This is a genomic window from Sphingopyxis sp. BSNA05 (assembly GCF_013265645.1).
Taxonomy (GTDB): Bacteria; Pseudomonadota; Alphaproteobacteria; order Sphingomonadales; family Sphingomonadaceae; genus Parasphingorhabdus.
Genome location: NZ_PYIA01000136.1, coordinates 1 through 57671, shown reverse-complemented (window position 1 = coordinate 57671; position 57671 = coordinate 1). Strand labels below are relative to the sequence as shown.

Annotated in this window: 47 protein-coding genes and 10 pseudogenes (1 of these 57 running past the window's edge); 23 read left to right on the top strand and 34 right to left on the bottom strand. The window is 59.1% G+C overall.

The annotated features are described in order from the left end of the window. The 8 genes and pseudogenes from C8024_RS23660 to C8024_RS23645 all read right to left on the bottom strand — a co-directional run. Positions 1–487, bottom strand: partial view of a UvrD-helicase domain-containing protein gene (locus C8024_RS23660; RefSeq protein WP_367947388.1) — the 5' portion only. It extends 422 nt beyond the left edge of the window; the window shows 487 of its 909 coding nt (coding positions 1–487); its start codon is at positions 485–487; the stop codon falls past the left edge of the window. A gap of 8 nt (positions 488–495) precedes the next feature. Beyond that, a complete protein-coding gene (gene addB, locus C8024_RS15710) occupies positions 496–4047 on the bottom strand; it encodes a double-strand break repair protein AddB (RefSeq protein ID WP_367947385.1) in 3552 nt (1183 codons plus the stop codon). Then, positions 4040–4756 (bottom strand): nucleotidyltransferase family protein, encoded by a 717-nt coding sequence (locus C8024_RS15705; RefSeq protein ID WP_173206845.1) that lies wholly within the window; start codon positions 4754–4756, stop codon positions 4040–4042. The genes addB and C8024_RS15705 overlap by 8 nt, the downstream gene beginning before the upstream one ends. Next, a pseudogene (locus tag C8024_RS15700) lies at positions 4753–5738 on the bottom strand (aminoglycoside phosphotransferase family protein). The gene C8024_RS15705 and the pseudogene C8024_RS15700 overlap by 4 nt, the downstream one beginning before the upstream one ends. Further along, positions 5735–6178, bottom strand: coding sequence for a tRNA (adenosine(37)-N6)-threonylcarbamoyltransferase complex ATPase subunit type 1 TsaE (tsaE, locus tag C8024_RS15695; RefSeq protein ID WP_173207004.1), 444 nt, complete (start codon positions 6176–6178; stop codon positions 5735–5737). Before tsaE ends, C8024_RS15700 begins: the two are co-directional and overlap by 4 nt. Positions 6179–6185: 7 nt before the next feature. Then, the gene (locus C8024_RS23655; protein ID WP_367947384.1) at positions 6186–6377 is read right to left on the bottom strand and encodes a sensor histidine kinase; all 192 of its coding nucleotides are present in this window, start codon (positions 6375–6377) and stop codon (positions 6186–6188) included. Positions 6378–6403: 26 nt separating this feature from the next. Next, positions 6404–7114 carry a sensor histidine kinase gene (locus C8024_RS23650; protein ID WP_367947383.1) on the bottom strand — a complete coding sequence of 237 codons (711 nt, stop codon included), beginning with the start codon at positions 7112–7114 and terminating at the stop codon, positions 6404–6406. Positions 7115–7194: 80 nt separating this feature from the next. Beyond that, positions 7195–8535, bottom strand: coding sequence for a PAS-domain containing protein (locus C8024_RS23645; RefSeq protein WP_367947382.1), 1341 nt, complete (start codon positions 8533–8535; stop codon positions 7195–7197). Positions 8536–8648: 113 nt separating this feature from the next. On the opposite strand from C8024_RS23645, the gene moaB reads away from it, so the two are divergent. Beyond that, complete coding sequence (gene moaB, locus C8024_RS15685) at positions 8649–9176, top strand: molybdenum cofactor biosynthesis protein B (protein WP_173206842.1); 528 nt, start codon at positions 8649–8651, stop codon at positions 9174–9176. 48 nt (positions 9177–9224) lie between these two features. Continuing rightward, positions 9225–10322 carry a PA0069 family radical SAM protein gene (locus tag C8024_RS15680; protein ID WP_100095020.1) on the top strand — a complete coding sequence of 366 codons (1098 nt, stop codon included), beginning with the start codon at positions 9225–9227 and terminating at the stop codon, positions 10320–10322. Here C8024_RS15680 and C8024_RS15675 read toward each other — a convergent pair. The 5 genes and pseudogenes from C8024_RS15675 to C8024_RS15655 all read right to left on the bottom strand — a co-directional run bounded on the left by C8024_RS15675 (position 10319) and on the right by C8024_RS15655 (position 18122). Continuing rightward, positions 10319–11926: a long-chain fatty acid--CoA ligase gene (locus C8024_RS15675; RefSeq protein WP_173206839.1), complete on the bottom strand. Its 1608-nt coding sequence runs from the start codon at positions 11924–11926 to the stop codon at positions 10319–10321. The two genes, C8024_RS15680 and C8024_RS15675, sit on opposite strands and share 4 nt — an antisense overlap. A 64-nt stretch (positions 11927–11990) precedes the next feature. Further along, positions 11991–15478 (bottom strand): annotated as a pseudogene (dnaE, locus tag C8024_RS15670) (DNA polymerase III subunit alpha). Positions 15479–15621: 143 nt separating this feature from the next. After that, complete coding sequence (locus C8024_RS15665; protein WP_100095023.1) at positions 15622–16095, bottom strand: glutathione peroxidase; 474 nt, start codon at positions 16093–16095, stop codon at positions 15622–15624. Between the two features lie 97 nt (positions 16096–16192). After that, positions 16193–16879: an ABC transporter ATP-binding protein gene (locus tag C8024_RS15660; protein WP_173206836.1), complete on the bottom strand. Its 687-nt coding sequence runs from the start codon at positions 16877–16879 to the stop codon at positions 16193–16195. Then, positions 16872–18122: a lipoprotein-releasing ABC transporter permease subunit gene (locus C8024_RS15655; RefSeq protein ID WP_173206833.1), complete on the bottom strand. Its 1251-nt coding sequence runs from the start codon at positions 18120–18122 to the stop codon at positions 16872–16874. The genes C8024_RS15660 and C8024_RS15655 overlap by 8 nt, the downstream gene beginning before the upstream one ends. Before the next feature lie 503 nt (positions 18123–18625). Between C8024_RS15655 and C8024_RS15650 the strand changes: the two genes are divergently transcribed. Next, entirely contained in the window at positions 18626–19105 is a 480-nt protein-coding gene (locus C8024_RS15650) for an Hsp20 family protein (RefSeq protein ID WP_100095025.1), read from the top strand. A 180-nt stretch (positions 19106–19285) separates the two neighbouring features. On the opposite strand, the gene C8024_RS15645 is transcribed toward C8024_RS15650, so the two are convergent. The 5 genes from C8024_RS15645 to tpiA form a co-directional block, all read right to left on the bottom strand. Then, positions 19286–19843, bottom strand: a complete 558-nt coding sequence (locus tag C8024_RS15645; protein WP_254305999.1) for a Crp/Fnr family transcriptional regulator — start codon at positions 19841–19843, stop codon at positions 19286–19288. A 2-nt stretch (positions 19844–19845) separates the two neighbouring features. Next, a complete protein-coding gene (locus tag C8024_RS22620; RefSeq protein ID WP_302051644.1) occupies positions 19846–19971 on the bottom strand; it encodes a hypothetical protein in 126 nt (41 codons plus the stop codon). Positions 19972–20114: 143 nt separating this feature from the next. Beyond that, positions 20115–21746 carry a CTP synthase gene (locus tag C8024_RS15640; protein ID WP_173206830.1) on the bottom strand — a complete coding sequence of 544 codons (1632 nt, stop codon included), beginning with the start codon at positions 21744–21746 and terminating at the stop codon, positions 20115–20117. Positions 21747–21925: 179 nt separating this feature from the next. Continuing rightward, positions 21926–22321 (bottom strand): preprotein translocase subunit SecG, encoded by a 396-nt coding sequence (secG, locus tag C8024_RS15635; RefSeq protein ID WP_173206828.1) that lies wholly within the window; start codon positions 22319–22321, stop codon positions 21926–21928. Positions 22322–22517: 196 nt separating this feature from the next. Then, the gene (tpiA, locus tag C8024_RS15630) at positions 22518–23264 is read right to left on the bottom strand and encodes a triose-phosphate isomerase (RefSeq protein WP_173206825.1); all 747 of its coding nucleotides are present in this window, start codon (positions 23262–23264) and stop codon (positions 22518–22520) included. 153 nt (positions 23265–23417) lie between these two features. Between tpiA and C8024_RS15625 the strand changes: the two genes are divergently transcribed. The 3 genes and pseudogenes from C8024_RS15625 (at position 23418) to C8024_RS23640 (ending at position 28139) form a co-directional block, all read left to right on the top strand. Beyond that, positions 23418–25361 carry a peptidylprolyl isomerase gene (locus tag C8024_RS15625; RefSeq protein ID WP_173206823.1) on the top strand — a complete coding sequence of 648 codons (1944 nt, stop codon included), beginning with the start codon at positions 23418–23420 and terminating at the stop codon, positions 25359–25361. 7 nt (positions 25362–25368) lie between these two features. Next, a pseudogene (locus C8024_RS15620) lies at positions 25369–26918 on the top strand (anthranilate synthase component I family protein). 108 nt (positions 26919–27026) lie between these two features. Next, a complete protein-coding gene (locus tag C8024_RS23640) occupies positions 27027–28139 on the top strand; it encodes a DUF2971 domain-containing protein (RefSeq protein ID WP_217272253.1) in 1113 nt (370 codons plus the stop codon). A gap of 147 nt (positions 28140–28286) precedes the next feature. On the opposite strand, the gene C8024_RS15610 is transcribed toward C8024_RS23640, so the two are convergent. Beyond that, positions 28287–28589: a polyhydroxyalkanoic acid system family protein gene (locus C8024_RS15610; RefSeq protein ID WP_173206821.1), complete on the bottom strand. Its 303-nt coding sequence runs from the start codon at positions 28587–28589 to the stop codon at positions 28287–28289. An 88-nt stretch (positions 28590–28677) separates the two neighbouring features. On the opposite strand from C8024_RS15610, the gene C8024_RS15605 reads away from it, so the two are divergent. From C8024_RS15605 to glp, 5 genes and pseudogenes are all read left to right on the top strand, one after another. Beyond that, on the top strand, positions 28678–29262 hold the full coding sequence (locus C8024_RS15605) for an aminodeoxychorismate/anthranilate synthase component II (RefSeq protein WP_173206818.1): 585 nt from the start codon (positions 28678–28680) through the stop codon (positions 29260–29262). Continuing rightward, a pseudogene (gene trpD, locus C8024_RS15600) lies at positions 29259–30244 on the top strand (anthranilate phosphoribosyltransferase). The gene C8024_RS15605 and the pseudogene trpD overlap by 4 nt, the downstream one beginning before the upstream one ends. Next, positions 30241–31031 (top strand): annotated as a pseudogene (gene trpC / locus C8024_RS15595) (indole-3-glycerol phosphate synthase TrpC). The pseudogenes trpD and trpC overlap by 4 nt, the downstream one beginning before the upstream one ends. Beyond that, on the top strand, positions 31028–31498 hold the full coding sequence (gene moaC / locus C8024_RS15590) for a cyclic pyranopterin monophosphate synthase MoaC (RefSeq protein WP_173206816.1): 471 nt from the start codon (positions 31028–31030) through the stop codon (positions 31496–31498). The pseudogene trpC and the gene moaC overlap by 4 nt, the downstream one beginning before the upstream one ends. Then, positions 31495–32679: a gephyrin-like molybdotransferase Glp gene (glp, locus tag C8024_RS15585; protein ID WP_173206814.1), complete on the top strand. Its 1185-nt coding sequence runs from the start codon at positions 31495–31497 to the stop codon at positions 32677–32679. The genes moaC and glp overlap by 4 nt, the downstream gene beginning before the upstream one ends. Positions 32680–32743: 64 nt before the next feature. Here glp and C8024_RS15580 read toward each other — a convergent pair whose 3' ends face one another. The 4 genes from C8024_RS15580 to C8024_RS15565 are packed head-to-tail and all read right to left on the bottom strand — an operon-like array spanning position 32744 to position 37271. Next, positions 32744–34612: an AMP-binding protein gene (locus C8024_RS15580; RefSeq protein ID WP_173206812.1), complete on the bottom strand. Its 1869-nt coding sequence runs from the start codon at positions 34610–34612 to the stop codon at positions 32744–32746. Positions 34613–34622: 10 nt separating this feature from the next. Next, positions 34623–35018 (bottom strand): 2,4'-dihydroxyacetophenone dioxygenase family protein, encoded by a 396-nt coding sequence (locus C8024_RS15575; protein ID WP_164089262.1) that lies wholly within the window; start codon positions 35016–35018, stop codon positions 34623–34625. Between the two features lie 22 nt (positions 35019–35040). Next, positions 35041–36234, bottom strand: coding sequence for a TonB-dependent receptor (locus C8024_RS15570; RefSeq protein WP_173206810.1), 1194 nt, complete (start codon positions 36232–36234; stop codon positions 35041–35043). Beyond that, positions 36231–37271: a TonB-dependent receptor plug domain-containing protein gene (locus C8024_RS15565; RefSeq protein ID WP_173206808.1), complete on the bottom strand. Its 1041-nt coding sequence runs from the start codon at positions 37269–37271 to the stop codon at positions 36231–36233. The genes C8024_RS15570 and C8024_RS15565 overlap by 4 nt, the downstream gene beginning before the upstream one ends. Positions 37272–37582: 311 nt before the next feature. Here C8024_RS15565 and C8024_RS15560 point away from each other — a divergent pair, with 311 nt between their 5' ends. The 6 genes and pseudogenes from C8024_RS15560 (at position 37583) to C8024_RS15535 (ending at position 42314) form a co-directional block, all read left to right on the top strand. Next, on the top strand, positions 37583–38482 hold the full coding sequence (locus C8024_RS15560) for a helix-turn-helix domain-containing protein (RefSeq protein WP_173206806.1): 900 nt from the start codon (positions 37583–37585) through the stop codon (positions 38480–38482). Positions 38483–38597: 115 nt separating this feature from the next. Then, the gene (locus C8024_RS15555; RefSeq protein WP_173206804.1) at positions 38598–39383 is read left to right on the top strand and encodes a glucose 1-dehydrogenase; all 786 of its coding nucleotides are present in this window, start codon (positions 38598–38600) and stop codon (positions 39381–39383) included. After that, positions 39380–40363, top strand: a complete 984-nt coding sequence (locus C8024_RS15550; RefSeq protein WP_173206802.1) for a thiamine pyrophosphate-dependent dehydrogenase E1 component subunit alpha — start codon at positions 39380–39382, stop codon at positions 40361–40363. The genes C8024_RS15555 and C8024_RS15550 overlap by 4 nt, the downstream gene beginning before the upstream one ends. Further along, positions 40317–41398: pseudogene (locus C8024_RS15545) on the top strand (alpha-ketoacid dehydrogenase subunit beta). Before C8024_RS15550 ends, C8024_RS15545 begins: the two are co-directional and overlap by 47 nt. Further along, a complete protein-coding gene (locus tag C8024_RS15540) occupies positions 41395–41625 on the top strand; it encodes a biotin/lipoyl-containing protein (RefSeq protein WP_100095047.1) in 231 nt (76 codons plus the stop codon). Before C8024_RS15545 ends, C8024_RS15540 begins: the two are co-directional and overlap by 4 nt. Then, positions 41625–42314, top strand: a complete 690-nt coding sequence (locus tag C8024_RS15535) for a hypothetical protein (RefSeq protein ID WP_173206800.1) — start codon at positions 41625–41627, stop codon at positions 42312–42314. Before C8024_RS15540 ends, C8024_RS15535 begins: the two co-directional genes overlap by 1 nt. A gap of 110 nt (positions 42315–42424) precedes the next feature. On the opposite strand, the gene C8024_RS15530 is transcribed toward C8024_RS15535, so the two are convergent. Together C8024_RS15530 and C8024_RS15525 are read right to left on the bottom strand one after the other, a co-directional pair. Further along, positions 42425–42988: an isoprenylcysteine carboxylmethyltransferase family protein gene (locus C8024_RS15530; RefSeq protein ID WP_173206797.1), complete on the bottom strand. Its 564-nt coding sequence runs from the start codon at positions 42986–42988 to the stop codon at positions 42425–42427. Continuing rightward, a pseudogene (locus C8024_RS15525) lies at positions 42985–43635 on the bottom strand (cation transporter). The gene C8024_RS15530 and the pseudogene C8024_RS15525 overlap by 4 nt, the downstream one beginning before the upstream one ends. A 66-nt stretch (positions 43636–43701) precedes the next feature. Here C8024_RS15525 and C8024_RS15520 point away from each other — a divergent pair. Then, positions 43702–44093, top strand: a pseudogene (locus tag C8024_RS15520) (helix-turn-helix domain-containing protein). A 158-nt stretch (positions 44094–44251) separates the two neighbouring features. Continuing rightward, positions 44252–45148, top strand: coding sequence for an IS1595 family transposase (locus C8024_RS15515; RefSeq protein ID WP_367947381.1), 897 nt, complete (start codon positions 44252–44254; stop codon positions 45146–45148). Positions 45149–45306: 158 nt separating this feature from the next. Here C8024_RS15515 and C8024_RS15510 read toward each other — a convergent pair whose 3' ends face one another. After that, a complete protein-coding gene (locus tag C8024_RS15510) occupies positions 45307–45879 on the bottom strand; it encodes a hypothetical protein (RefSeq protein WP_173206792.1) in 573 nt (190 codons plus the stop codon). A gap of 496 nt (positions 45880–46375) precedes the next feature. Then, positions 46376–46696, bottom strand: a complete 321-nt coding sequence (locus C8024_RS15505) for a hypothetical protein (protein WP_173206789.1) — start codon at positions 46694–46696, stop codon at positions 46376–46378. A 201-nt stretch (positions 46697–46897) separates the two neighbouring features. Here C8024_RS15505 and lexA point away from each other — a divergent pair. Next, positions 46898–47589, top strand: a pseudogene (lexA, locus tag C8024_RS15500) (transcriptional repressor LexA). Here lexA and C8024_RS15490 read toward each other — a convergent pair. Continuing rightward, entirely contained in the window at positions 47583–49799 is a 2217-nt protein-coding gene (locus C8024_RS15490; RefSeq protein ID WP_254305997.1) for a ComEC/Rec2 family competence protein, read from the bottom strand. The pseudogene lexA and the gene C8024_RS15490 sit on opposite strands and share 7 nt — an antisense overlap. Before the next feature lie 70 nt (positions 49800–49869). Between C8024_RS15490 and gltX the strand changes: the two genes are divergently transcribed. Continuing rightward, positions 49870–51309 (top strand): glutamate--tRNA ligase, encoded by a 1440-nt coding sequence (gene gltX, locus C8024_RS15485; RefSeq protein WP_173206780.1) that lies wholly within the window; start codon positions 49870–49872, stop codon positions 51307–51309. Further along, positions 51299–52582 carry a citrate synthase gene (locus C8024_RS15480; RefSeq protein WP_100095053.1) on the top strand — a complete coding sequence of 428 codons (1284 nt, stop codon included), beginning with the start codon at positions 51299–51301 and terminating at the stop codon, positions 52580–52582. The genes gltX and C8024_RS15480 overlap by 11 nt, the downstream gene beginning before the upstream one ends. Positions 52583–52627: 45 nt before the next feature. Here C8024_RS15480 and C8024_RS15475 read toward each other — a convergent pair whose 3' ends face one another. The 6 genes from C8024_RS15475 to C8024_RS15450 all read right to left on the bottom strand — a co-directional run bounded on the left by C8024_RS15475 (position 52628) and on the right by C8024_RS15450 (position 57300). Beyond that, a complete protein-coding gene (locus tag C8024_RS15475; protein ID WP_173206777.1) occupies positions 52628–53290 on the bottom strand; it encodes a sensor histidine kinase KdpD in 663 nt (220 codons plus the stop codon). A 20-nt stretch (positions 53291–53310) separates the two neighbouring features. After that, the gene (locus C8024_RS15470) at positions 53311–54009 is read right to left on the bottom strand and encodes a hypothetical protein (protein ID WP_173206774.1); all 699 of its coding nucleotides are present in this window, start codon (positions 54007–54009) and stop codon (positions 53311–53313) included. A 14-nt stretch (positions 54010–54023) separates the two neighbouring features. Further along, positions 54024–55064 carry a hypothetical protein gene (locus C8024_RS15465; RefSeq protein WP_173206771.1) on the bottom strand — a complete coding sequence of 347 codons (1041 nt, stop codon included), beginning with the start codon at positions 55062–55064 and terminating at the stop codon, positions 54024–54026. Positions 55065–55108: 44 nt separating this feature from the next. Further along, positions 55109–56341 carry a hypothetical protein gene (locus tag C8024_RS15460; protein ID WP_173206768.1) on the bottom strand — a complete coding sequence of 411 codons (1233 nt, stop codon included), beginning with the start codon at positions 56339–56341 and terminating at the stop codon, positions 55109–55111. A 114-nt stretch (positions 56342–56455) separates the two neighbouring features. Next, on the bottom strand, positions 56456–56863 hold the full coding sequence (locus tag C8024_RS15455) for a hypothetical protein (protein ID WP_173206765.1): 408 nt from the start codon (positions 56861–56863) through the stop codon (positions 56456–56458). 128 nt (positions 56864–56991) lie between these two features. Continuing rightward, on the bottom strand, positions 56992–57300 hold the full coding sequence (locus C8024_RS15450) for an Hpt domain-containing protein (RefSeq protein ID WP_100095058.1): 309 nt from the start codon (positions 57298–57300) through the stop codon (positions 56992–56994). A gap of 69 nt (positions 57301–57369) precedes the next feature. Here C8024_RS15450 and C8024_RS15445 point away from each other — a divergent pair. After that, positions 57370–57671, top strand: a pseudogene (locus C8024_RS15445) (hypothetical protein); the annotation flags it as partial.

Here is a 57671-nt window from a genome sequence, read left to right as displayed (position 1 = left end):
CCTGTCCGGCCTGCAGTGCGCCCGCAAACAGGTCGGCATATTCGAACAGGACCGCTTTTCCGAGAAGGTCGCTGCTCCATTCATACAGCGATCCGGCGATGAAATCATAGTCCGGCAGAGCTTTGAGCAGGCCTTTCGTGGGTTTGGGCGGGGCTCCGGTGGATTTGGTCGCCCAAGCCAGATGAACATCAGGCAAGGCTGCTGCGCGTTCTTGCGGGTTGAGGCTCAGCCAGAGGCGGATCGCGAGCTGCCGCTCCTGTTCCTTCTTGCCGCCGGCTTCCGCCATCGCATCGCGCAACAGGGTGATTGCGCGCAGATCAATGGCTTCATCTGTGCAGCGGCTGGCCAGCCATGACTGGGCATCCCCGTCGACCGGCAGGCCGAGCAGCTGACGGACGAAGGGCAAGATGCCGGTAGGCAGCCCGTCCATGGCTTCGGCCTTGGCGGCGCAAGTCATCAGAAATTGCTCGGTCGCCTCCTCGCCCATCCTCACGCTCAGGCGCTGGATCGCCTCGACAATCTGCGGGCGCCGGCCTGTTCTTCCTCAAGCAGCAAATCGCCCAAGGCCTCGCGCGCCAATATCTTCTGGTCGCGATCCTCGATCGGCTTGAACATCGAGGCGATGCCGGCCTCTTCCGGGAACGACGCGAGCAAGGACTGGCAGAAGCCGTGGATTGTCATGATCCTGAGGCCGCCGCCCTGCGCATCGAGTACGCGGGCAAATAAAGTCCGCGCGCGATCTCTGCTTTCCGGTCCGGTCGACGCGCCGATTGCGGCTAGATCGCTGGCCAGTCTGACATCATCCATCCGCACCCAGGCGGCCAGCTGACGGTTGATCCGCTCCGCCATTTCCGCAGCACCCGCCTTGGTAAAGGTCAGGCAGAGAATATGCTCGGGATCGACTTTTTCGGTAAGCAGCAAGCGGAACACCCGAGCGGTCAGAACCTGGGTCTTGCCGGTCCCGGCCGAAGCGCTCAACCAGATATGGGCATCGGGTTCGACCGCATCGATCTGCCGGTCCTTCAGCGGAAAGATTTTCGGCTTTTCGCTACTCATGGTCCGGAGCCTCCGCCGCGCGCGGCCGTACCATTCTTCGAGCCGCATCAGCTGGTCATAGTCGGCATAGCGGGCATATTCCGGATGCAGCTTGGCGGTCATCGGCTCGCTGCCCTTGAGATAATGATCGGCGGCTTCGTTGAACCGGGCGACGGCATGGTCGACCATCGCGTCCGCCGGGATGATATTCTCGCCGCGCCCTTTTGCGGGGGAGCGGATATAGCCGAATTCGTCGGTGCCGCCCTTTTTCGCCAGCGACCAATATTCGAAAGCAACCGCCTCGCCTTCGATATCCTTGAAGCCGCCCAGTTCGGCGATGGCGGCGAGCAGGCCGAGCTGCAGATTATAGCCCTCGGCCACCGCCTTGTTGCTCGGCGCGCCGCCGGTCTTGTAATCGACAATGGCGATACCGCCATCGGGCATCCGGTCGATGCGGTCGGCGATACCCGACAGTTCGATACCGGCGATCTCGGCCTTGCCGTAAATTTCCGAGGCCAGCGGTTCGCGGCCAGTCTTACGGCCCTCGGCCAGCGTGGCAGCGATCCAGTCCAGCCCTTCGAGCAGGCGCGGCGCCCACAAGCTGCGCATCAGCGGGTGCAGGCCAGGATCGTCCAGGAAAGCCTTCGCCCGCTGGCGCAAAGCCGCCGGCGCATAATCATCCTCTCTCGCCCACTGGTCGAGAATGTCGTGAATGATCGTGCCGCGCCAGGCCGCGCTCGGGTCGGCGTCGATCATGTCGAGGGCGGCAAAGCCCATGATCTTTTTCGCGTAGAAGGAATAAGGATCGGCGATCAGGCTGTCGACCTGGGTCACCGAAATCGGGATAAGGCGCTGTTCCCTGCTCGGCAGCGGCGTTGGACGGACATAGGGCGCGGGTTCGCTTGCCGGCTGGTCGATTGCCGAAAGCCACGCGCGGGCCTGCGGATGTTCCTTCAGATTGTCCCCGCACATGCCCTTCAGCCGGAGCAGGAAACGCGAGGCAATGGCCGGGCCGGAGTCATCGCGGTGGGCGCGGGAGAGAATGACCCTTTTTGCTCCCATTGCGCCGACCAGATCATGAGCTGAGAGGCCGATCTGCCGTTCCTGCGCGGGCAGTCCGAGCGACTTGCGGATCATCGGCGCGAGCCACGGGTCGGGAGTGATCGCTTGCGGCCAGCTGCCTTCGTTAAGGCCGCAGCAGATCACCAGTTCCGACTGTTGAAGTCGCGCTTCTAGCAAACCGTAAAGCGCGATCCGCGGGTGGCCGCCGTAAGGCGGGCGCACGGAGATATCGGCCATCAGGGTCTCGAAATAGCCGGGCAGCTCGTTCGCCTTTATCCGGATCGGTCCCATTTCCGCGCGGGTCTGCAGCTTTGCCAGCAGGTCGGCCAGGTCCCGTCCGCCGGGACCGGCCCAGATCGCGCCCTCGGTCAAATTCTCGGCGAGTTGCCGCAGCTGGTCGAGAAGTTTCGGCCAGTCGAGCGGCGCCGCAAAAAGCGTCGCGATGGGCTCGAACATCGTGCGGGTCGATTTCCACCATGGCGTGATTGCTGCGCGCAATTTCTTCGTCCGGTGATTGTCGGTCCGCAAGAGCGCGTCAATGCCCGCCAGTCCCGGCGCCGGCCGCGGTCCGCGCAGCAACAGGTCGAGCCTGCGGACATGGTCGAGCCACAAAAGCCGCCCTTCGCCGCGCTGCACCAGCGGATGCTTGAGCAGGGCGAGAAATTCCGCGGGCGGAAAACCGTCCGCGACCGCCGACAGCAGGTTCAGGAAGAATACGCCCTCCGGCAGCTTCGCCAGCGGCTGTCCCGCCGTGTCGTCGACCTGGATGTCCCAGCGTTTCAGATGGGCGGATATCCGCGTTGCCAAAGACCGGTCCGGCGTGACAATCGCCACCCGCTGGTCCGGGTCTTCCAGCGCCTCGCGCGCCAGCAGCGCGATGACTTGCGCTTCTTCGGCACTGTTACGCGCCTCGATCGTCTGCACCCCGGCGAGGCTGCGTTCGCTGCTTTCCAGTGTCTGCCAACGCACCGTCAGCTTCGGGATCGCAAAAGCATTGCTCAGCGCCCGGCTACGTTTGGCAGCGGCGCCGCTTTCGCCGGTGCGCGGCCAGCGCAATATTTCACCCCGCGCGATCGACATCCGGTCGAGCAGCAATTTCATATGATATTGCGGATGGGTCTCCTGCGCGCGCTTTATATAGCCGCTGTCCGGATCGGGCTGGAAGGGCCCCAGCATATCCCATTCCTCGTCCGGCATGATCAGGTCGAGGTCGGGCAGGACCACCAGTCCTTGTGGCATGAAGGCTATGGTTTCCAGAAAGCGGGCAATCGCGGGAGCAGACGTGGTGATGCCGGCGGCAACGACAAAATGGTCGGGTGGCGAGGTCTTCCAGCTTTTGGCGATATGGTCGAACAGGGCGTTGCGGCGCACCGCCTGGTCGACCCGCTGCCATTTTTCCAGCTGCTGCCGCCATTTCTCGGCGATGATCAGGAAGAAGCGGTAGGAATCCTGCCAGTGGCTGGATAGGTCGAGGCTCTCCGGCTCCGTCTTCATCAGGTCGGACAGCGAGATTTCCTCGACATTCAGCTGGTCGAGCGTGCTGGCGAACTCGCGCGCCAGCCGCAGCGCGTCCTTGGCCAATATGGCGTCGTCGCGCAGCCGGATTTCCTTCTGGATCAATTGCGCCAGTGTGAGCAGGCGATCCATCGGATCGACAGCTGCCGGAATATCGAGCGCCAGTTCCCCGGAATCGAGCGCGACACCGATGGATTCGTCCAGATCAAGGTCGCCGATCACCGCCATTTGCGGCAATAACAGCCCGTCTTCACTCAGCCGGACAAAAGCTTCCTGCAACGCCCGCTGGGCGCGGTTGTTGGGCAATATGACGAGACCGCGGGCCAGCCCGAAAGCATCCTTGGCAAAACGGTCGATCAGCCCCTGTGCCAGCGCATCGGCGAAGCCGCCGTGCGCGGCGATATTGTAGATCGATGGCCGGCGGCGGTCAGACATGCGCCAGCGCGGCTTCTGTCGGCGCTATCGCTTGCGGCGAGCCAACCTCGAACCACTGGCCTTCGTGAACCGCGCCGAACAGGCGCCCCTCGCCGATGGCGCGCTCCCAGAATATATTGGTGGAAAAAGCGCCTGCGGGCGCATCGCGCAGCAATCGTTTGGAGATCAGCTGGATGCCGGAGTAAATCAACGGCGCTGTCTGGTCCGGAAGCTTGCGCGAAATCCGCTTCTCGTCATCAAGATGGAAATCCCCGTCGCCCTGATAATTGTGAGCGGCTTCCCGCTCAATCAGCAACAGCAGCGCGTCCATCCTGTCCTCGTCCCATATTTCTGCCAACTGCATCAGGCTGTTGGCGGGACCATCGGTCCAGAGATTGTCGCTGTTGATGCAGTAGAAAATATCTTCGGCGATCAGCGGCTCGGCCTGCACCAGTCCGCCGCCGGTTTCCAGCAACTGCACCCGCTCGTCGGACACCTGAATATCGATCGGATAGGGCAAGGCGGCCAGATGCGCTTCCATCATATCGGCGAGATAGTGAACATTGACGACAGCCTTGCCGATTCCGGCTTCTACGAGCTTCTCGAAACAATGATCGATCATTGCCTTGCCGGCGACTTCGACCAAGGGCTTGGGCCGCGTGTCGGTAAGCGGCCGCATGCGCGTGCCCAGCCCGGCCGCCATGACCATCGCGGTGTCGACCTTGGTCATTTGGCTTCTTTCGAGCCAGCCATCGGTCGGCTGCGAACGGCAATCGGGATATTCTGGTCAAACCAATTCGCGACAGGTGCAAGCGCAGGATGCCGCAGGTCCTTCTCCAGCAAGCGCCACATTCGCGGCAGGAAATCGAGATAGCGTGCCTTTCCATCCCGCATGCAAAGACGAGTGAAGATGCCGATAATCTTGGTGTTTCGCTGTGCGCCGAGGATGGCATAATGGCTTCGAAATTGCTCTGCCGCGTCCTGATCATGGTCGGACAGATAATAGGCCAACATATCCTCTTCCAACGCGTCAGGCACATCGCGACGGGCGTCCTGCAGCATCGACACCAGATCATAGGCAGGATGCCCCATCAGCGCGTCCTGAAAGTCGAGCAGGCCAAGCCGCCCGTCTTCCAGCAGCATGATATTCTCGGCATGATAGTCCCGCATCACCGTGACCGGCGGCCTCTGGGCCGCGATCACGGGCGTGAGAATTTGCCCCCAGATGGCCTCGAAGCCTTCTGTATCGACATCCAGCTGCTGTGCCGGGCAATACCATTCTGTCAGCAAATTCACTTCGCGCAAATATTGCGCCTCGTCATAGGGCGGCAGCGCCGCTGCCGGTGCTTGTGCAGGTCTCGCAGCAGATCAATCACCCGGCGATAGATTGCGTCCTCGTCCTCCGGATGATCGTCGAGATGCTCGCGCATCCGCTGGTCGCCGAAATCCTCCAGCAGCACCAGTCCCTGATCGAGATCGCGGGCGAAGATTGCGGGCGCTGCAAAGCCGGCGCCGACCAGATACTCGGCAATATCGATAAACGGCTTCGGGTCTTCGTGCGGCGGCGGTGCATCCATCAATATCGCAACCCGCTCACCATCTTGGACACGGAAATAACGCCGGAAGGACGCATCTCCGGCGACCGGTGAAATATGGGCATCATTCCACCCGTTCTGCTGCAAAAATTCTACCGCTGCTGGCGGCGGTTTCATGTCAATGGCCATCGATCGTTCCAAGCGTCACCGGCGGTCCAAGTCAACCGGCGATTGCCCTCCCCGGTAATTTCCAGATGAAGATTAAGTGCATCGGTCCAGAAACTGTCCGGCATTCGGTCCGGCCATTCGACGATCATGGCGCCGTCGATCAGCGCTTCCTCCAGACCGAGTTCGGGAATCTCCTCCGGATCTTCAATCCGGTACAGATCGACATGGGCGACCGGGATTCGGGTTTCCGGCGGTTCATAGGGCTGAACAATCGCAAAGGTCGGACTGGGCACTTCGGCGCCATAGCCCAGTCCTTCCAAAATGCCTCTCGCCAATGTCGTCTTTCCGGCGCCGAGCGTGCCGCGCAGCGCGATCTTGTCACCCGCACGCAATAGCGCGCCCAGTTTCCGACCGACATCCAGGGTGGCTTGCTCGCTTTGCAAGATCATCATGCTGTCATTGCCTCGGCAGATGCAGGGTGACCAGCGTCCCCTGCCCCGGTTCGGAGGTCAGCGTCAGATCGCCACCATGGGCGCGGACCAGTTGGCGCGCCAGCGGCAGGCCGAGACCACCCGATTTCTCGTTGGCTTTCTGATCCCGCGAACGGGCGAAACTGTCGAATACCTTCGACTGCTCGCCAGCGGTCATGCCGGGCCCATTGTCGGAGATATGGATCAGGCCTGTTTCACATTGCCGGATCCATGGATGAGCAGCCGCCCGCCTTCATCGGTATATTTGATCGCATTGTCGACGATCTGCGAAATGGCCTGCGTGAGCCGCTTCTTGTCCGCCATCGCCGAGCCAAGCTTCTCATCCAGTTGCAACTCCACCCCGATCGCCTTGGCGGAAGCATCGTCGGCGAAATGGCTCGCGATATCCTCGATCAGCCTCTTCAGATTGACCTTTTCCTTGGCGATCGGCAGCGCGCCGGCTTCGCTCTGGCTGAGGTCGAGAACATTTTCGATCTGGTTGCCCAACCGTTTGACCGACTGCAGGATCGCACGGACATATTCGTGGCCCTGATCGGTCAGCGGCCCGGCAATGCCCTGATCCAGTAGCTCGGCAAAACCGCCGATGGAGGTCAACGGAGTCCGGAATTCATAGCTCATGTTGGACAGGAAGCTGCCCTTGATCGAATCCGCTTCGACCAGCGCTTCGTTGCGTTCGCGCAGCGCCTGCTCGATCCGGTAGCTGTCCGAAATGTCGAGCATGGTGAACAATGCATTGCCGTCGGGCAATGGAATGGCGGCAAATTCAAACCGTCGGCCATCGGCAAAGTTGAGCCGGCCGCCTTTCTGCTGTCGCTCGGTCGTGGCGCTGCGCACCATTTCGCGCACTTCCGAAATGCGGGCGGGCTGCTTCAACTGACCTGCCATTTTCTGCATCAGCGAGTCGACACGCGGATGCTTGCCAAGGTCGGTTTCGTCGAGCCCCCAATTATTGGCAAATTGGTGGTTCCAGATGTTCAGCTTGCCGTCGGCGGCAAAACCGCGAGCGATTCAAACAGATTGTCGAAAGTGGCGGTCCGCACCCTCAGCAAAGTATCGCGGGCGCTCGCCAGCTGGACCTGTTCGGTGCGATCTTCGAAAATGACCAGCAACCCGCCGTCCGGAGTCGGATTGGCCAGCACCCTGAGATGGGTACCATCGGCCAGCAGCCAGTTTTCCTCCATCGCCCTGGTGGACTGGAACCAACCGGTCCGTTCCTCGCGCCATTCCGGGAAATCGCGGACTTCGGGAATGCGGTTCATCTCCCGCATGCGGTCCAGTACGCGCGGAAATTCGGGCCGTTCCGCTATCCATTGCTGGCGCATGGAGAAAATCCGCTGGAACGGAAGATTGCAGAATTTCAGAGATTTGTCCGCGCCGAACTGGGCCACGCCGGCGGAAATCCGGTCGAGCATGTCGCGCTGTGATTCACCAAAACGCCGCTGTTCCCGGCGCGCATCTTCCAGATCCTGAATGTCGATCGCATAGCCGGCGATCCCCGATTTGCCGAGCGGCACATCAACCACCTGGGTCATCCGCCGTTCGCCGCCCACGGTTGTCGCAACGACCCGTTCAAGCGGTTCGCCCCTGTCCCGCGCCCGGGCCGCTGCATCGACCGGACTGAAATCGTCGACCGGTTCGACCAGCTCGACGCCATTCGCAATGACCTGCTCGCCATTCTCGGCATCGACGGCGGCGACATAGGCGCTGTTGACCAGTGTCAGCCGCAGGTCGGGCGAGCGGTGCCACATCGGCACCGGTGCCGCCTCGATCAGGGCGGAAAGCGCGTCAAATGCCGCACGCGCGGCCTCGTTTTCATCGCGCAGCTTGGCGATCTCGCCCTCGCTGTCCGTGGCGTCGAAAATCCACAGGAGGGCGCTGCCGTTGGGCGCGATTTTCTGATCCGCAAGCCCGCCGCGGATCAGCAGCGCCTTGTCGGAACCGCGCACCTTGATCGCCCGAACGAAGCTGCTGCCGGTTTTCTGCGCGAGATTGACATCCTGCATCAGCGCTTCGAGATCCTGCCGGATCATCCCGCGGGATTCCTCGGATAATTCCGAAATATGGGCCGGCAAATGATCAAAGCCGAGCCAGTGCATCAGCCTTTGCGAGGCCTCCAGCTTGCCATCGGAACGAACCAGCAACGGCAGGGCCGGAGATGTTTCGAGCAACCGTCCCAGCCTGCCGGACTGTCGCAAGGTCGATTCCGCCTTGCTCTTCATCGCCAGACCGGTCCAGATCGCCCAAGCCGCCACGCCCAGCCAGGCAGCAAGTATGAGGCCCAATATGACAGCCGTGAGATCAGGGACGTTGGACATTGACTATTCCGATTAGACGGATAGTTAACCTACGAAAACCCCTATTCTTTATGACTTGGAAATGCGCCACAGACTAAGCTATCTGCGGGGTCGCACCAAAGTGGAGAGCAGCCATGCCCATCGACGAAAGCCGGACCTTCAAACCGATCAATATTGCGTTGCTGACCGTGTCCGATACCCGCACCCCGAAAGAAGACACGTCGGGCGACATCTTGGCCGAACGGATCGAGAGCAAGGGCCATGTCCTGCTCTACCGCAATCTGCTTAGAGACGACAAGTCCATCCTCATGGCCCAGCTTCACCAATGGATTGACGACGAGCAGGTCGATGTCATCATCACCACCGGCGGCACCGGCCTGACCGGGCGCGATATCACGCCGGAAGCGCTGAATGCGGTCAAGGACAAGGATATTCCCGGCTTCGGGGAACTGTTCCGCTATCTGAGCATCGCCAAGATCGGTACTTCGACCGTGCAATCGCGCGCCTGCGCCGTGGTGGCACGCGGCACCTATATCTTCGCCCTGCCCGGATCCAACGGCGCGGTTAAAGATGGCTGGGACGGCATTCTCGATACCCAGCTCGACAGCCGCCACCGGCCCTGCAATTTTGTCGAACTGATCCCCAGGCTGCTTGAAAAATAGCGCATAAATCCATTTGTTCTTACTATGTTCTCATAGTATGGTGAGCGCATGGTCGACAAGAGCAGGATATTGCATCAGGTCCAGAAGGGCAGAGGCGCGCCGAGCAACGGGGTCTCGCAACGATTCAATCTACTAGACCGGGAGACGGACGGCGACTGGCTGGACGAGCGAGAGCGTATCGGAGACAGCGCCGCTAGGCTGAGGACGGACGTCACCGTCGAATTTCCCAAATCGATCATCAGTTACAACAGCTCGCCCGACCTGCCGTTCGATCGTTCGATCAACGCCTATCGCGGCTGCGAACATGGCTGCGTCTATTGCTATGCCCGGCCGACGCATGCCTATCACGATCTGTCCCCCGGTCTCGATTTCGAGAGCAAGCTGTTTGCCAAACCGAACGCCGCCGAGCTGCTCCGCCAGACATTTGCCAAACCCGCCTACCGGCCGGCCAGCCTCGCCATCGGCACCAATACCGATCCCTACCAGCCGATCGAGAAACGCTACCGGATCACCCGGCAGATATTGGAAGTCATGCTGGAAACGCACCATCCGGTGGTAATCACTACAAAATCCAATCGCGTGGTCGAGGATATCGACCTGCTAACCCGGCTGGCGGCCAAGCAGCTTACGGCGGTGGCTATTTCCATCACCTCGCTCGACCCGCAGACGGCGCGCCTGCTGGAACCCAGAGCGCCCGCTCCCGCGCGCAGGCTGGAGGCGGTGCGGGCGCTCAGCGCCGCCGGCATATATGCGCATGTCAATATCGCGCCGGTCGTCCCGGGGATCACCGATCACGAGATTGAAGCGATTGTCGCGGCGGCAGCGGATTGTGGCGCCAGGAGCATCTCCTTCATTCCCATGCGTCTGCCCCATGAAGTCGCGCCCCTGTTCGAGCAATGGCTCGAAAGCCATTATCCGGAGCGCAAGGCCAAGGTGATGAGCATCGTCCGGCAGATCCGCGGCGGCAAGCGCAACGATCCCGATTTCCACAGCCGCATGCGGGGTCAGGGACCATGGGCCGACCTGATCCGCACCCGCATAGGCATCGCGTCGCGCAAGGCCGGGATCGGCAAGGCGAAGCTCAAACTCAGAACCGATCTGTTCCGGCGCCCGGTGATCAAGGGCAGCCAGATGGAACTATTCTAGGCGTCCGCCAGACTTTTCAGCTTATAGTCCTTATATTCCTCGCGCAGCGACCGTTTGAGGATTTTCCCGGTGGCGGTGTGCGGCACCTCGGCGACGAATTTCACTTCGTCCGGCAGCCACCATTTGGCGACCTTGTCGCCGAGATAGTCGATGATCTCGTCTTCCGACACCTCGCTACCGGGCTTGCGCACGACCAGCAGCAGAGGCCGCTCGTCCCATTTCGGATGATAGACGCCGACCGCTGCCGCTTCGGCAACACCGGGACAGCCAACCGCGGCATTTTCCAGTTCGATCGAGCTGATCCACTCGCCACCCGACTTGATCACATCCTTGGCCCGGTCGGTAATCTGCATCGTGCCATCAGGGTGCAGCACCGCGACATCGCCGGTGTCGAACCAGCCGTCGTCCTCGACCGCATCCTCGTCGGCGCGATAATAGCGCTGGATGATCCATGGTCCGCGGATTTCGAGGGTGCCGCTAGTTTTACCGTCGCGCGGGGCGACATTGCCCTCCTCGTCGATCACTCGCAGCTCGACACCGAATGGCGGCCGGCCCTGCTTGCAGATGACATCCACCTGCTCGTCAAAGCTCAGCGCGTCCCAGTTGGCGGGAAGCGAACCGGCGGTGCCGATCGGAGATGTCTCGGTCATGCCCCAGGCATGGGCGACACGGATGCCGTTTTTCATCAGGCGCTCGATCATCGAACGCGGACAGGCGGAACCGCCGATCACGACGACGCCCAATTTCCCGTAATCGCCACCATTTTCATCCATATCGGCGAACATCGAAAGCCATACGGTCGGGACGCCGGCACTGTGGGTCACGCCCTCGTCACGGATCAATTTCCACAGGACATGTGCCTCGTTGCTGGCCGAAAACACCATTTTGGCGCCGACCGCCGCACAAGCAAAGGGCAGTCCCCAGGCATTGGCGTGGAACATCGGCACAACCGGCAGCATCACCGAACGGGTCGCCAGATCCATCACATCGGGTTGGACTTCGGTGATCGCGTGGATGACGTTCGAGCGATGCTCGTAGAGCACGCCCTTCGGATTGCCGGTGGTACCGCTGGTATAGCAGAGACCGCACGGATCATTTTCATCGACATCGACCCAGTCGAAATTGCCGTCTTCCGCATCGACCAGCTCGCGAAAGGTCGGATAATCGCCCTTCTCGCCGTCAAACTGGATATAATGTTCAACCGTTTTCAGCTGCGGCTTGAGCATTTCGACAATCGGCGCGAACATTTTGTCGAACAGCAGCACCCGGTCTTCGGCATGGTTGATGATATAGACCAGTTGCTCTTCGAACAGGCGCGGATTGACCGTGTGAAGGATGCCGCCGATACCGGCCGAACCGTACCAGCTGATCAGGTGGTGCGCATGGTTCATCGCGATGGTCGCGATCCGGTCGCCCTTGTTCATGCCAAGCCGTTGCAAGGCTTGCGAGAATTTCCGTGATTCCAGCCCGATCTCGGCCCAGTTGCTGCGGCTGATGCTGCCATCGGCCCAATAGCTTACAATCTCGCGATCGCCATGCTCTCTCGCAGCGTGATCGATCAAATTTGTAATCTTGAGCGAACTCGCTTGCATCGCACCGGCCATATCATCTCTCCAAACAGTTTATATTTGGCGGGTTTCTGATATGTTTGAGCCTAGCTGACAAGCCTTAATTTGGGTTTTGCAACCCGCATTGGTCGGCCGGCCCCAGACGGACGTTGGCAAGGCCATGAACCCGTTCCAGCATCTCCACCGTTTCGGCATCCAGCCGGAAGGACCGGCCGAGACAGACTTTGACCGGATCATCATCGGGTCCCGCCATGGTAGCGACGATCTCGCTCTGGCCGCCAAGCAGCGGGGCGACCAGATTGGTCAGCTCGTGCAGACCGGCAATGTCCCGAACTTCCAGCTCCATTCGCGTGCGGGTTGTTTTCTCCAGCCCGTCGAGCGGCTGGACAGTCCGGATCGCCACCCGCGGATTTTCGTCTTCCGACTGCTGGTCCAGCTCGACCTTGAGCAAGGCGCAGCGCCCCTCCTGAGACAGCTCTTCCAATATCTTGCACTGGTCCTCGTCGAAGCAGCTGGCGGAAAATTGTCCGCTGCTGTCGGAGAGGTCGGCGAGCGCGAATCTCTTGCCCCGTCGGCTGTCGCGCCAGCGCACTTTCTCGATAAGCGCGGACATCACCGCCGGCTTGCGAATGCCCTCGCCAATCGGTTCTCCGCTGCACAATGCCGCATAGGTCATCGCGCCGAGCGAGGATGATACCGCCTGGAACTGGGACACCGGGTGCGAGGAGAAATAGAAGCCGAAAGCATCGCGCTCGCGGACCATGATCTCGTTGAGTGACCAGTTGCTGTTCTCCGGCAACCGGATCGCCTGCATATCGCCGCCGACACTGCCTTCTCCAAAGAGGCCGCCCTGCCCGCTTTCGCGCGCATCGGCGGCGCTGTTGGCGACCGAGAGTATCATGTCCGCGCCGTCATGGACCGCCGCGCGATTGGGCTCCAGATCGTCGAAAGCTCCGGCCGAGGCCAGGCTTTCCAGCTGGCGCTTGTTGAGGCCGTGCGGATCAATCCGGTTGGCAAAATCCTCGATCGACGAGAACGGCCCGCTCTGGGCACGTTCGGCGACCAGCGACTGCATCGCCTTCTCGCCGACATTTTTCAGACCCGCCAGCGCATAGCGGACGGCGAGCAGCGCGTCAGGCTGTTCCTCCACCGAGAAATTCGGCCGACTCTTGTTGATTGCCGGCTGCAGGACGGTCACGCCCAGCCGCTTCATGTCATCGACGAAAATGCTGAGCTTCTCGGACTGGTGCATGTCGAAGCACATCGAGGCGGCGTAGAATTCATGCGGATGATGCGCCTTCAGCCAGGCCGTCTGATAGGCGAGCAGAGCATAAGCCGCCGCGTGGCTCTTGTTGAAACCATAGCCGGCAAATTTGTCGATCAAGTCGAACAGTTCGTTGGCCTGATCGCTGTTCAGACCGTTTTCCGCGGCGCCCGTCACGAACCGCTTGCGCTGGACGTCCATCTCCGCCTGGATTTTCTTGCCCATCGCGCGACGCAGCAAATCTGCTTCGCCGAGTGAATAGCCGGCGATGATCTGCGCTGCCTGCATCACCTGTTCCTGATAGACGAAAATCCCGTAGGTTTCCTTCAGGATGTCCTGCAGCAACGGATGCGGATAGGCGATTTCAACCCGGCCGTTCTTGCGGTCGCCGAACAGCGGGATATTGTCCATCGGTCCGGCCGGTAGAGCGAAACAAGTGCGATAATATCGCCGAAGTTGGTCGGTTTCACCGCGGCCAGCGTGCGCCGCATGCCTTCCGATTCCAGCTGGAACACACCGACGGTATCGCCGCGCTGGAGCAGCTCGAAAACTTTCTCGTCTTCCCAGCTCAGGTTTTCCAGCTCGACCGTTATGCCGCGTTCGGCGAGCAGTTCGACCGCCTTTTTCAACACCGAGAGCGTCTTCAGCCCGAGAAAGTCGAATTTCACCAGACCGGCTTTTTCGACAAATTTCATGTCGAACTGGGTTACCGGCAGGTCCGAGCGGGGATCGCGGTACAGCGGCACCAGCTGATCGAGCGGGCGATCGCCAATGACCACGCCGGCAGCATGGGTCGAGCTGTGCCGCGGCAGACCTTCCAGCTTCATGGCAAGGTCGAACAATCGCTTCACGTCGGACTGCTTATATTCCTGCGCCAGTTCGGTGATGCCGTTGAGCGACCGCTTCAGATCCCAGGGGTCGGTGGGATGGTTGGGTATCAACTTGGTCAGCCGGTCGACCTGACCGTAGGGCATTTGCAGCACCCGCCCGACATCGCGGATCACCGCGCGCGCCTTCAGCTTTCCGAAGGTGATGATCTGGGCTACCTGCCGGTCGCCATATTTTTCCTGCACATAGCGAATGACCTCGCCGCGCCGCGTTTCGCAGAAATCGATATCGAAATCCGGCATCGACACACGTTCCGGATTGAGGAAACGTTCGAACAGCAATCCAAGTTTGATCGGATCAAGATCGGTGATCGTCAACGCCCATGCAACGACCGATCCGGCACCCGAACCACGGCCCGGCCCGACCGGAATGTCGTGATCCTTTGCCCATTTGATAAAGTCGGCAACAATCAGGAAATAGCCGGGGAAACCCATGCTGACGATCACGTCCAGCTCGAAGGCCAGACGGTCGAAATAGACTTTCCGCTCCTCCTCGTCCGTCAGATTGACGAACGCCAGCCGCCGTTCGAGACCGGCGGTGGAATCTTTGCGCAACTGTTCGATTTCCCCGTCCAGATCACCCGCCAGACTGGGCAGGATCGGATCTCTTTTGGGTGGCGAAAAGGCGCATCTCTGGGCGATGACAAGCGTATTCTGCAAGGCTTCGGGCAAATCGGAGAACAGGTCCTCCATCACCAGGGCGCTTTTCATCCACAAATGGCGCGACGGCTTCTCCCGCTCGTCATTCTCGACATAGGCGGATTGCGCGATACATTTCATCGCATCATGGGCTTCGTGGAAATCAGGTTCGGAAAAGCAGCTGGGATTGGTCGCTACCAGCGGAATATTGCGATCCATAGCCAGCGCGATCAGGCCGGCTTCCGCTGCCATTTCGACCGGGTCCTCGCGGCGGGACAATTCGATATAGAGTCGTCCCGGGAAATATTGCTGCAACAGGGACAGATAGGCTTCGGCTTCCGATTGCTGCTCCTCTGCAACCAGTCGCGCCAGCGCGCCTTCGCCGCCTCCGGTCAGGACGATCAGGCCATTGCTGTGTCCCCCCAGCATTTCGAAAGGAACATGGGCGTCCAGTTCGCCGGGCCGGTCGAGATGCGAAGCCGACACCAGCTTGCAAAGATTTTCATAGCCTTCGGCATCCTGCGCATAGAGCGCGATCCAATCCAGCACCGGTTTGGACGGGTCAGTGCCACCGGGTCGCGCAACCCTCAGGAAGCAACCCGTAATCGGCTGCACCCCCTGGGCGCGACAGCCGTCATCGAACGCCATCGAAGCGAAAAGACCAATCCGGTCGCACAGCGCAACCGCCGGAAAACCGCGCTCCTTGGCCGCAGCGCCAATCGCTGCGGGCTCCATCGCTCCGTCCAGGATCGTATAGGCAGAAAAGGTACGGAGATGGACGAAAGGGATCTGGGCCATGATCGTCAGACTAGCGTGCCATCGCGCTCTTGCATATGGGGACGATCATGCGGAGCCGAACTATCGACCATTTGTCCACAGCATATTTGCCGGACGGTTGCGCGGGATCCTGACCGGGCGGAAATTTTCGGCAAACAGGACCGCTATAGCAGCGCTTCAATCTCGCTCTTCAGCTGTTCCGGCTTCACCGCCGGACCGTAGCGCGCAACGACATTGCCCTCGCGGTCGACCAGAAATTTGGTGAAATTCCATTTGATCCGGGAACCGAGCAGACCGGATTTCTCGGTTTTCAGATATTTCCAGAGCGGGTCGGCATCATTGCCGTTGACGTCGATCTTGGCCATCAGCGGGAAGCTCACATCATAGTTCAGCGAACAGAAATTCTTGATTTCGTCGGCATCACCGGGCTCCTGGTTGCCGAACTGGTTGCAAGGGAAAGCCAGTATTTCGAGGCCCTGGTCGTGATATTCCTGATGCAGCTTTTCGAGCCCCTCATATTGCGGCGTAAACCCGCATTTCGAGGCGGTGTTGACGATCAGAAGCACCTTGCCCTTATGAGCGGACAAGTCCTCCATCGAACCATCCGCCTGCTTTACCTGAAATTCCGTAACCTTCATATGCGCCCCGCAATGTTTGTTTCTAGGTATTCCCCGCCCCACAGATTGATACTCGCACGGGAAATGTCAAAGCCATTCTCGATTCGAGCCGAAAATCCTAGGTTAAAACACCCTCGTGCAGCCGGACAACCCGATCCATTCTGGCAGCCAGACGCTCGTTATGCGTCGCTATCAGCGCCGCGCTGCCTTCCTGCCGGACCAGTGCGATAAATTCGGAGAGCACCAGATCGGCGGTCGCTTCGTCAAGATTGCCGGTCGGCTCGTCGGCCAGCACCAGTTTCGGGGCATTGGCCAGCGCCCGGGCAACGGCGACCCGCTGCTGCTCCCCGCCGGACAATTTGCTCGGATTATGATCCAGCCGCGCTCCCAGACCCAGGCTGCGCAGCAAAGTTTCGGCTCTCTCTTCCGCCGCCTTCTGGCTGGTACCGGCAATCAGCTGCGGCATCACTACATTTTCCAGCGCGGTAAAGTCGGGCAGCAAATGGTGGAACTGATAGACGAAACCGAGCAGATCGCGCCGGATGCGCGTATGACCGCTGGCTGGCAATTGCGCCGTTTCCTCGCCGTTGAGCTTGATCGATCCTTCAAAGCCGCCCTCGAGCAATCCGACGGCCTGCAACAGGGTCGACTTGCCCGATCCGGAGGGACCGACCAGCGCGACGATTTCATTCGCATGGATATCCAGATTGACGCCGCGAAGCACCTCGATCCTGACATCCCCCTGAATGAAGCTGCGCTTTACCTCGCGCAATTCTACGGTTTTCTCGATTTTTCTGTCACTCATAGCGAAGCACCTGGACCGGATCGGTACTGGCCGCCTTATAGGCGGGATAGAGTGTCGCCAGGAAACTGAACAGCAGCGCCAGCCCGGCGATACCCACGACCTCCATCGGATCGGTTCGCGCCGGCAATTCGGTCAGGAAGCGGATAGACGGGTCCCAAAGATTCTGCCCGGTGATGATCTGGACGAAATTGATCACATTCTGGCGGAAATAGATGGCGATCAGGCCCAGGATGATCCCGGCGGCGATGCCGAGCGTCCCGATCGACGTGCCAACCGTCACGAAAATCCGCACCAGCGATGCGCGAGACGCCCCCATGGTGCGCAGAATCGCGATATCTCGGGTCTTGGCGCGCACGAGCATGATCAGCGACGACAATATGTTGAACACGGCCACCAGGATGATGATCGAGAGGATCACGAACATCACCACCCGCTCGACCTGCAGTGTCTCGAACAGCGAGGCATTCATCGTCTGCCAGTCGGTGATCACTCCGCGGTCGGCCACCTTGGGTATCAGCGGCGCGATGATCTGGCCGACATTGTCCGCATCATTGGTCTTGATTTCGATCATCCCGATCTGGTCGCCGAGCAAGAGCAGGGTTTGCGCGTCCTCCATCGGCATGATCACGAATGCCTTGTCATAATCATAGACACCGACTTCGAATATCGCGGCCACATCATAGGCGATTTCCCGCGGCACAGTTCCAAATGGAGTCGAGCGACCCTGAGGATTGATGATGGTGATCCGGCTCCCGACCTGCGCGCCCAAAGTGGTCGCCAGCCGGCTGCCGATACCAACCCGCCCCGACCCGGCTTCCAGGCGCGCCAGGTCGCCGGCCACGGTTTTTCCGTCGAGCGTCTCGTTGTTCAATATGTCCGGTACTTCCATCCCGCGCACCAGCACCGCTTCAACCCGTCCGTTGAAAGTGGTCAGCAGGGGCTGTTCGATCAACGGCGAGGCCGAGACGACACCTTCGGTCGCGCGGGTCTCTTCGAGCAGGTCTCGCCATCCGGGCAGACGCCCGCCATAGCCCTGGATCACGGCATGGCCGTTGAGGCCGACGATCTTGTCGAACAGCTCCGCGCGGAAGCCGTTCATGACGCTCATCACCACGATCAGCGCGGCGACGCCGAGCATGACCGCAACCAGGCTGATACTGGCAACGAGGAAGATGAACCCCTCCCCCTTGCCCGGCAACAGATAGCGTTTTGCGATGACCCATTCGTAACGGGATAGGAGCATGACGTGCGAAAACTTCCTTGGATCAGGTTTCCCTGCCTTTACGGTCGCAGGTCGGGGCAAGCAAGTGGCATGGTGGTAAATATGCTGTTGCCGATATGACACAAGCGGAGACCAATCTTGCGAAACCCCCAATTTTACCATGACAAATTTATGTCAGTCGATCAGAGATGATTACAGAATCAAACATCTCGATTAACGGGTCATGGTTCAGGGATCCCTTCCGGTTCCGCCAAATGTTGGGGGACAAGCGGCGTTGAATAGGACGGGAAAACAGGGGACGGATTAATTCGTCACCATTTTCGCCCGGGTGCTTATCGGCATCCGGGCGTTTTTGCGCTGAAAATTTTCAAGCCATTGGTATCTCTGGTTTTTCTTCCTCTTGAAATCCGCAAAGTTGATCATATCTTTAGTCATGTGGAACGCCATTCGGGTTCCACAACAACGAAAGGGATGCCGCATATGCGGGTCCGGATTTACATTGCTCAATCGCAGAGGATATAGATATGAATCGTTTTGACTTTACCCCCTATCGCCGCTCGACCGTAGGTTTTGACCGGCTGTTCGACCTTCTTGAAAATAATGCCCGCGCGCAGCAATCCGAGAATTACCCGCCGTTCAACATCGAACGCAGCGGTGAAGATCATTACCGGATCACGCTGGCGGTCGCCGGTTTCAAGGATGACGAAATCGAAATTACCGCCCAGCAGAATTTGCTGCTCGTTGCCGGCAACAAGAAGACCGACGACCATGAAGGCAAGCAGTTCCTGCACATGGGAATAGCCAACCGCAACTTCGAACGGCGTTTCGAACTCGCCGATTTCGTCCGGGTGGAAAATGCCGCGCTGGCCGACGGCCTGCTCGAAATTGACCTTGTTCGGGAAATCCCCGAAGCAATGCGGCCGCAAACGATCGCGATCAACAAGGGCGACAATGTCACCAAGATAGCGGACAAGCGGAAGAAGAAAGAAGACAAAGCCGCCTAAGCAGCGGACCAACGCAAATTTCAGGGGCAGCCGGAGCGATCTGGCTGCCTTTTTATTTGGCGTCTTTACAATGGCGGTGGAATGAAATGGGGCAGCCGGATGAGGATCCGACTGCCCCTGACACCCGCTTGGTGTCACTCTTGACGATAATTAGCCCGGGTCGCAAAAGGCCAATTTTCGTCAAGAATCTGCTTCGGCAATATGGGAAAGCATGGCGTGGTCCAATATCCGGACCTTTCCGCTTTCCACTGCCACAATCTCGCTTTCCGACCATGAGGACAGCTGCCGATTGATATGTTCGCGCGACATGCCGGCAAAATTGCCGAGTTCGCTTTGACTCAGGTCCAGCTTCAGACGCCCCTCGTCTGCGCCGACCACCGATAATCTCAACAGATAGCGCGCCAGTCGCGGTCCAGATGTATAGGCCCGATCGCCTTCGATCATGCTGTTGGCCATCCGGATGCGCTTGGCCATGACCTTTAGCAAGCGCAAAGCCATATTCTTGTGCTTTGCCAGAATGTCTTCAAACGCTTCCCGCGTTATCGAGAGTGCTGATGTCGGCTCGATGGCAGTCACGCTGGCTGTCCGCTCGCCGCCGTCCAGCAGCGCGATTTCACCCAGAACCTGTCCGGCTTCCGCATAGTCGAGAACAACTTCATAACCATTGCTGGCGATCATGCTGGTGCGCGCATTACCTGACAATAATATCAGCAGCGAGTTTCCAGGATCACCTTGCATGATCAGTTCGTCCCCTTTTTATATTGCATGAAATGCCCGCGCAATATCAAGTCTGCCAGTTCAGCGTCGTCGCAGTCGGCAAACAGGCTGTGCTCAGCCAAAATATCTGCCAGTTCTTCGACTTTCACTGCACCCGTCCTCCGGCCTTCTATCGAAGCTTTTCAACTAGCTTCCGTTCGCCGTATGCGTGTGACAATAGTCACATCCTGTAAAACATATTGGACAGATTCGACATATTGTGGAAACTAGCCAGAACAATAGCGTTTCGCGCCTAGACGAGCCTGCTTTGTTGCAGGGCCGCGGCTATGAAAGAAGCAAAAAGCGGATGCGGGTCAAAAGGCTTGCTCTTGAGTTCCGGATGGAACTGGACGCCGACGAACCAGCTGTGATCCGGCCGTTCAACGGTTTCGGGAAGTTCGCCGTCAGGTGACATGCCCGAGAACATCAGGCCGGTTTTCTCCAGCCGCTCGACATAGCCCTTGTTCACCTCATAGCGATGGCGATGGCGTTCGCTGATTTCGCGGCTGCCATATATCTCGCTGATCTTCGAACCCTGCTGCAGCACCGCGTCATAGGCGCCCAGCCGCATCGTACCGCCCAGGTCGCCGCCGGCCTCGCGCTTCTGCAGACCTTCTTCGGTCATCCATTCGGTGATCAGGCCGACAACCGGCTCATCGGTTTCACCAAATTCGGTAGTCGACGCGCCCTCGATGCCGGCCATATTGCGGGCCGCTTCGACACAGGCCATTTGCATGCCCAGACAGATGCCGAAAAACGGGATATCGTTTTCGCGGGCGAATTTGACCGAGCCGATCTTGCCCTCGCTGCCACGCTCGCCGAAACCGCCGGGCACCAGGATCGCGTGCAGCGGCTCCAGTTTAGCGGCCAGATCCTCTTCATTCTCGAACAGTTCCGCATCGAGCCAGCGGACCTGTACCTTGACACGGTTGGCAAGACCGCCGTGAAACAGCGCTTCCTGCAGCGACTTGTAAGCATCCTGCAGACCGACATATTTGCCGACCACGCCGACGATGACTTCGCCTTCCGGATGTTCGATCCGTTCCATGACATCATACCAGCGGGACAGGTCGGGCTCGGGGGCATCATCGATCGAAAAGGCGCGCAGCACCTCCCGATCCAGGCCTTCCTGATGATATTGGAGCGGCACATTATAGATATTGCTCGCGTCCAGCGCCGGGATCACCGATTCCTTGCGGACGTTGCAGAACTGGGCGATCTTGGCCCGTTCGGTATCGGGTAGCGGATGTTCGCAGCGGCAGAGTAATATGTCCGGCTGGATACCCAGCGAGGTCAATTCCCTGACGCTGTGCTGGGTCGGTTTTGTTTTCAGCTCGCCAGCAGCGGCAATATAGGGGACCAGCGTGACATGCACGGAAATCGCATTGTCCCGACCGACCTTGTTGCGCAGCTGCCGAATCGCTTCGATGAAAGGCAGGCTCTCGATATCGCCAACCGTTCCGCCAATTTCGCAGAGAACGAAATCAATGCCGTCCAGCTTGTCTTCGGCAAAAGCCTGGATCGCGTCGGTAACGTGTGGAATAACCTGCACAGTGGCACCGAGATAGTCGCCGCGGCGCTCCTTGGTGATGATCGACTGATAGATTCGGCCAGAGGTGACATTGTCCGATTGCAGCGACGGAACGCCGGTGAAGCGCTCGTAATGGCCAAGATCGAGATCCGTCTCCGCACCATCGTCGGTGACATAGACTTCGCCGTGCTGATAGGGCGACATCGTGCCCGGATCAACGTTGAGATAGGGGTCAAGTTTCCGGATTCGCACGGAATATCCGCGAGCCTGCAACAGAGCACCGAGGCTCGCCGCCATCAGACCTTTGCCAAGAGAGGAAACCACACCGCCGGTAATGAAAATATATCGCGCCATGGGAGGAGAGGCTTAAGGCGTAAATGGCACATATGGCAATCCCGCGAATCCGGAAAAGCGAAATAAATATTATTTGGAGGCTGTCATTGTCCGCTCAACAGGCAGCGGACGAATCAGCGCGCACGGACGCTGGTCGGACTGTTGCGGGGATCGGGGACGGACGAAGGTGTCCGAAAGCCTTACTGGTCGAGTGGAATGGAACCGTCCGAGCCGGTTGCCGGCGCTTCTTCCTCTGCTGCTGCAGCGGCCGCGGCGGCCAGCGGATCATCGCCGACCAGTGGCACATCGTCAGCCGGAGCGGAGACCGGTGCCGTATCGCGTTGCAGGCTCTGGTCGATCGTTTCGACCTTGCCTTCCGCAGCGGCCAGAACCGCCAGCGTGATCGACAGGGCAACAAACAGGACCGCCAGAATCGAAGTCGTCCGGGTGAGCAAATCCGCCGCACCGCGCGCCGACATCATGCCGGACGGCGAGCCGCCGACACCCAGTCCGCCGCCTTCGGATTTCTGCATCAATATGACACCCACCAGCATGGCGGCGACAATGGCTTGAAGGACGGTGAGAAAAAGAAACATGGATTTTCCGAACTAAATATAGCGAGCATGCGCTCCGACGTGCAGCGCACATAGCGATTGCCCCGTCGGAGTTCAAGCGATGATGCACTTCACTTATACGGGTGGCCTTGCCTGCCTTCTGACCAGACAAGACCGGGATCCCGGGTCGCCGGTCAAAATAGGCCCCGCACGAGCAATCAAATTTCAGGCAGCCCGTTCAGGCCGCCGCGGCCGCCTCGATAATCGGTCCGAATTTCGCTGCCGTCAGGCTGGCGCCACCGACCAGTCCGCCATCGACATTTGGTACTGCCAGCAATTCCGCTGCATTGCCGCCATTCATCGAACCGCCGTAGAGAATACGCACATCGTCGCTGCCCTGCCCCATCAATTCTCCAAGCTTCGCCCGGATTGCGGCGTGCATTTCCTTGACATCGCTGGCGGCGGGGACGCGGCCGGTGCCGATTGCCCATACCGGTTCATAGGCGATGGTCAGCCAGTCGGCGCTGGCCCCGGCGGGAAAGGATCGGGCGAGCTGGATGGTGACGATTTCAATCGCCTGGCCGGCATCGCGTTCCTCTTCGGTCTCGCCGACGCAGATAATCGCTCCCATGTCGGCCGCATGGACAGCTTCGGCCTTGGCTTTCACCTCGGCATCGCCCTCCTGCTGGTCCGCGCGGCGCTCGCTGTGGCCGAGAATCGAATAGGTTGCGCCCGCTTCCTTGAGCATTGCGGCGGACAGGCATCCGGTGTGCGCGCCGCTTTCGGCAAAATGACAATCCTGCGCACCGATGGCGAAGCCGGGATTGGCCTCGACCGCTGCGGCGATCAGTGTGGCAGGAGGACAGATTCCGACATCGGCGCCTTCATTATTGGCGGCAATTGCGGCGATCGCCGCTATATCCGAAAGCTGCGCGCGCAGCCCGTTCATTTTCCAGTTGCCGACAATATATTTGCGGTTTGCCATGATGCCCTCAGCCTTTTCCGTTTTTCCAATCTGCGCCCGCTAACAAATATCGTCCCGCTTGCCAATTTCCTTCCGCAGTCTTTTGCTTGAACCACAAAGCCAAGCCGCCTAAAGCAAGCCCAAATCCACCTCGCGCAATGGAACATTTCCTTCATGATCAGTTTTTTCCGCCGTATTTTTTCCTCGAAACTGGGCCTTTTTCTGACCTTCTGTTTCGTCGGTTTGATCGCCATTGCCTTTGCCACGGCCGACGTGTCGAGCAGCGGCACTTTCGGCGGAGTGACCGGATCGGGTACGGCTGCCAAGATTGGCGACAGCAAATTGACCAGCGCGGAGCTCAACCAGTCGGTCAACAACGCGTTTCGCGGTGAACAGCGTCAGAATACCGGGCTGGATCTCAAGACCTTCATCAATGGCGGCGGCTTTGACGAGGTTCTCGAACAGCTGATCAACAGTTTCGCCATTGCCGACTTCGGTGCCAAATACGGCATGGCCGCCGGCAAGCGGCTGGTCGACGGGGAAATTGCCAGCATCCCGACTTTCCAGGGCGCCGATGGCCAGTTCAGCGAAGAAAATTTCCGCCGCGCGCTGCAGCAGCAGGGCATCAACGAGACGCAGCTGCGCGACAACTTCACTCGCAATCTGATGGCAAACCAGCTGGTGACGGCCGCCGGTTTCGGAGCGGCCGTGCCGGAGAAACTGGTCACGCCTTATGCCTCTCTGCTGCTGGAATCGCGGGAGGGGCAGATTGCAACCGTACCTTCGGTCGCTTTCATCGATGACATCAAACCGGCAAAAGCCGCTATCGAAGCCTTTTATGCCAAGAATGCCTCACGCTATACGATCCCCGAACGGCGGACGATCCGTTATGCGCTGTTCGAAAAATCGCGCTTCAATGACAAGATCAAGCCCAGCGAAAAGGAAATTGCCGGCTATTACAAGCTGAACAATACCCGCTATTCGGCTAGCGAGACCCGCAATTTCAACCAGGTCATCCTGCCGACCGAGGCCGCCGCCAAGGCGCTGGCCGACAAGATCAAGGCCGGCACCTCGATCAACCAGGCGGCCCAGTCGGTCGGGTTATCAGCTTCTGCCGTGGGACCGGTCAACAAGGCCGACTTTGCCAACAGCGCATCGCAAGCCGTGGCCAATGCCGCCTTTTCCGCCCGTGCGGGCGCGATAGCCGGACCGGCGCAAAGCGCGCTCGGCTGGCACATCGTCAAGGTCCAGGACGTCAAGCAGATCCCGGCCCGTTCGCTGGAACAGGTCCGCGCAGAGATTGTCGCCGAACTGACCCGCGAAAAGATCGAGGAAGCGATCGCCGAGCTGACTGTCCGTCTGGAAGACGAATTTGCCGATGGCGCGACGCTGGGTGACATCGCCAAGGCCGAAGAGCTGAAAATCGAGTCCACCCCTCCGCTTCTCGCCAATGGCCAGAACCCCAATGACCGGAATTACAAACCCATCCCCGAAATGCAGCGGATATTGCCGATTGCCTTTGCAGTGGATGAGGATAGCGATCCGCAGATCGTCGAGATCGTTCCCGGCGAGAAATATGCCGCGATCGATGTCTCGGAAATCACCGAATCCGCGCCGCCGCCGCTGGCGCAAATCGAGCAGCTGGTGACCCGCGACTATATGCTGGATCAGGGATCGAAAAAGGCAAAAACGGTCGCCGACAAGATCGCCAAGGCGGTCAGTAGCGGGACGCCTCTGTCCAAGGCTGTTGCCGATGCCGGGGTAAAATTGCCCAATGTCCAGAAGATCAGCGCCACCCGGGCCGAACTCGCGCGGCAGAGCCAGCAGGGACAGGTCCCCGCGCCGCTCAGCCTGATGTTCAGCATGGCGCAGGGCACTGCAAAATCCCTGGCCGCACCGCGCGACCAGGGATGGTATGTGGTCGCACTCGACAAGCTCAATCGCGGCGATGCATCGAAGCGGGAAGATTTGCTGAACGCGACAAAGACCCAGTTCAAACAGGTATTCGGCACCGAATATACATCGCAGTTCATCAACGCGATGAAGGCGGATGTCGGCGTCGAGCGCAACCAGGATACGCTGACCGCGCTGAAACAACAGCTGCTCGGCGGGAACTGATCCCAATATGGCGGGCAGTTTCGGAATAGAAGCGGCGCGCGCGGCACTGGACAGCGGCAAGCCGGCGCTGATCTGGCGGCGGCAGGTTGCCGACACCGAAACACCGGTATCCGCTGCGCTGAAGCTGATGGAAGATGGCCGCGGTGACTATCTGCTCGAATCGGTTGAAGGCGGCGAGACCCGGGGACGCCACAGCATGATCGGCCTCGCGCCAGATCTCGTGTTCCGTGCCGATGGCGAGAAAGCCGCGATCAACCCGATATGGCTGCAGGACCGCGACGCATTTGCCCCGGAAAGCGGCGACAGCCTCTCGGCCCTGCGCAATCTGGTCAAGACCTGCCAGATGGATGTGCCGGAAGAACTGCCCCGCGCCCTCGCCTGTCTGGTCGGCTATTTTGGCTATGAGACCATCGGCCTGGTCGAGAAGCTGCCGCGTGCCCCGCAGTCCGAGCTGGACCTGCCCGACATGCTGTTCGTCCGGCCGACGGTGATCCTGATCTTCGACCGGCTGGCCGATGAACTGTTTCTGGTGGCGCCCGTTTGGCCCGAGACCGCTGGCGATAGCGAAGCCAAGATCGCTTCGGCGGAGGAACGACTGGACGAAGCGCAGCGCGGACTGGCTAACCCCGTCCGTCCCGAACTCGTCGCAGGACGGTTACCGGACACCGAACAGTTTGGCTCCGACGCCTCCGGCCCGAGCGAACCGGAGTTCACGCCCCGGGTCTCGCCCGAAAAATATGGCGAGATGGTGCTGCGCGCCAAGGATTATATCGAGGCCGGGGACATCTTCCAGGTGGTGCTGGCCCAGCGCTTCACCACGCCCTTCACCCTGCCGCCGATCGAACTCTATCGCGCCCTGCGCCGGATCAACCCTTCACCGTTCCTGTTCTTCCTCGACCTGCCCGGCTTTGCGCTCACCGGTTCGAGCCCGGAAATCCTCGTCCGCGCGCGCGACGGCGAAGTCACCATCCGGCCGATCGCCGCACCCGGCCGCGCGGCAAGAATGCGGCTGAAGACAAAGCGAACAAGGACAGCCTGCTCGCCGACCCCAAGGAACGGGCCGAGCATCTGATGCTGCTCGATCTCGGCCGCAACGATGTCGGCCGGGTGGCGAGCGCGCACAGCGTCGAGGTCACCGACAGCTATACGGTCGAATTTTACAGCCATGTCATGCATATCGTCTCCAACGTCGTGGGAGAGCTGGCACCGGACAAAGACGCACTCGACGCCCTGTTCGCCGGTTTCCCCGCCGGCACGGTCAGCGGCGCGCCGAAAGTCCGCGCCTGCCAGATCATCGCCGAACTCGAACCGGAAACCCGCGGCGCCTATGCCGGCGGCGTCGGCTATTTCTCTCCGGATGGCAGCATGGACAGTTGCATCGTTCTGCGCACGGGTATCGTGAAGGATGGCACGCTGCACGTGCAGGCCGGCGCAGGCATCGTAGCGGACAGCGATCCGGCTTATGAGTTGGCGGAATGTCGCGCGAAAGCAGGCGCGTTGCTGGCTGCCGCTAAAGAGGCTGTGAAGCGGGCGCGGGATGTGGGGTTTGGGCAGTAATTTAAGAAGTCTGCTTTGGGCGCAAAACGAACATGGCGCGTGCAGTTTCTTTCCGCCGGCTTTCGCTCCACAAGCCGCCATTTGGCATCGATTTGAAAGTCGCCAAAAGTGGGCGCTTTATATGTATCTTTTTTCTATGGGAGTGGCATCGATCTGGGCGCGAACGGAGAGGCAGAATTTGCAAATGCAACACGATTTATGGTCGTTGGCCAACTTGATTCAAACCCGTATATAGATGAAATGAAGATACCTCGGCTGCTTTACCGCTTTCGTCCGTTAAACGAAGAACTCATAAACAGAGAAATGCGTGCGCTCAAAGAGAGTTATCTTTACGCTCCACCGTTTTCAGCAATGAACGACCCGATGGAGGCGTTTTATGAAACTGGCGGACCGGCAGACCATATACTAGATGCACTTCTCACAACGACTGGCAAAAGTACCGTTGAAATGTACAGGATGCTGTCGGAAATGATTGAGCAGTTTGCGCTAGTCTCGTTTGCAGGCACATATGAAGACTTACCGATGTGGGCCTACTATGGAAGCAATTTTGCTGGGATGTGTTTGGCGTTTGAGTCTTCTCAGCTAGAGATTGGTGATTTTCAAAACGAGCATCTGCGTTCAGTTACTTATGCGCGAAAGGCCCTGCCAGCACTGACAATCGCTGAAGTTGCGAACAAAGAGGCCGTCATAGCGCGCATCACTAGGAAGCGCAGTGAATGGGCACACGAAAAGGAATGGCGGTTCATTACAGGGGAAGTGGGACCCAAGCATTATCTAGACGACGCACTTCAGCGCGTTTATTTAGGTCCACGAGTAAACCCAAAACATGCAAAACGTATTTGCGAAGTATTGCAGCGACGACCTGTGGAGATACTGCAGGGCAAAGTTCAAGGGTTCGACCTTATCTTTGAAAGCATACAGAAGCCTTGCAATGTGGAGCAATGCGAACGAACTGGGGCCGGGAACTTTAACCCAGTTGACCATGAATATGGCCGACCAGAGTTGGAAGCTTTTCTAAAAGTACCCTATCAAGAATTGCTGGAAGAATGCCAGCGACTTTCCCGCCATCCCAATCTCGAGCAAATTGCTGAATTTGATATTGCGAGCAGCCCCAAAAATGCTTTATATTTGTGGGTAACATACAAGCTGCGTAGCGGCAAAGAAATTTACCACAAACGATATTACGACCAACGACTCAAACTGATGCCTAGCCCCGCCTAAATCAGCAATCATCTCATGTCACAATAGCAGCCTTTCGCGTTTCTGACGTGGTATCTGCCGTTTCGCAAGTCACCCAACTTGATGCCTTTAAAAATGACCAGCGCTAGAGTCCGCATAGGGCCTAAAGCCATCCTTGAACAACCAGACTCACTCCAGCATCTTCGGCGCTTCCTTCATCAGCTTCGCCTTGATCTTGTTGGCGAACATCGCCAGCATCGGCGGCAGGTCGAGCACGACATACACCTCGTCTTCGCGAACATGCATGTCGCTGACGATGCGCTGGCCGATGGCTTCGAGGGTGAAGTGGAGATGGTCACCCTCCCAATGGTGATCGGTCAGGCTGGCGCCCAGGATGACATCGCTGAGCGTGTGGATGCCGCTGCCGATGCGGTTCCTGGCTTCGGCCAGACCCAGTTTGTGCGGAATGTTGACGGTGACGGGCTCGCCCATGAAATATTCTCCCTTTTCGGTGCTTTATCAGCACTCGGTCGCACGTCAAAGCTTGGCGAGAGCGGAATTTCCGATTAGGCAGCTTTGCATGATCCTCGTTATCGACAATTATGACAGCTTCACCTTCAACCTGGTCCATTATCTGATGGAACTGGGCGCCGAGGTGCGCGTGGAACGCAACGACGCGCTGACCGCCAGCGAAGCGCTGGCCACCGGGGCGCAAGCCTTTCTGATTTCCCCCGGTCCCTGCACCCCCAATGAAGCGGGCATATCGCTAGATCTGGTCGCGGCCTGCGCCGATGCCGAGAAACCGTTGCTCGGCGTGTGTCTCGGTCACCAGAGCATTGGCCAGCATTTCGGCGGCAAGGTCGTGCGCGGCGGGTTGATGCACGGCAAGACATCGCCGGTGACCCATGACGGCAGCGGCGTCTTTGCCGGCCTGCCCTCGCCTTATACCGCGACCCGCTATCACTCGCTGATCGTCGAGGATATTCCGGGCAGCCTGCCGGTCAACGCCACCGCCGACGATGGTTCGGTCATGGGTTTCCGCCACGAAAGCCTGCCGATTCACGGCGTCCAATTCCATCCCGAGAGCATTGCTACCGAACATGGGCACAAGCTGCTGGCCAATTTCATGGCGATTGCGGGGATCGAAGCGAAGGAACTGGCATGACCTTACCCGATCCGGCGAGCGCCCTGTCCGCAGCATCGGCCCGCGAAGCCTTTTCCGCGATATTGGGCGGATCCTGTTCCGCCGAAGAGATCACGAAATTTTTGGTCGATCTTGCCGACCGGGGCGAGACAGCCACCGAGATCGCAGCAGCAGCCACCGAAATGCGCGCCCGGATGATCGGGGTTGATGCGCCAGACAATGCGATTGATGTTTGCGGCACCGGCGGCGACGGCAGCCATAGTTTGAATATCAGCACCGCCACCGCATTGGTGGTGGCTGCCTGCGAGATTCCGATGGCAAAGCACGGCAACCGTGCCGCATCGAGCAAATCGGGCGCGGCGGATACGCTGGAGGCGCTTGGTCTCGATCTGGCGAAAGCGGCAACCAATGGCGAGCAGAGCCTGCGCGAGATCGGCATCGCTTTTTCTTTGCGCCCAACCATCATCCCGCGCTCGGCCCCCTGGGACCGATCCGCAAGGCCATCGGTCGCCGGACGATCTTCAATCTGCTCGGTCCCCTCTGCAATCCAGCCAAGGTCAAGCGCCAGCTGATCGGCGTCGCCTCGCCCGATCTGGTCGAGACCTATGCCGAAGCGGCGCTGCAACTGGGCTATGACAAGGCGATGATCGTCTCCGGCGAGGAAGGGCTCGACGAATTCAGCATCTCCGGTCCCAGCCGCGTTGCCATGATCAGCGATGGCAGTGTCACGATCAGCCGCATCACGCCGGAAGATGCCGGCCTGACCCGCCATCCGGCGGAAGCGATAAAGGGCGATGATGCGCAATATAACGCCGCTGCGCTGAAGGCGCTGCTGCTGGGCGAGACATCCGCCTATCGCGATGCCGTGTTGCTCAACAGCGCCGCCGCGCTGATGGTCGCGGGCGAAGTCGACAGCTGGGAGGAAGGCGTCGAGGAAGCCGCCGAAGCGCTCGACAAGGGGCTTGCCAATGCCATGCTCAATTGCTGGATCGCCAATCAATGAACAAGCTTGAAGAAATCTGCGCAACGACGCGGGAATATGTCCCGCAACGCAAAGCGGATGTCCCGGCGTCGAAGCTGAGCGAGGACATCGCCCGCCAGACCGCGCCGCGTGGCTTTGCCGCAGCGATCCGCGCGAAATCAGCCGACGGCTTTGCCCTTATCGCGGAAATCAAGAAAGCCAGCCCGTCCAAGGGCCTGATCCGGGAGGATTTCGATCCGCCTGCCCATGCCCGCGCCTATCAGGCCGGCGGAGCAGCCTGTCTGTCGGTGTTGACCGACCAGCCCTATTTTCAGGGCGCGGACGAATATCTGGTGGCGGCGCGCGCTGCGGTCGACCTGCCCTGCCTGCGCAAGGATTTCATGGTCGATCCCTGGCAAGTCGCCGAATCGCGGGCGCTGGGCGCCGATGCGATATTGATCATCATGGCGGTGCTGGACGACGCTCTGGCAGCGGAGATCGAGGCGGAAGCGCTGGCGCTGGGCATGGACGCGCTGATCGAGGTGCATGACGAAGCGGAACTGGAACGGGCGTTGAAGCTGCGATCCCCCTTGCTCGGCATCAACAACCGCAATCTCAAGACCTTCGAGACCAGCCTCGACCAGACCGAGCGGCTGGCGAAGCTGGTGCCCGACGACCGGATCATGGTGTCGGAGAGCGGCATTTTCACCCATGAAGATTGCCAGCGCTTGTCCGGGTCCGGCGCCCGCGCCTTTTGGTAGGTGAATCTCTGATGCGACAGGATAATGTCGAGGCCGCGACCCGCGAACTGCTGACAGGAACCCGATGAGCAAACTGACCCATATCGACGGCGACGGCGCGGCCCATATGGTCGATGTCGGCGGCAAGGCCGACACGGTCCGCGAGGCCCATGCCGAGGGCCGGATCACGATGAAACTGGAAGTCCTGGAAGCTATAAAAGCGAACGCCATGAAGAAGGGCGATGTGCTGGCGACGGCCCGCATTGCCGGGATCATGGCGGCGAAGAAGACCAGCGATCTGATCCCCCTGTGCCACCCGCTGGCGCTGACCAAAGTGGCGGTGGATTTCACCTTTCTGGGTGATGGCATCAAGGTCTCGTCCATGGCCCGCCTGACCGGCAAGACCGGCGTGGAAATGGAAGCTTTGACAGCCTGTTCTGTCGCACTCCTCACAATCTATGACATGTCCAAGGCGATGCAGAAGGATATGGTGATCAGCGATATCCGGCTGCTCTCGAAAAGCGGTGGCAAGTCGGGAGACTGGGTCGCGGAATGAGCAGCTTGCTGCCTCTGGACGAAGCCCAGCAGCGACTGATCGCGCTGGCCTCCCGCCTGCCCGCCGAAACGCTTTCCGTCCATGATGCGCTCGGCCGCTATATCGCCGGAGACCTGATCGCAAAGCGCGAGCAGCCGGCAGCCGATATGTCGGCGATGGACGGCTATGCGATCCGCTTTGAGGACCGCGATGGCCCGTGGACATTGATCGGCGAATGCCCCGCTGGCAGCCCGCCCTGCCGCGCGCTGCAACCGAGAGAAACCGCCCGTATTTTCACCGGAGCCCTGCTACCCGAGGGCGCCGATACCGTGGTCATGCAGGAAAATGTCGAGGCCGATGGCACGACCATCCGCCTGACCGCAGAACCCTCACCCGAAAAAGGCCGCCACGTCCGCTATCAGGGCGGCGATTTCAAGCAGGGCAGCGTCGGTTTGCCCGCCGGCAGCCTGCTCAATGCGGCGGCGCTCGGCGAAGCGGTCATTGCCGGCTATGGCGAGTTATCGGTCGGTACACAGCCTAGAGTGGCAGTGGTTTCGACCGGCGACGAACTGGTTGCGCCGGGCAGCGCCACCCTGCCCCACCAGATCCCCGCCAGCAATGACGTCATGCTGTCAGCCATGCTCTCCGGCCTGACCGCCGAAACCCGCAGCCTGAGCCGCGTTCCCGACGATATGGACACGCTCTGCAAAGCGCTAGAAAGCGCAAAGGATTGCGATATCATCGTCACCATCGGAGGCGCATCGGTCGGCGATCATGATCTGGTCGGCCCCGCCTTCCGCAAGCTCGGCGCCGAGATCGATTTCTACAAGATCGCGATGAAACCCGGCAAGCCGGTGATGGCCGGAACGCTCGGCAAGACCGTGATATTGGCGCTCCCCGGCAATCCCGCTTCGGCCTTTGTCGCGGCCACTTTGTTCCTGCTGCCGCTGATCCGCTTCATGGCCGGAGCCGCCCGCTACCTGCCCGCCTATCAAAGCGCCCCGACCAGCGAGACCCTCTCCGCCAACGGCCCCCGCGCGCAGTTTCTGCGGGCGACGGTCGACCAGTCCGGGATAACGCCCTTCGGTAGCCAGGACAGCGCGAAACTGTCGGTGCTCGCTGCGTCCAATGCCTTGCTATTCCGCCCGGCCCAGGCGGATGCCGCGGATGTTGGCGCGATGGTGCCCTATATTCCTGTTTAGCCGGAACCCCGACCGGGCATCGGCCGGTGGATATATTATATAGCCGTTTCCCGCGCGCCTATCGCTAGCCCCCGGCGTTTCTGACCTTGGCAAATATGGTCTCGATCGCTTCGGGATTTTCGATCGTGTTGGGCATTACGACGTCCTGGCCGTTGGCGATCGCGCGCAACGACGAACGCAGGATCTTTCCGGATCGCGTCTTCGGCAAGGCGGCGACGACATGGATGGTCCGCACCGATGCAACGGCTCCTATTTCCGAGCGGACATGCGCGATACAGTTTGCCGCCAGCTCGCTTTCGTCCATCTGCGCAGATGCGACAACAAAGGCGACCGGAATCATTCCCTTGAGTGGATCGTCGGCGCCGATCACGGCGCATTCGGAAACCCCCTCCACCTCGGCCAGCGCGCCTTCCATCTGACCGGTGGACAACCTGTGCCCGGCAACATTGATGATATCGTCGGTCCGGCCCATCACATGCATAAAACCATCGACATCGCAGAATCCCGCATCGCCGGTTTCATAATAGCCGGGATAGGATGAAAAGGCTTTCTGGAAGCCTTCCTCATTGCCCCAGAGGCTCTGGTAGCAACCCGGCGGCAAGGGGCATTTTATGACGATATTGCCGACATTCCCCTGGGCGACTTCCTCGCCATTTTCGTCCACAACATGAAACCGGTAGCCCGGCACCGGGAAACCGGCGCTGCCGGCCTTTCGCCGCACATCGCCCAGACCCAGGCTGGTCGCCAGCGCGGGCCACCCCAGTTCCGTCTGCCACCAGTGATCGATGACCGGTCGACCCAGGCGCTTCTCCAGCCATTTTATCGTATCCGGATCGGCGCGTTCACCGGCCAGAAACACCGCCCGGAGCGAGGGCAAGTCGCTTGCCGGATAGAACGCGCCATCCTCGTCTTCCTTGCGAATGGCGCGGATAGCGGTTGGAGCGGTGAAAAATACAGAGACCCTGTTGCGCTCGATAACCCGCCAGAATTCCCCGGCATCCGGCGTGCCCACCGGCTTGCCCTCATAGAGGACCACGGTGGCACCCGCGAACAGCGGCGCATAGACAATATAGCTGTGGCCGACCACCCAGCCGACGTCGGAAGCCGCCCAGAAACATTCGCCGGGCTTCAGGCCGTAAATATGGCGCATGCTCCACTCGAGCGCCACTGCATGTCCGCCATTGTCGCGCACCACCCCTTTCGGCGTTCCGGTGGTGCCCGATGTATAAAGGATATAGAGCGGGTCGGAGGACATCAGGGGAACGCATTCGGCGGGCTTGGCCTTGGCAAGCTGTTCCGACCAGTCCTGCGCCCAGCCATCGCCGAGGTCGGCACGCAGAGTCTCGCGCTGGAACAGCAGCACGGCCGGCACCGGGTGCCTGGCCTGCGCCAGACTCTCGACCACCAGCGGCTGGTAGGGAATGACTTTCTGGCCTTCTATTCCGCAGGATGCGGTGAGCAATAATCTGGGCTCCGCGTCATCGATCCGTTTCGCCAGTTCTGGCGGGGCAAAACCGCCGAACACGACCGAATGTATTGCCCCGATCCGCGCGCAGGCAAGCATGGCGAACAGGGTTTGCGGGATCATCGGCATGTAGATGATCACGCGGTCACCCTTCCCCACGCCTTGCGCCGCGATCATGCCGGCGGTTCTTGCGACCTCCGCCTGCAATTCGCGATAGGTAAATGTCTGCCGCCGTCCGGTAACCGGGCTTTCGTAAATGACCGCATTCTGGTCCGCCCTGCCCGCGTCGACATGGCGGTCCACGGCATTGTAGCAGCTATTCAGCTGGCCATCGGGAAACCAGCTGCTGCTGTCCTCGTCCCAGCCGATAGTCGGCGCTGCAATCCAGTCGATGTCCGATGAGGCTTCCAGCCAGAAACGATCCGGATCGGCGATAGTATCCGCTATGGACTTTTCATATTCATGCATCGGCAGCAGCTTATCCGTTCGACAGCTCGGTTAAAAGAGAATGATCCAATATCGATGTCACATTGTCTTCGTCATCGAGGAAAACGACCGGACCGTGATTGGTGAAATAGAGCTCGGTATATTCCGGAAAAGCCGTATGGTCGTGGATAACATCCAGCGGCTCATAGCCATAGGTGCCTTCGAGCGCCACGCCCATGCGATATTCCATCTTGCCCTTGACCACATAATATTCTCCCGCACCGAGATGTCGGTGCCGGGGAAAAAAGCTGCCGGGCTGGCAACGCAACAACACTGTCCATCTTCCCGTTTCCTTGCTGGCAAAGAAAAGCTTGAATTCGATCCCCTCCACCAGATTGGACCAGCCAATATCTTCGGGAGTGGTCAGCAGTTCAGGCACAATTTCCATGGTTATATCCTGTCTTCTGGGGTTAGAAAGTAAGCCGGAGCTCGGCACCATAGGTGGCGCGTTCGCCGTAATAGCGCGGCACGAAGCCGAAACCGCGCAGGTCGGTCGCGTCGACGATATAGGCCTTGTTGGTGACATTTTTGGCCCAGGCCGCCAGCTCCCAGCCATTGTCCGGATCGGAGAGCGAGGCCCGCAGATTGAGCAGCCCGTAGCCCTCGCCGGAACTGATCAGCGGATCCTCGGCATTATTATAGAATTTCTTGCCGGTGTAATTATATTCGGCCCGCCAGCGCGTTTCGAAGCGCCCGACCGGCACGGTAACCTGGGCGTTGGCCGACAGCGTGAATTTTGGCGCGCCCGGCATGCTGTTACCGGAGAAATCCCGGGGCAAGCCGGAGACCGGATCAACCGCTCCGGACTGGTAATTTTTGAACTCGGCATCCAGAAGGCCGAAATTCAGGCCGAGATCGAGCCAGTTAGTCGGGGTCGCGAACGCCTCGACTTCTATGCCCTTGATCTTCGCATCGGCGGCATTGTCGAGGCCCAGGGTCGGCACGGCACTGCCTGCCTGTGTGTTGACCGACAGGACCTGCAGATCGCTGTAATCATAATAGAAGGCGGCGACGTTCAGTCTCAGATTGCGGTCGAACAGGGTCGATTTGAAGCCGACTTCGTAGGAAATCAGGGTTTCCGGATCGACCTGTGTGCGCTCCGCGATATTGGTGATAATCCCGATATTGAAGCCACCAGCCTTGAACCCTTTGTCAACGCTGACATAGGCCAGCACGTCATCGGTGACATCATAATCTGCCGAAAGCCGCCAGGAGAATGACTTGTAGGAATCGCTGAGCCTGGCGAATGGTACCAGCGGGATGGGATCGCCATTGGCAATATCGTCATCGAAAAATCCGGAGATCAGGTCGGCCTGATGGGTCGACCGGACCTTGTCGATCGTATAGCGGGCGCCAACGGTGAGGCGCAACTCGGGCAATACCGAATAGGTTGCCTGGCCAAAGGCGGCATAGGCCTTGTTCTTGCGGGTGGCCTGGGTGATCACCGGCAAGGCGCCCTGGGCGAAGGTCAGTTCACCGAGCAGATCGGCATTGCTGCGCGCGTCAAAATCCTCGTAGAAATAATAGAGGCCGGCGATCGCATTGAGGGTGCCGTCGTCATAGGAAAGCTGGAATTCCTGGGTGAACTGTTCGGCATCCGTCAAAAGGTGATTTCATCGATCCGGAACGGTCCGCCATCGACATCCACGCCATTGTCGACGTCGCTCTTGTCATAGCCGGTCAGGGAGCGGATCGACCAGTCGCCGAAATCATGCTGCGCGACGAAATTGACGAAGACATTGTCCGAATGATTGCGTGAAGGACCATTGAAATTGAGCAAGCGCTCGTCGTCGGGGAAAGGATCCGTATAGCCGAACAGATCGGCTCCGTTGATCGTGCCCACCGGCTTGTTTTCCAGATAGTCGCTGCGATCCCGGCCGCCGCCGACGGTCAGCCGGAGATCAGTATCGGGGCCGGGGCGCAGGCGGAAAATCGCGCGCGCCGCGGCTTCGTCGACATCGATCGCGTCCGTGCCGTCGAACCGGTTGAATTTTTCGCCATCCCGTTTGCGGACCATGCCGGCGACCCGGACCGAGAATCCGTCGGTGATCGGCAGCGATGCGGCCACCTCGCCTTCAAACAGGCTGAAACGGCCATAGCCGAAACGGGCATTCCCCTCGAACCGGTCGTCTGGCAATTTGGAGAAAAACTGGATCGCACCGCCAGTGGCATTCTTGCCGAACAATGTGCCCTGCGGGCCACGGACGACTTCTATCCGTTCCAGATCGAACAGCGAGAAAATCTGGCTGCCGGTGGATGCCACCACGACGTCATCGCGATACACGCTGATCGGACCGATCGATGAACTGTTGAAATCATTATTGCCGACGCCGCGAATGAATATATTCGGCACCCCGCCAAATGTCTTGATTTCAAGATTGGGGACCTGGTCGCCGATCGAAAGGCTGTTGGTGAACCCGGAGTCGGCAATCATCTGCGTATCGAAGGCGGACACGGACACCGGCACATCCTGCAAATTCTGCGCCCGCTTCTGCGCCGTGACCACGATGACATTGACGCCGCCGCTCTGCTCGTCGGTATCGACATTGTCCGGCACGGCCTGAGCCAGCGCGGTGCCGTGGGCAAGCAATGAAACCGATGCAAGGGATGCAGCTAGGGTTGCGCGACAAATATTGTTCATTTCTTTTCCTTCTCCTGAACGGTGAGCCGTCTTGAGTGCGGCTATCCAGTTGCCCGTTTACTAGCCGGCGGAGGCTTGTTGTTTCTTGCTTGGGAACGGCGTCATTTTTGTATTCAGGTGAACCGACAGGTGCAAAATTGTTCCAGAGGGACACCAAACTTGGCAATTTGCGCCAGAAAACGTGACCGTCTTGCGCATGCCGCGCGGTCGTCGTAGCATCGACGCAGGAGAGGGAATATGAAGATAATTGAGGAAGAGAGCTGGCAGTCGGCCAGCCTGCCTCCGACCAGGCAATTGCCCGGTTTCAGGAAGTGCTCGACCGCACCCATTTTCACTGGGACCTGAAATCGGATCTCAATGACCGATATATAGCCGAAGTGCGCCGGCGGGCCGTGAACGACTATATGCTGACCCATATCGTGGCGGATCCGGTAACCGGATTCCGTTCGATGGACGATGTCAAGAAAAGCAATGACGCCTATTTCTGCCTGCTGTTTTTCACGCAGGGCGAATGTCTTCTTGAGCAAGGCGCCAATGAAACCGTCGTCACCAATGGCAAGATCGCGATCTGGGACAGCACCCGTCCGGCGAAATTCCAGAACACCAGCCGGTTGACCCAATATTCGATATTGATCCCGCGCGACAATGCCAAGATCATGATTCCCGGAATAGAGGATATGTGCGGGCTGAGCGTCGATGGCACCAAGGGGCTCGGATCGATTCTGCACTCCCATCTGGTGCAAATCCACCAGGCCATAGAACTGGTCGAACCGGAAGACCGGCCGGCCGTGTTGCGGGCCACGGTTGAGCTGGTTGCGGCGGCCTTCAAACCGGAAAGCGCCAACCGCTCGAGCACCGCTTTCCGGCAGGCCGTGCTGAACAGGGTACAGGAATATATAGTGGCCAATCTCGGTGAACCCGATCTTTCCCCGGCAACGGTGGCAGCGGCGTTCAAATTCAGCCCGCGCTATCTGCACCGGCTGTTCGAGGAATCCGACGAGAGCGCAGGTAGCTGGATTCGCAAGCGTCGCCTGCACGCCGCCAAGGCCGATCTCGGTGACGCGGGCAATAGCCGGTTGTCGGTCACCCAGATCGCGATGCGGCGCGGTTTTGCCGATGCTTCCCATTTCAGCCATGCGTTCCGGAAAGAATTCGGACAGTCGCCACGACAGTTCAAACAATCCTGCCGGAGCAGTGATCCGCGCGCCTGAGCCCATCGCTCCGTTACCAGTTCGCCCAGAATCAACTTTGTTGCCCCGCTGACACAAGCGGACTGGCAAGCGTTCGCCTATTTCCCACAGTCAGAAAAATAAAGAGGATGGGATTATGGCAGGCAGACTGCAAGACAAGGTCGTATGTATAACCGGCGCGGCGCAGGGCATTGGCGCCGGAATCGCCGAAGCCATGGCGCAGGAAGGCGCCCGGATCATTATCGGCGACGTCAATGACGAAGGCGCCGGGGCGCTCGCAGCGCGCATCGGGGCAACCGCTCTGCATCTGGACGTGTCCTCGCCAGAGGACTGGCAGGCCATGGCAGACCATGTCGCCGGGCATTTCGGCAAGCTCGACATTTTGGTTAACAATGCCGGACTGGAACTGGTAAAACCGATGCAGGACCATAGTCTGGCGGACTGGCGCAAGGTCATGTCCGTAAACGTGGACGGCATTTTTCTGGGCTGCAAGACGCTCGAGGCGATGCTCCGCGAATCGGGCAAATCCGGTTCCTCTGCCTCGGTGATCAATATTTCCTCGATCGCCGGTATCGTCGGCTACCCGGATCAACTGGCCTATAATACGTCGAAAGGTGCTGTGCGCCACATGTCGAAAAGCCTGGCGATCGAATGGGCGGCGCACGGCGACGCGATCCGCTGCAATTCGATCCATCCCGGCTGCATCCGCACCCCGATGCTGGAAATGGCGGTGGAAGGATGGGTCGAGAACGGATCGGTACCGGCCGATGATCCATGGACGGCGATCGCGGCGCTATGTCCGCTGAACCGGGTCGGCATGCCGGAAGATATCGCCATGGGCGCCGTCTATCTCGGCTCCGACGAATCGCGCTTTGTCACCGGCATCGAACTGGTGATCGACGGCGGGTGGGTGGCCCGATGAGCAGCAACCACAGCAAGCGCCTCTGGATGTATGCCCAGATGGTCAAGAGCCGCCATTTCGAGGATATGATCAAGCCCGCCTATTTCGAAGGCAAGACTCCGGTCTTCAATATGGCGAAGGGCCCGCTGCCCGGCGAGATGCATCTGTCCGACGGGCAAGAGCCTTGCGCCGTCGGCATATGCGCCCATTTGCGCCCCGATGATATCGTCACCGCCACTCACAGGCCGCATCATATCGCGATTGCAAAGGGGGTCGACCTCAACGCCATGGCTGCCGAGATTTTCGGCAAGAAGGACGGGCTGGCCGGCGGACGCGGCGGCCATATGCACCTGTTCGATCCAGCGGTGAATTTTTCCTGCTCGGGCATTATCGCCCAGGGTATGGGGCCGGCTGTCGGTGCCGCCATGGCCGCCCGGATGCGGGGCAGCGATGCTGTCGCTGTTGCTTTTCTGGGCGAAGGCGCGGCCAATCAGGGGGCTTTTCACGAAAGCCTCAATCTCGCGTCAGTATGGAAGGCCCCGGTGGTATTTGTCATCGAGGACAATAGCTATGGCATTTCCGTTCCCAAAAGCGCCTGCACAGCGGTTGCCAGCAACGCCGATAGAGCAGCGGGCTATGCCATGCCCGGCCATCATGTCGGCGGCAATGATCCCGACGCCATATATGAAGCGGCAGGGATCGCGATTGAACGGGCGAGGTCCGGTTCCGGCCCAAGCCTGATCGAGATTGAGACCAGCCGGCTGGAGGGCCATTTCATGGGCGATCCGGAAGGCTATCGACCGAAGGACGAAGTCAGGCGGCTGAAGGAAATCGATCCCATACCCGCCTACCGGACCCGGTTGCTCGAAGCGGGATTCGAAGAGAGTGAGCTGGATCGCGCGGAAAGCGAAGCCCGCGGCCTGGTCGACCAGGCCTTCTCCTTTGCCCGCAGCAATGATTATCCCAAACCCAAGGAGGCTTTTGACCATGTCTTTGCCTGATCAAACCATCGAAAAACCCGCTGCAGAACGCAGGCTGACCATCGCCAAGGCAATGAGCGAGGCTCTGGCACAGGAAATGGAGCGCGATCCGTCCGTTCTGGTGATTGGCGAGGATATCGGGAAAATGGGCGGCGTCTTTGGCACGACCACCGGACTGTTCGAAACCTTCGGCGAAGATCGCGTCCGCGACACGCCGATTTCCGAAACCGCCTTTATCGGTGCGGCCGTCGGCATGGCCGCCTCTGGATTGCGACCGGTCGTGGAACTGATGTTCGTCGATTTCTTCGGCGTCTGCATGGACGCGATCTACAATCTGGCCGCCAAGCAAAGCTATTTTTCCGGCGGCAAAGTCTCCTGTCCGATGGTGCTGATGACCTCCGTCGGCGGCGGCTATGGCGATGCTGGCCAGCACAGCCAGTGCCTCTACGCCACATTCGGACATTTGCCAGGCATGAAGGTGGTCATCCCCTCCAACGCCCATGATGCCAAGGGCCTGATGCTCTCTGCCATCCGCGACGACAATCCGGTGATCTTCATGTTCCACAAGGCCCTGCAGGGCATGGGCTGGCTGGGAACCGTTGCCGGCTCGATCAACCACACACCGGAAAGCGAATATTGCGTGCCGATCGGCAAGGCCTCGGTCGTTCGCGAAGGAAGCGATATTACCATCGTCGGCCTCGGCGCCACGGTGCACCAGGCGCTGGCGGCGGCCGGAAGGCTCGACGAGGCCGGGATCAGCGCCGAAGTCGTCGATTTGCGGACGATAGCGCCACTGGACCGGGAATCGATCCTGGCCTCGGTCACAAAACCGGCCGGCTGCTGGTGGTCGATGATGATTATCTCAGCTTCGGCATCGGCGCGGAAATCATCGCGACAATATGTGAAACATTGCCTGGCCCGCTGAAATGCCCGCCGCAACGTATCGCCCACCCCGATATTCCCATTCCCTTCACGCCGGTAATGGAACATTTCCTGCTGCCCGATGCCGGAAAGATCGAGAGCAGGGTCATCGCCATGATGGGAGAACAGAAATGACCGATATATTGGTGCCGCAAGGCCAGTGGGAGCCGGATCAGGAAGCGGCCCTCGCCACCTGGCTCTATGGGGAAGGCGAAACCGTTCAGGAAGGCGTGACCGTCGCCGAAATCATGGTCGAGAAAACCAGCTTTGAAATCCCTGCCCCGGCCAGCGGCGCGCTATCCATCACTGTGGCAGAGGATGAAATCGTCACTCCCGGGCAAGTGGTCGGCTCGATAGGATAATGGCCTCGACGATGGAGCGCGATCTCGTCCGCCGCCTGGCGCGTGCGATTTCGCCCGGCACGCCGATCGAGACTTGTTCGGGACAGCGGGCGATCGATGACGAGGATGCGCTGATCGACAGGGTCGCCGCCCAGCCCTCCGGATCTTCCTGCCTCAGGATCTGGGAGAACCGGAACTGCCTAGTGACGACGCGTCCCGTTGCCAGACGGGCAGGCTTCGCCGAGGCGGCGGACGCCAGCGCCAGATCAGGCTGGCCCGTCCATGTCCGCTCGTCCGGCGGCTCGACCGTTATCCACCGGCCCGGCATATTGAACATCACTCTGGCGGTTGCCGCGGGCAATCAGCCGGTGCAGCCCGATGCAAGCTACCAAGGCCTGATCAGATTGCTGCAGGACGCTTTGGGGAAACTGTATATCGATGCCACTGTCGGTCCGGTCGAGGGGTCCTATTGCGACGGCAGCTATAACCTGTGCCTGAACCGCAGAAAGATCGCCGGAACCGCATCGCGCATCGTCCGCCGACAGGGCCAGACCGCCTATATCTGCCACGCTTCCATAGCGGTTTACGGCTCGCCCGAGCGCGATATTGCCCTGATCCGCAAGTTCGAGCGGGAACTGGGGCTGCGCCATAGATATGCGATAGACAGCCACACGACCCTTGTTAACATGATGGAAGCAATCGTCGCGTGAGGAGGCCGGATTGCGGCTTTTCGCGAAATACGTCTGTCACCAAGCCGCGTTTTTTTCCAAATGCTTTGCGCCATCCCATCGGAAGAGAATTTCGGGCGATCAATCCAGGATCATTTGGAAATTTTGATCCAGCGGGGTACATCGTGGCAAAACTGCTCGTAGGCAGAGCCAAAATTTTTGCCCAGATGCGCTTCCTCGATCCGGACCTGCGCATGGCAGGCCAGCGTGAATGCAAGCAATGCAACCCAGCCCCACCAAATGCTGGCACTCAAGGCGATGCCGAGGCCGAGCAATATCATCCCGGCGAATATGGGGTTGCGGCTGAACCGGAACAGTCCATGCCGCACGAACAGCGGCGCGTCTCCGTCGCGCACACCCACGCGCCAGGCCCGGCCCATCTGTATTTGGGAGACAATCACTATAACCGTGCCCGCCACCGCCAGCAGTGCACCGCCCGAGGCAAATCTGGTAGCAGGCTGCATCGCAGCCAGCCCGCTCGCGACTCCCAGAACGGCGATACTGATCGCAAATAGAAGCCCGGCCAAACGCTGTCTGCCCTTCGCCGCGCCAAATGCCCAGGCCCTGTCGCCGGTCGAACGGGCTACGGAATAGCCACGCCAGACCGAAGCAAGGAATACAATAATCAACGCGGTAACGGGTACAGCCTGTATCATCTGGCCTCTCCCACCGCGATTCCGCTCTTCTTAACGGATTGCAGTTCGCTTCGAGCCTGCCTTATGATTTGAATGCCGCCGGTAATGGCCAGACCCGCCATAATGGCGGCCACTCCGAGATCGGGCCACGCGCTGCCGGTCTGCGCAACGCCAAGCGCGGCGGCAAGCACTGCAACATTGCTGATCGCGTCATTGCGCGAACAGATCCACACCGACCGCATGTTCGCGTCGCCCGTCCGGTAGCGAAAGAGCATCAGGCGACGCCGACATTCACAAGCAGCGCCAGTGTTCCGACGATGCCCATGGTCTCGGCAACCGGCGTCGTGCCGCTGAAAAACGCCCATAAGGCAGACCCCAGCACCCATAGGCCGAAAAGCAATATCGTTGCCCCCTTGAACAACGCCGCTCGCGAACGCCATGCCAGCGCCATTCCAGCCACACCAAGCTGATTGCATAATTGAAAGCATCGCCAAAAAAGTCCAGCGCATCGGCCTGAAGCGCCCGTGAATCGGCCTGAACACCAGCGCCCATTTCCACAAAAACATCGCAGCATTGAGGATAAGCGCGATCCACAGGATGCGCCGCCAGCGTTTGTCATTCAGCGCATCTCCCGTTCCACAGGCATCGGCGCAGCAACTATCGGACATGGTTTTCCTCGACAAATTTCGATTCGCCGATATTTATGGACCCTGTAGTAACTATAGGGTCAAGCGATGAAAATTGGAGCACTGGCAAAGGCGACAAGGACAAAGGTTGAAACCGTCCGCTATTATGAGAAAATCGGCCTGCTGCCACCTCCTGCACGGACAAGCGCAAATTACCGCGATTACGGGAGCAACCATCTCGCGAGGCTTTCCTTCATTCGCCGCGCCCGGAATCTCGGATTCACCCTGAAGGCGCTGCGCGAATTGCTCGACCTGTCGGACAATGAAGATCAATCCTGTGAAGCGGTTGATGACATTGCGAGCAGGCATCTTGCCGAGATCGATCAAAAATTGACGACCTGACGACGCTGCGTTCCGAGCTAGGCCGGATGATCGGTGCCTGCCAGCATGGAACCGTAGGCGAATGCAAAATCATCGAGACGCTGGCACCGCGAATCTAGAGACGGCTGTGGCAGGGCAACCTGTGACAGAAAGCACGAATAGCCGCCTTCGGGGCAAAGCTTTCATCCCGCCATATCTCCGGATCTTCACCCCATAGATTAATCACTTCCCGCTTAGTGATTATCCCCTTGCCATACGTAGTCAAATTTGCTACATAATGGACATGAAACAGAAACCTCTCACAATCGCACAATTCTTTCGGCAATTCCCTGATGACGAGACTTGCTTGCAGCATATCTTTGATGTTCGTTTCGGACAGGGCTACGAATGCCCAAAGTGCAAAAAGGCTTCAAACTGGTATCGGATCAAAGCCGAGCGCGCCTATTCCTGCCAATGGTGCGGCCACCACCTGCACCCGACTGTCGGCACTCCCTTTGAAAAGAGCCGGACGCCTTTGCAGCTTTGGTTCTATGCGATCTATCTGTTCACCACCACGCGCCACGGCGTTGCAGCCAAGGAATTGGAGCGCCAGCTAGGCGTCACCTACAAGACCGCATGGCGCATGGCTGGCCTTATCCGTGAACATATGGCCGATGTAGACGGCGAAAATCCCCTTGGCGGCTTTATGAAAATCGTTGAAGTGGACGAAACCTATATCGGCGGTGTCAATCATGGTGGCGGTCCCGGCAACAAAGACGGCAAGACAGCGATCATGGGCATGATGCAGCGCAACGGCGAAGTCATGACGGTTGTTATCCCCAATCGCCGCAAATCGACGCTACAGGGCAATATCGTTGCCAACGTGCTGCCTCATACCGAAATCCATACCGATGATTTCATGAGCTATGCTGGCCTTGACGGAACGGGTCACAAATATTGGCACAAGACGGTCAATCACAGCGAGAAGCAGTGGGTTAGCCCTACCGGCACGACCACCAACGGCATTGAAGGTTTCTGGTCACAGTTGAAGCGCGGTATCTTTGGCACTCACATTCACGTTTCGCCGCATCATCTTTGGAAATATGCCAAGGAAGCGGAGTATCGCTTCAATCGTCGCCACCGTCCCGAGACGATGTTTTTGGAACTGGTTTCGACTTACCAACCATTGACTTGAGTGTTGCCGCAATGGCGGCTTCATCGCCGTCATGGTCGGCTTCGTGTTCCTTGATGAACTCTTTGAGTTTGCCCTTTTCTCGGGCTTCTTTAAGTGTTGTCATTCTTTAGCTTTCGACTTTTGCTCAATCAAAATATCGAGTTTATCATCCATTGAATCTATAGAATCTCTCTGAGAATCAATAGATTGCTGCTGATTCCTATCGGCCATCTTTGAATCGATAATAGCATCATTGAATCCGGCAGCGGCTGAAGCTGCCCCATCAACCCTATCACCCGTCCAAGAGAGTATGCCAAAATAGCACCTACCGCACCGAACATTCCCACAACGATTGTGCCGACACCTTTCCAAATTGTGCTAGATTGAGGCAATCCATTCAATTTCATCTCGATTGGAGATAATATGCCCTGGAAATCTGACTTAATTTCAGCTTTTAACTGGCCCATTCTCGCCTCCATGACTTCGGATGTTACAAACTCAACCCTTGATTGAACTGGAGTTACAAAGGACCTTACCTCCCCTGAAGATGTGTTCGCGGAAAACGTTATAGTTTCTGGCGGCTGCTCACCATCGCCTTGAGTCGCGCCGGTCATTTTTGGGACCAAAATAGTGGCTTCCACCATCTCACGGAAACCGCCTCCAGAATCATAAAGAGCTTTCAAAAAACGTACGGTATTTTGCGCCTCTGCCTCAAATATCCACTCGCAGTTATTAAAGCCGTTATTCACCAAAGCGGGAGGCGCCCTCCTTCATAGATCAATTTACAGTTCACAAATTCAGTATCTCTGAATGTTCCGTAGTCCAACTTGATAACTTCGTCAGACACCACCCTACGATCTTTTTCGGCCATAGAACCCTTACCCTCATTTTGAGAGAAGGATATGATATGCAAAGCGGGTTAAGTCAATTAAGTGTGCAAATAAGGCGTTCGCTAAAAGTTTGGCTGCGAATCCGAATTTGTCAAATAGACGCTTGCTGATTTTTCTACCTTAATCACGGTAATTGTTTAATCCAATCCCGAGACCACGAATCCGGCTTTTTTCATTCCTAGGCCGGTCCCCTTATCTACGATAATAGTGATTCTCATAAAATGACAGTCTGTGAAGGTGCAATCTTCTAGAAATGGCACACCAGTTAGTTTATTTGCATCTACTGCGATCACATCCCCACATTCTGAAAATTCGTTGTTATCAAGGTGCCCACCCATAATTCCAATAGCGCCCGGGCCTACAAATTGGCAGCCTGCAAATCTCTTTTTGAGTGGAGCATCGGACCAGGCAATTCTAAGTCGCTGATCTTTATAATTCTGTTTTCGAAGGCAATTGCCAGTGGATTAATTTGTGTGGGTTGTGCTGTGAGTGCCGTCAAGTAATCAGAATGCTTCACCTGTCGATTAGCCCATTGCATAATAGCGAGGATAATCGCGACAATCAAACCGGCCAGTAATCCTGCGCCGATCCACGCTAGCGGTCCAAATTGGGCAATTATTGGAGTATTTTTGCTAGCCAACTGGTCATGCCGGCGCTCCCGCCGACCAAGAGCAGCCATATTGCCTGTCCAAAAATTTGAGCCACAGACGCGCCGCTATCAAAAACCGACAGGGCTTTGAAAAATTTATGCATGATTGCATATCGATAATAATCATAGAATTGTCAATACGTATGCGCAGGGGATAATCACTTCCCGCTTGACTTCCCCCGTTTTGTTTCTTAATTGTTCCTTATTCGTTCCCAGAACAGGACACCGGACATGCTCACGCAAAAGCAACATGAACTTCTCTGTTTCATCGATGACAGGCTGAAGGATAGCGGCGTTTCTCCCTCGTTCGAGGAAATGAAGGAAGCGCTCGGGCTCAAGTCCAAGTCGGGCATTCACCGGTTGATCAGCGCGCTCGAGGAGCGGCACTTCATCCGCCGCCTGCCCAACCGGGCGCGCGCTTTGGAAGTGTTGAAACTGCCCGAGGGCGGCGTGCACGAGGCGGAGCCATCCAATGTCGTTGCGCTGCACCCGGAAACGCCGGTGCGCGAAGTGATCTCCAATCCCGCTCCGGCGGCCAATAATGACGTGCTGGAAATTCCGTTGCACGGCCGGATTGCCGCCGGCGCCCGATCGAGGCGATGGAGGGCCAGTCCGCGCTCAGCGTCCCTGCCGCCCTGCTCGGCCCCGGCGAACATTATGCGCTGGAAGTGTCCGGCGATTCGATGATCGACGCCGGTATCCTCGATGGCGATTATGCGCTGATCCAGAAAACCGAAGTGGCGCGCGACGGCGAGATTGTCGTCGCCCTGATCCATGATGAAGAAGCCACGTTAAAATATCTGCACAAGGACGGTGTCCGGGTGCGCCTTGATCCCGCCAACGCCGCCTATGAACCGCAGATCTACGGCGCGGGCGAAGTGCGCATTCAGGGCAAGATGGCCGGATTGCTGCGCCGCTACTGATCGCGGTCGCCGCTGGTCGCGTCTCCACTCGCGGCAGTTCGATAGCGGGTCCATATATGCCTGCCGGTCCAGCCGAGCGCGGTGGCTATTTTCCTGTTTTCCAGATCGATGGTCATGCCGCCAACCTGCGACAGCAGATGACGGTCGGCTTTCAGCCAGCGCGGCCGGCAGCTGTCCGGGAGCCGGCGGTCGCTGACCACGATATCGGCGCGGCGACAGGCAGCCGCCAGCGCGAGCGCCGGGATATAGTGACCGCTGCGCGTCGCCAATATCTGCCAGTCTCGTCCGCCGGCCGATACGGTCGCCAGACAGCTGTCAGCATTGCAGATGGCGTTCGGCCAGTCGTCCAGCGCCTGTGATTCCCCCTCGATACCGGCATTTTCGCGGATCATGTCGCGAATGAAGTCGCCGCTGCGGCTGCGCAACATCGCCAACTCGCCCCGGTCATTGCGGATCGCGACATGGCGCCCGTCACCGGTGATATAGAGATCGGGCGCGCGGGTGGTGGCGATGACCAGCCCGCCGAGCAGCATCGGAACCAGCCCCCAATAGCGCCAGCGCTCCCGCCACAGGCAGAGCCACAGTCCGCCGAGCAGCACCAGCGCGAATGCGATCACCTTCATGGTCGGCAGCATCGTCACCGCGCCGGGCCGGCTCGACACAAAATGGGCCAGCGCGATCAGGCTGCTCAAGGCCTGTTCGCAGAGCCACCAGACCGGCGCGCCAAGACCCACGCTGTCCAGCAGCAGAGCCAGCGCCTCCAATGGCATGATCACGAATGTTGTCAGCGGAATGGCGACGATATTGGCCAGCGCGCCGTAAAGCCCCGCCTTGTGAAAATGGTAGAGCGCAATCGGCATCAGCGCGATTTCCACCACCAGACCGGTCAGGAACAGGGCAAAGACGAACCGTCCGGCGCGGCGCAGCAGGCTTTCCTCGCGCAGCATCAGCAGCGCCTTGATCCGTGGATGCTCGTGCAGCGCGATAATCGCGGTGACCGCCGCGAAACTCAACTGAAAACTGGGTCCGACCAGCGATTCGGGCCAGAAGATCAAAACGAAGAGCGCCCCGGCAGCAACCATCCGCAGAGTGATTGCGCTGCGCCCCATCATCAACGCCACCAGCACCAGCAGGGCCGCGACGCAGGCCCGGATCGTCGGCACCTGCGCTCCGGTCATCAGCGTATAGGTAACCGCCGCCAGAGCCGCGCAGGCCGCCGCAACGATCGGCAAGCGGAAGCGCAGCGCCAGCATGGGCGACAGGGCGAGCGTCTTGAGCACCAGCAGATAGATCGCCCCGACCACCGCGGTCACATGCAGCCCGCTGATCGAGAGCAGATGCGCCAGCCCGCTGCGCCGCATCGCCTCGGCATCCGCGTCGTCAATAGCGCCGCGATCCCCGGTGGCTAGGGTGGCGCCAATCGCACCGGCGGCACCGGACATCTGCGTCTGTACGTGAGCCGAAAGCCGCTGCCGGTATCGGGACAGCGCGAAAACCGGGTCCGCAGCGCGCAATATCCGGATTTCTCCCAGCGCCTGCCCGGTCGCGCCGAGCCCCTGAAACCAGGCGCGCTCGGAAAAATCATAGGCACCGGGCAGCGCCGGCATGGCCGGCGGCATCAGCCGCGCGCGCAGTTGGATCAGGGCGCCGTCCTGCAAACCGGGACCGGCCCGATCCAGCGGCACATTGACCCGTACGCGTGGCGGCAACCCCGAATTTTCACCGGTGCGCAGCGTCAGCCGGACCATATCGCGCGCTAACACCGGTTCGACCCGCTCGATTTCCGCATTGAACGTGGTGACAATCGGTCGTTCCAGCACCGGCGCGGCAACGCTCCAAGAACGCAGCCAGATCAGCGCGCAGCCGGCCGCCGCCAGCAGCGCGAACCAGAACAGCGCCTTGCCGAGCCGCGTGGCGCCTCCGCTGGTCAATGCAAACAGGGCAATCCCGCCGCACAGGCTGGTGAAGGCCAGCCACCAGGCGCTATTGGCGAGATTATACCAGGCGGCAATGCCGCAGCCGAGCGCCACCGGCACCCAGAGAGGCAGCTGGTCCCGCTCCTTCTCGAGCTGCATTTCAATCAGTTTGGAGAGTTGTTTATCGCGCCATAAATCAGACAATTGTCGCGGGTGAAACAGCGTGCTAAGGGCGGTGCCAGTCGATCCGGAACCGGTGCCTGTGGTGCCATTCGGGCTCAATCCATCCCGCATTTCAAAATCCTATCACAGGGATCATGCAAGCGTGAATTCAAATTATGCTGAACAGCCGAAAGAGACAAATATGGTCGTAACCCGCTTTGCCCCCTCCCCGACCGGGTTCCTGCATATCGGCGGCGCCCGGACGGCGATGTTCAACTGGCTGTTCGCCCGCCATCATGGCGGCAAGGCGCTGCTGCGCATCGAAGATACCGATAAGGCCCGCTCGACGCAGGAAGCGATTGATGCGATTTCCGATGGGCTCGACTGGCTCGGTCTCGACTGGGACGGCGAAACGGTGTTCCAGTCCGAACGCGCGGCGCGCCACGCCGAAGTCGCCCACGAACTGCTGGCATCGGGCAATGCCTATAAATGTTTCGCAACCCAGGAAGAGCTGGCCGCCATGCGCGAGCAGCAGCGGGCCGAGAAAAAGCCGATGCGCTATGACGGCCGCTGGCGCGATCGCGATCCGTCGGAAGCGCCGGATGGCGCGCCTTATGCGATCCGCCTGAAAACCGAAACCGCCGGCAAGGTCACCATTGCCGATATGGTCCAGGGCGATGTCTCGGTCCAGAACAGCGAGATTGATGATTTCATTCTGCTGCGCTCGGATGGCACGCCAACCTATATGCTCGCCGTCGTCGTCGACGATCATGACATGGGCGTCACCCATCTGATTCGCGGCGACGATCATCTCAACAATGCCTTTCGCCAACTGGCGCTGATCCGCGCGATGGGCTGGGACGAGCCCGCCTATGCCCATATCCCGCTGATCCACGGCAATGACGGGGCGAAATTGTCCAAGCGGCACGGCGCGCTGGGCGTCGAGGCCTATCGCGACATGGGCATATTGTCGGATGCGATGTTCAACTATCTGCTGCGGCTCGGCTGGGGCCATGGCGATGACGAAATCATCTCGCGGGAACAGGCGATAGAATGGTTCGACCTGTCCGGCGTCGGCAAATCTCCTTCGCGTTTCGACACCAAGAAGCTGCAAAATTTGAACGGCCATTATATGCGCGAAGCGGCCGATAATGATCTGGTTCGCCTCGCGACACCCTGGATTGAACAGGATTTGGGCAGGCCTCTGGCGTTATCGGAGACGGAATTGCTGGGTCAGGCGATGCCGGTTTTGAAAAGCCGGGCGAAAAATCTGGTCGAATTGGCCGGATCCAGTCTTTTTCTCTTTAAAAAACGCCCACTTGGCCTCGACGAACGGGCAGAAAATCTGCTAGACGCTGACGCACGGACGCTGCTTAAATCGATTCACCTTGACTTGACCGATCTGGAAGACTGGACGCTCGAGGCAACGGAAGAAGTCATAAAAGCGATCGCGGAGTCTGCCGAATTGGGGTTGGGAAAGCTCGCACAACCTATGCGAGCGGCACTGACAGGAAGTACCAGTTCACCCGGAATTTTTGACGTTCTGATACTTCTCGGCAAAGAGGAATCATTGGGACGTCTTGCAGATCAAATAGAAAAACCTGAGTTTCAGGAGCAGAAAGGACAATATCGTGGGCGATAACGCAAAATTCAGCATCAACGGCGACAATTTCGAATATCCGGTTCTGACGGGCACAGTGGGCCCCGATGTCGTTGATATCCGCAAATTATACGGCCAAACCGGTGCCTTCACCTATGACCCCGGCTTCACCTCGACCGCCAGTTGCGAATCCGAGCTGACCTTCATCGACGGCGGCGAAGGCGTTTTGCTCCACCGCGGCTATCCAATCGAGCAGCTTGCCGAACAGAGCAGCTTCATGGAAGTGGCACACCTCCTGCTGCGCGGCGAATTGCCGAGCGCGGACGAATATGCCGACTTCACCAACACGATCACCCGCCACACCATGGTGCACGAACAGTTGCGCGGTTTCTATCAGGGCTTCCGCCGCGATGCGCACCCGATGGCGATCATGTGCGGCGTGGTTGGCGCGCTGTCGGCTTTCTATCATGACAGCACCGACATCAACGATCCCGCCCAGCGGATGATCGCCAGCCACCGTCTCGTCGCCAAGATGCCGACCATCGCCGCCATGGCTTACAAATATTCGATCGGCCAGCCTTTCGTCTATCCGGACAATGAACTGTCCTATACCGGAAACTTCCTGCGCATGACCTTTGGTGTGCCGGCGGAAGAATATGAAGTGCACCCGGCCATTGAAAAAGCGATGGACCGGATCTTCATCCTCCACGCCGATCACGAACAGAACGCGTCGACCTCGACCGTGCGGCTCGCCGGTTCCTCGGGCGCCAACCCCTTTGCCTGCATCGCTGCCGGCATCGCCTGCCTCTGGGGCCCTGCCCATGGCGGCGCCAATGAAGCGGCGCTCAACATGCTGAAGGAAATCGGTCATCCCGATCGCATTCCGGAATATATTGCCCGCGCCAAGGACAAGGACGATCCGTTCCGCCTGATGGGCTTTGGCCATCGCGTTTACAAAAATTACGATCCGCGCGCATCGGTGATGCAGGAAACGGTTCGTGAAGTGTTCGAAACGCTCAAGGTCAAGGACCCCGTCTTTGACGTTGCCTTGCAACTGGAAGAAATGGCGCTCAACGATCCCTATTTCATCGACAAGAAGCTGTTCCCGAACGTCGATTTCTACTCGGGTATCATCCTGTCGGCGATCGGCTTCCCGACCTCGATGTTCACCGTGCTCTTCGCCCTCGCCCGTACCGTCGGCTGGGTTGCGCAGTGGAACGAAATGATCTCCGATCCGGGCCAGCGTATCGGTCGCCCCCGTCAGCTGTACACGGGTCCCGCGAAGCGCGACTATGTACCGATCGACAAGCGGTAATCCTGATCAAAATATGGAAAAAGGGGGGCGTTTCGCTCCCCTTTTTTATGCTGGCTTCCGTTCCGGCAGGGACAGGGTGAAGGTCGCCCCCTCGCCGGCTTCGCTGGCCACGGTCAGGCTGCCGCCCATTGCGCCGGCCAGCCGGCGGGAAATAAAGAGTCCCAGCCCGCTACCGCCATCGCCCGACCGTCCGAGACGCTCGAACTTCTCGAAAATCAGTTCCTGGTCTTCCGCGGCAACGCCATCTCCCTGATCGCTGACGGCGATCCGGGCAAATCCATCTTGGCCGGACACGCGCAGCTTTATCACTGAACCGTCGGGCGAATAGCGGATTGCGTTGCCGATCAGATTGACGAGAATTTGCAGCGTCCGGCGGAATTCACCGCTGGCTGGACATTTTTCGCTCTCGTTGGGCAGATCGATACGGATGTGATGATCAGCCGCCTTGACCGCCAGCAGGCCGGCTGCGCGGTGCGCCAGATCCACCAGATCGATATCGTCACCGGCGACGGTGAATTCGGGCCGTTCGATGGCCTCGAGATCAGACAGATCGTTGACGAGGTCGAGCAAGTGCCGGCCAGCCGAGGCGATATCCTTGGCATAGCTGGCATAATCTCCGCGTAGCGGACCTTCGAGTTTGCTGCTGATCGTTTCGGCATTGGCGATAATCTTGCCCAGCGGCTGGCGCAGCGCCGGGCCCAGCTGCATCCCGAACAGACTGTCGCTGATCAGCTTGCCGCCACCATTTTTACGGCCGTTGCGCTGGAGGGCGGACGGTCCGCCGCGTCGGCCGGCGTTGCGGTGAAGCGGTAGCCTGCAAACAGGCCGGTCTTGTCGATCAGCGGATTGCCCTGCAGCACGAACAGGCGTTCCGCACCGCTCTTCTGCCGCATGCGCTGATTGCGGATCGGCTGACGCTCGGCCACGGCTTCCAGCAAATCGGTATGGGCCGACGGCGGAACCACGTCATATATTTCGAGCAAAGAGTGGCCGATGACGTCAAAATCCTGCTCCGCCTCGCCCGACATCTGCTGGGCGATGATGCGCAGCGCCGCATCGGTGCGGATCGCGCCGCGTCCTTCCAGCCGGTCAAAGTCCCGTTCACGCGACGGATCGCTTTTCTCGCTCTCTTCGTGCGAATATTCCTTCCAGTCGATGATCGAAAGGTTGAGAGCCTCTGCCTTCTCCGGCGCGGCCAGGCGTGTCTCCACCCACATTTCAATGCGGGATTCGTCATCCGATGCCTGCACCGGACGCGAGAGATTCATGCCCAGTCGCCGACTGAGACGGCACAATTCAGCCAGTTCGGGCACGGCCAGCGGACCGCCTTCTCTACCGCCACAGCGCAGATGGAGCCGCATGAGCAGCGGGTCGGCCGACAGAAGCAATCCGTCGACATCCACCTGTCCCAGCACCGGCTCGGTCAATTTGCGATCCGTGCTCATTTACCAGGACTGCCCGGAAAATCATCGGAAAGCAGCCGTTCGGCATTCTGGAAAGCCTCGGGGGAGGCCCAGCGGGTGACCAGGGTCTGGCAGCGGTCCCGGTCGGTCTCGCCATAGGTCGCCCCGGTCAGGATATGGTCGCCGCCGTCGAGTGCGGCAAAAATCGACAAGGCTTCCTGAACCGGAAAATCCGCCGCCCGCATGACCACGACGAGCCGCGCCATATCGGGCTCGGCGGTAAAGGCGACAATCTGATCGCTGGTCAGGCCGGATTGCCGGGCCAGCCGCGCGATAAATAACGTCAGACCGTCTCTCATCGGATGGGGCACGGATATATTCTCGCCGCCGGCCTGATCGAGCAGCTGGGCCAGACGCTCGGCCTTGCGCGCCACGCCGGCGCTTTCGTCATGTGCAGCGAGCAGCCGTTCGGTTGCCTGCTGCAGCTGCGGGCCGGAAAAACCGGAGCGTCTGACAAGAGCGGCGGTGATCGGCCAGGCGAAGGCATAGGCGATTTCCGGTGACAGATCGGCCAGACTCGCCGCAATTTCACCGGTGGCGCCGGTGGTTTTGGATTGGGCGACAAGCAGTCCCATCGCCGCCTTGGCAACGGCGGGGTCCGCGTGATCGAGATGCCGGGTCAGGGTGGATTCGAGATCTTCCTGCGAAATTTTCTGCAGCAATCGCGCCGCGAGTTCGCTCTGCTGCGTCTTGACGAACAGGTTGCGGACGATTTCCGATGTCTTCAGCAGTCCGGATTGTTCCAGCATCGCGAAGCTTTGCCCGTTGCCGCGTTGCGCGATACCGAGCAACAGGTCATGGCTGACGCCCAGATCCCCGGTCACGATGGTACAGATGCGTTTTTCAATCTGCTCGACGACGCTGCGCAGATATTGCTGGGCATTGGAGCGCATGCGGTCGTTGAATATGACTTCGCTTTTCGGAAAAAGGGCTTGCGCAAAATCATCCGCCACGAACGAGGCTTTGTCGGCCATCGCGCTCGCGCGGCGGACAATATCATTGTGCTTGCTTCGATCCATCGGAAAAACTCGCTGTGCCATAGCTAGGCCGTACCCTAATGTGGTTAACAAGCCGCTAAGTCGAATATTCCGCTATTCGCTCTGCCGACTGGATGAATCCGGCAATTTTCCGGCCAGAAAGCGGTCGAGAAGGAGCGACAGGCCAGAGTAGAGCGCCGCAGCATAAATGCCATAGCTGATCGGTCCGAAAATCGCGGCGACGAGCAGGAGCAGCAGGACCAGCCGCATATCCGGCCGAGTGAGCGCGAACCGGACAGGCCCGGGTGCGCTCCTGAGCAGCAGCAGATGCGCGAGCAGCAATGCAAAATAACGATATTCGGCATCAGGGTGGCCGCGTCGGATGCCTGCACCAGCAATATGCCAACGCCGCTGGCCACGACGAGATCGAGCGCGATTGCTGTCCAGTCCCGAAATTTGGCGACGCCGTCGAACTGCCGCATCGTGGTCCGGGCAAATTGGGCGGCACTGCCGAAAAACAGCAGCGCAAGCGCTGCGATCGCATAGCCGAAAGCAGCCATTCCGATACCAGCAAGTCCGGCAACCAGCGCAAATATCTGCAGATATTGCGGCGCGGCCCTTCTGCTCCACAGACGGGGAAGACTGCTTTTGATCAAGGGCCGCAACAGGAAGCGGTTCAGGAAATTGTCCTTTTCCGCAGGCATTTCCTTGAGCTTGCGTCGCGTATATTGCGTCGCACTGAGCGCGCTCTGGATATGGGAAATCGCCCCCGCCCCCATTCGCCGGTCCGAGATGATCGCGCGCGGACAATCGGCCTGAACCGCGGTCCGCAGCAGCGCCGACCCGATCTCCCATTCATCCGGAATATCGATCATAGCTACCAGCCGCGCTGCATTGAGCGAGACTATGCCAAGCCAGCGCTGGTTCAGATCAATGCGCTCGAATTCCTGATATTCCTCGGCATGCAGCACGGTGAACAGCAATTCCTGCGGCGCCCCGCTCAGCTGACCGACGACCTCTGCATTGGGAATGATACCATCGGCAATATAGACGATATGATCCTGATCACTGGCATATTGGACAAGGTCACTGGGGCTGCGGACATATTCTGCATCCAGCCCCTGCTGCTTCATCGCGTCGATTTTCTGCAGCAGCGCACCGTGGGTGACCGGGCAGAGAAAGACAAATTTTTCACAGCCGAAGCGCTGCGCGGCCTGGATCTGCAAATCCAGCAAAGTACCGGCGAACAACGGCAGCAGGGCGATGGGCCCCTGTCCGTCGAGATCGTCTTTTGCCAGAGAAATCAGAGCCAGTTTCACAAGTTTCGGGTCCCGAACGGAGAAAAGGAAGCATGTTCCTGCCCATATATGGTGGCATCGTGACATGCCAAGCGATAATCAGAAATGTTTCGGTTGGAGTTTGCTTCTGGATGATTAGCGGTCGTTCAGATGTGCATTAAACCGCACTTCCCCGATTTCGTTTTCGTGCCGACTAGCGAACCGATATACCAGTAAGGCAGCGCCCGCTGTCAGAACTGCAACGGCCAGGAGCAGTTGTAGATTGCCTTTGGATGAGTAGTCATTGGCAAGGAATATAATCGCTGCCCCGCCGGTTGCCAGCACAATCCAAGTGCCACTCCAAGCAGCAGAAGATTCTTTGTAGTCGCTGGAGCGCCTATTCTTCCATTCAACAATGGTTAGAACCGCCATGAGAAGCCAAGATGCGAGCTGTATATAACCAGACACTTGCCCCGGATCTGCGATGATCAAATTCTCAAGAAGGAGCCACCAGCCAAACAAGACCAAAGCAAGTGCAGCGAGGACTATCTTCGCATATTTCATTGGGCCTTCATAACTGAGAGATGCGGGCTGGGCAATATCTGCAACCGGGGCGGAAGCGAAAACCGGGCCCGTGACATTTCCCGATATTCCAGCGACGCCGACGAACTCGACACGCCGGAGCCGGAATATCAGTCCCGGTGCGCTTCGACCGCTGAAACGGCGCGTTCCAGTTTCTGCAGGATGACCGGATCGCCCGGAGCGCTATGGGCTGCCTCGTCGGCGAGCTGGAGAATTTTGGTCGCAGAGAAGCTCGCGGCCAATCCTTTCAGACGCCAGGCGGCATATTCCCAGTTGGCATCGCAACGGGCTCTTCCAAGCAAATCGACTTGCCGTTTTGCGCTCTCCAGAAATGCCGCGCGCAATTCCGCGATAAGGGGTTGATCATCCCCCACCGCGGCCGTCAGAGCGGCATCCAAAGCTCCATAATCAAATGACATTCCTGCCGTTTACACGCAATATGGTTAACTTATGGTTTCTATGACCCGATATTGTGTTAAATAGTCCCCATGGCAGGTGAATCTAAGATAATCGGGATGTGGCGCGACCGCGACGAAAGTGCCGGCGACGACCAGACAGCAGCAACCGCAGGCGGTGAAAGTGACGTGCCCGAACAGGCATCGGAACAGCCTGATTTTTCTGAGGAATATCACGAAAATGGCGATGAATCGCCGGCCGGGCAATGGGACGAATATGCCGATGAGACGGCTTCTGCCCCTGCCCGCGCCCGCTTCATTCCGCTGCTGCTGTTAACCATGATCGGGCTCTGCTGGACCGGATTTTTCCTGTGGGCAAACCGCGACATTTTTAC

What these genes read in the sequence shown, in the direction of transcription:
- addB (WP_367947385.1), bottom strand. Translation starts at nt 4,047, where the DNA reads ATGTCTGACCGCCGCCGGCCATCGATCTACAATATCGCCGCGCACGGC.
- C8024_RS15705 (WP_173206845.1), bottom strand. Translation starts at nt 4,756, where the DNA reads ATGACCAAGGTCGACACCGCGATGGTCATGGCGGCCGGGCTGGGCACG.
- tsaE (WP_173207004.1), bottom strand. Translation starts at nt 6,178, where the DNA reads ATGATCTTGCAAAGCGAGCAAGCCACCCTGGATGTCGGTCGGAAACTG.
- C8024_RS23655 (WP_367947384.1), bottom strand. Translation starts at nt 6,377, where the DNA reads ATGACCGCTGGCGAGCAGTCGAAGGTATTCGACAGTTTCGCCCGTTCG.
- C8024_RS23650 (WP_367947383.1), bottom strand. Translation starts at nt 7,114, where the DNA reads ATGCAGAAAATGGCAGGTCAGTTGAAGCAGCCCGCCCGCATTTCGGAA.
- C8024_RS23645 (WP_367947382.1), bottom strand. Translation starts at nt 8,535, where the DNA reads ATGTCCAACGTCCCTGATCTCACGGCTGTCATATTGGGCCTCATACTT.
- moaB (WP_173206842.1), top strand. Translation starts at nt 8,649, where the DNA reads ATGCCCATCGACGAAAGCCGGACCTTCAAACCGATCAATATTGCGTTG.
- C8024_RS15680 (WP_100095020.1), top strand. Translation starts at nt 9,225, where the DNA reads ATGGTCGACAAGAGCAGGATATTGCATCAGGTCCAGAAGGGCAGAGGC.
- C8024_RS15675 (WP_173206839.1), bottom strand. Translation starts at nt 11,926, where the DNA reads ATGGCCGGTGCGATGCAAGCGAGTTCGCTCAAGATTACAAATTTGATC.
- C8024_RS15665 (WP_100095023.1), bottom strand. Translation starts at nt 16,095, where the DNA reads ATGAAGGTTACGGAATTTCAGGTAAAGCAGGCGGATGGTTCGATGGAG.
- C8024_RS15660 (WP_173206836.1), bottom strand. Translation starts at nt 16,879, where the DNA reads ATGAGTGACAGAAAAATCGAGAAAACCGTAGAATTGCGCGAGGTAAAG.
- C8024_RS15655 (WP_173206833.1), bottom strand. Translation starts at nt 18,122, where the DNA reads ATGCTCCTATCCCGTTACGAATGGGTCATCGCAAAACGCTATCTGTTG.
- C8024_RS15650 (WP_100095025.1), top strand. Translation starts at nt 18,626, where the DNA reads ATGAATCGTTTTGACTTTACCCCCTATCGCCGCTCGACCGTAGGTTTT.
- C8024_RS15645 (WP_254305999.1), bottom strand. Translation starts at nt 19,843, where the DNA reads ATGCAAGGTGATCCTGGAAACTCGCTGCTGATATTATTGTCAGGTAAT.
- C8024_RS15640 (WP_173206830.1), bottom strand. Translation starts at nt 21,746, where the DNA reads ATGGCGCGATATATTTTCATTACCGGCGGTGTGGTTTCCTCTCTTGGC.
- secG (WP_173206828.1), bottom strand. Translation starts at nt 22,321, where the DNA reads ATGTTTCTTTTTCTCACCGTCCTTCAAGCCATTGTCGCCGCCATGCTG.
- tpiA (WP_173206825.1), bottom strand. Translation starts at nt 23,264, where the DNA reads ATGGCAAACCGCAAATATATTGTCGGCAACTGGAAAATGAACGGGCTG.
- C8024_RS15625 (WP_173206823.1), top strand. Translation starts at nt 23,418, where the DNA reads ATGATCAGTTTTTTCCGCCGTATTTTTTCCTCGAAACTGGGCCTTTTT.
- C8024_RS15610 (WP_173206821.1), bottom strand. Translation starts at nt 28,589, where the DNA reads ATGGGCGAGCCCGTCACCGTCAACATTCCGCACAAACTGGGTCTGGCC.
- C8024_RS15605 (WP_173206818.1), top strand. Translation starts at nt 28,678, where the DNA reads ATGATCCTCGTTATCGACAATTATGACAGCTTCACCTTCAACCTGGTC.
- moaC (WP_173206816.1), top strand. Translation starts at nt 31,028, where the DNA reads ATGAGCAAACTGACCCATATCGACGGCGACGGCGCGGCCCATATGGTC.
- glp (WP_173206814.1), top strand. Translation starts at nt 31,495, where the DNA reads ATGAGCAGCTTGCTGCCTCTGGACGAAGCCCAGCAGCGACTGATCGCG.
- C8024_RS15580 (WP_173206812.1), bottom strand. Translation starts at nt 34,612, where the DNA reads ATGCATGAATATGAAAAGTCCATAGCGGATACTATCGCCGATCCGGAT.
- C8024_RS15575 (WP_164089262.1), bottom strand. Translation starts at nt 35,018, where the DNA reads ATGGAAATTGTGCCTGAACTGCTGACCACTCCCGAAGATATTGGCTGG.
- C8024_RS15565 (WP_173206808.1), bottom strand. Translation starts at nt 37,271, where the DNA reads ATGAACAATATTTGTCGCGCAACCCTAGCTGCATCCCTTGCATCGGTT.
- C8024_RS15555 (WP_173206804.1), top strand. Translation starts at nt 38,598, where the DNA reads ATGGCAGGCAGACTGCAAGACAAGGTCGTATGTATAACCGGCGCGGCG.
- C8024_RS15550 (WP_173206802.1), top strand. Translation starts at nt 39,380, where the DNA reads ATGAGCAGCAACCACAGCAAGCGCCTCTGGATGTATGCCCAGATGGTC.
- C8024_RS15540 (WP_100095047.1), top strand. Translation starts at nt 41,395, where the DNA reads ATGACCGATATATTGGTGCCGCAAGGCCAGTGGGAGCCGGATCAGGAA.
- C8024_RS15535 (WP_173206800.1), top strand. Translation starts at nt 41,625, where the DNA reads ATGGCCTCGACGATGGAGCGCGATCTCGTCCGCCGCCTGGCGCGTGCG.
- C8024_RS15530 (WP_173206797.1), bottom strand. Translation starts at nt 42,988, where the DNA reads ATGATACAGGCTGTACCCGTTACCGCGTTGATTATTGTATTCCTTGCT.
- C8024_RS15515 (WP_367947381.1), top strand. Translation starts at nt 44,252, where the DNA reads ATGGACATGAAACAGAAACCTCTCACAATCGCACAATTCTTTCGGCAA.
- C8024_RS15505 (WP_173206789.1), bottom strand. Translation starts at nt 46,696, where the DNA reads ATGGCTGCTCTTGGTCGGCGGGAGCGCCGGCATGACCAGTTGGCTAGC.
- C8024_RS15490 (WP_254305997.1), bottom strand. Translation starts at nt 49,799, where the DNA reads ATGCGGGATGGATTGAGCCCGAATGGCACCACAGGCACCGGTTCCGGA.
- gltX (WP_173206780.1), top strand. Translation starts at nt 49,870, where the DNA reads ATGGTCGTAACCCGCTTTGCCCCCTCCCCGACCGGGTTCCTGCATATC.
- C8024_RS15475 (WP_173206777.1), bottom strand. Translation starts at nt 53,290, where the DNA reads ATGCAGCTGGGCCCGGCGCTGCGCCAGCCGCTGGGCAAGATTATCGCC.
- C8024_RS15465 (WP_173206771.1), bottom strand. Translation starts at nt 55,064, where the DNA reads ATGGATCGAAGCAAGCACAATGATATTGTCCGCCGCGCGAGCGCGATG.
- C8024_RS15455 (WP_173206765.1), bottom strand. Translation starts at nt 56,863, where the DNA reads ATGAAATATGCGAAGATAGTCCTCGCTGCACTTGCTTTGGTCTTGTTT.
- C8024_RS15450 (WP_100095058.1), bottom strand. Translation starts at nt 57,300, where the DNA reads ATGTCATTTGATTATGGAGCTTTGGATGCCGCTCTGACGGCCGCGGTG.